At 60.1% G+C, this 42,012-nt stretch carries 33 protein-coding genes and 7 pseudogenes; 11 read left to right on the top strand and 29 right to left on the bottom strand.

What is annotated here, in order from left to right:
- Nucleotides 1-60: 60 nt before the first annotated feature.
- The 11 genes and pseudogenes from ASG03_RS21080 to ASG03_RS13130 form a co-directional block, all read right to left on the bottom strand.
- Nucleotides 61-711 (bottom strand): annotated as a pseudogene (locus tag ASG03_RS21080) (IS3 family transposase); the annotation flags it as partial.
- A 164-nt stretch (nt 712-875) separates the two neighbouring features.
- Entirely contained in the window at nt 876-3,215 is a 2,340-nt protein-coding gene (locus ASG03_RS13175) for a methyl-accepting chemotaxis protein (protein ID WP_062693912.1), read from the bottom strand.
- 113 nt (nt 3,216-3,328) lie between these two features.
- A pseudogene (locus ASG03_RS13170) lies at nt 3,329-5,044 on the bottom strand (methyl-accepting chemotaxis protein).
- A gap of 716 nt (nt 5,045-5,760) precedes the next feature.
- Entirely contained in the window at nt 5,761-6,366 is a 606-nt protein-coding gene (locus ASG03_RS22140) for an ATP-binding protein (protein WP_274533659.1), read from the bottom strand.
- A pseudogene (locus ASG03_RS21685) lies at nt 6,327-6,538 on the bottom strand (IS21 family transposase); the annotation flags it as partial. The pseudogene ASG03_RS21685 and the gene ASG03_RS22140, both read right to left, overlap by 40 nt.
- A gap of 241 nt (nt 6,539-6,779) precedes the next feature.
- Nucleotides 6,780-7,559 (bottom strand): inositol monophosphatase family protein, encoded by a 780-nt coding sequence (locus ASG03_RS13155; RefSeq protein WP_062693908.1) that lies wholly within the window; start codon nt 7,557-7,559, stop codon nt 6,780-6,782.
- A complete protein-coding gene (locus ASG03_RS13150; protein ID WP_062693907.1) occupies nt 7,556-8,440 on the bottom strand; it encodes a glycerophosphodiester phosphodiesterase family protein in 885 nt (294 codons plus the stop codon). Before ASG03_RS13150 ends, ASG03_RS13155 begins: the two co-directional genes overlap by 4 nt.
- 38 nt (nt 8,441-8,478) lie before the next feature.
- Nucleotides 8,479-9,348 (bottom strand): ABC transporter permease, encoded by an 870-nt coding sequence (locus ASG03_RS13145; RefSeq protein WP_062693906.1) that lies wholly within the window; start codon nt 9,346-9,348, stop codon nt 8,479-8,481.
- Nucleotides 9,345-10,202 carry an ABC transporter permease gene (locus ASG03_RS13140; RefSeq protein ID WP_062693905.1) on the bottom strand — a complete coding sequence of 286 codons (858 nt, stop codon included), beginning with the start codon at nt 10,200-10,202 and terminating at the stop codon, nt 9,345-9,347. The genes ASG03_RS13145 and ASG03_RS13140 overlap by 4 nt, the downstream gene beginning before the upstream one ends.
- Entirely contained in the window at nt 10,202-11,263 is a 1,062-nt protein-coding gene (locus ASG03_RS13135; RefSeq protein ID WP_062693904.1) for an ABC transporter ATP-binding protein, read from the bottom strand. The genes ASG03_RS13140 and ASG03_RS13135 overlap by 1 nt, the downstream gene beginning before the upstream one ends.
- 86 nt (nt 11,264-11,349) lie before the next feature.
- Nucleotides 11,350-12,579, bottom strand: a complete 1,230-nt coding sequence (locus ASG03_RS13130; RefSeq protein ID WP_062693903.1) for an extracellular solute-binding protein — start codon at nt 12,577-12,579, stop codon at nt 11,350-11,352.
- Nucleotides 12,580-12,796: 217 nt separating this feature from the next.
- Here ASG03_RS13130 and ASG03_RS13125 point away from each other — a divergent pair, with 217 nt between their 5' ends.
- The 4 genes and pseudogenes from ASG03_RS13125 (at nt 12,797) to ASG03_RS21810 (ending at nt 16,372) form a co-directional block, all read left to right on the top strand.
- Nucleotides 12,797-13,936: an ROK family transcriptional regulator gene (locus ASG03_RS13125; protein ID WP_062693902.1), complete on the top strand. Its 1,140-nt coding sequence runs from the start codon at nt 12,797-12,799 to the stop codon at nt 13,934-13,936.
- Between the two features lie 323 nt (nt 13,937-14,259).
- Nucleotides 14,260-14,583, top strand: a pseudogene (locus tag ASG03_RS21070) (ectoine synthase); the annotation flags it as partial.
- A gap of 28 nt (nt 14,584-14,611) precedes the next feature.
- Nucleotides 14,612-15,811, top strand: coding sequence for an MFS transporter (locus ASG03_RS13115; RefSeq protein ID WP_062693900.1), 1,200 nt, complete (start codon nt 14,612-14,614; stop codon nt 15,809-15,811).
- Nucleotides 15,812-16,087: 276 nt separating this feature from the next.
- Nucleotides 16,088-16,372, top strand: a complete 285-nt coding sequence (locus tag ASG03_RS21810; RefSeq protein ID WP_062693899.1) for a hypothetical protein — start codon at nt 16,088-16,090, stop codon at nt 16,370-16,372.
- Nucleotides 16,373-16,689: 317 nt separating this feature from the next.
- On the opposite strand, the gene ASG03_RS13105 is transcribed toward ASG03_RS21810, so the two are convergent.
- A complete protein-coding gene (locus tag ASG03_RS13105; protein WP_062693898.1) occupies nt 16,690-17,694 on the bottom strand; it encodes a LacI family DNA-binding transcriptional regulator in 1,005 nt (334 codons plus the stop codon).
- A 196-nt stretch (nt 17,695-17,890) separates the two neighbouring features.
- Here ASG03_RS13105 and ASG03_RS13100 point away from each other — a divergent pair, with 196 nt between their 5' ends.
- From ASG03_RS13100 to ASG03_RS13080, 5 genes are all read left to right on the top strand, one after another.
- A complete protein-coding gene (locus ASG03_RS13100; RefSeq protein WP_062693897.1) occupies nt 17,891-19,135 on the top strand; it encodes an ABC transporter substrate-binding protein in 1,245 nt (414 codons plus the stop codon).
- An 88-nt stretch (nt 19,136-19,223) separates the two neighbouring features.
- On the top strand, nt 19,224-20,144 hold the full coding sequence (locus tag ASG03_RS13095; protein ID WP_062694039.1) for a carbohydrate ABC transporter permease: 921 nt from the start codon (nt 19,224-19,226) through the stop codon (nt 20,142-20,144).
- Entirely contained in the window at nt 20,144-21,013 is an 870-nt protein-coding gene (locus ASG03_RS13090; protein WP_062693896.1) for a carbohydrate ABC transporter permease, read from the top strand. Before ASG03_RS13095 ends, ASG03_RS13090 begins: the two co-directional genes overlap by 1 nt.
- Before the next feature lie 29 nt (nt 21,014-21,042).
- A complete protein-coding gene (locus ASG03_RS13085) occupies nt 21,043-22,986 on the top strand; it encodes a glycoside hydrolase family 127 protein (RefSeq protein WP_062693895.1) in 1,944 nt (647 codons plus the stop codon).
- A gap of 11 nt (nt 22,987-22,997) precedes the next feature.
- Complete coding sequence (locus ASG03_RS13080) at nt 22,998-24,101, top strand: ABC transporter ATP-binding protein (RefSeq protein ID WP_062693894.1); 1,104 nt, start codon at nt 22,998-23,000, stop codon at nt 24,099-24,101.
- Between the two features lie 364 nt (nt 24,102-24,465).
- Here ASG03_RS13080 and ASG03_RS13075 read toward each other — a convergent pair whose 3' ends face one another.
- The 4 genes and pseudogenes from ASG03_RS13075 to ASG03_RS13060 form a co-directional block, all read right to left on the bottom strand.
- Nucleotides 24,466-25,053, bottom strand: coding sequence for a hypothetical protein (locus tag ASG03_RS13075; protein ID WP_062693893.1), 588 nt, complete (start codon nt 25,051-25,053; stop codon nt 24,466-24,468).
- Nucleotides 25,054-25,627: 574 nt separating this feature from the next.
- Nucleotides 25,628-26,248 (bottom strand): annotated as a pseudogene (locus tag ASG03_RS13070) (hypothetical protein); the annotation flags it as partial.
- 67 nt (nt 26,249-26,315) lie between these two features.
- Nucleotides 26,316-26,906 carry a TetR/AcrR family transcriptional regulator gene (locus ASG03_RS13065; protein WP_062693892.1) on the bottom strand — a complete coding sequence of 197 codons (591 nt, stop codon included), beginning with the start codon at nt 26,904-26,906 and terminating at the stop codon, nt 26,316-26,318.
- 55 nt (nt 26,907-26,961) lie between these two features.
- On the bottom strand, nt 26,962-27,789 hold the full coding sequence (locus ASG03_RS13060) for an oxidoreductase (RefSeq protein ID WP_062693891.1): 828 nt from the start codon (nt 27,787-27,789) through the stop codon (nt 26,962-26,964).
- Nucleotides 27,790-27,880: 91 nt separating this feature from the next.
- Here ASG03_RS13060 and ASG03_RS13055 point away from each other — a divergent pair, with 91 nt between their 5' ends.
- Nucleotides 27,881-28,792 (top strand): AraC family transcriptional regulator, encoded by a 912-nt coding sequence (locus tag ASG03_RS13055; RefSeq protein ID WP_062693890.1) that lies wholly within the window; start codon nt 27,881-27,883, stop codon nt 28,790-28,792.
- 44 nt (nt 28,793-28,836) lie between these two features.
- Here ASG03_RS13055 and ASG03_RS13050 read toward each other — a convergent pair whose 3' ends face one another.
- The 5 genes from ASG03_RS13050 to ASG03_RS13030 all read right to left on the bottom strand — a co-directional run bounded on the left by ASG03_RS13050 (nt 28,837) and on the right by ASG03_RS13030 (nt 33,624).
- A complete protein-coding gene (locus ASG03_RS13050; RefSeq protein ID WP_062693889.1) occupies nt 28,837-29,526 on the bottom strand; it encodes an aspartate/glutamate racemase family protein in 690 nt (229 codons plus the stop codon).
- A gap of 51 nt (nt 29,527-29,577) precedes the next feature.
- Complete coding sequence (locus ASG03_RS13045; RefSeq protein ID WP_062693888.1) at nt 29,578-30,561, bottom strand: aldo/keto reductase; 984 nt, start codon at nt 30,559-30,561, stop codon at nt 29,578-29,580.
- Between the two features lie 64 nt (nt 30,562-30,625).
- A complete protein-coding gene (locus ASG03_RS13040) occupies nt 30,626-31,381 on the bottom strand; it encodes an SDR family oxidoreductase (RefSeq protein ID WP_062693887.1) in 756 nt (251 codons plus the stop codon).
- 128 nt (nt 31,382-31,509) lie between these two features.
- Complete coding sequence (locus tag ASG03_RS13035; protein WP_443216615.1) at nt 31,510-32,928, bottom strand: MFS transporter; 1,419 nt, start codon at nt 32,926-32,928, stop codon at nt 31,510-31,512.
- An 84-nt stretch (nt 32,929-33,012) separates the two neighbouring features.
- Nucleotides 33,013-33,624: a TetR/AcrR family transcriptional regulator gene (locus tag ASG03_RS13030; RefSeq protein WP_244475251.1), complete on the bottom strand. Its 612-nt coding sequence runs from the start codon at nt 33,622-33,624 to the stop codon at nt 33,013-33,015.
- Between the two features lie 131 nt (nt 33,625-33,755).
- Here ASG03_RS13030 and ASG03_RS13025 point away from each other — a divergent pair, with 131 nt between their 5' ends.
- Nucleotides 33,756-34,145 (top strand): RidA family protein, encoded by a 390-nt coding sequence (locus tag ASG03_RS13025; protein WP_062693885.1) that lies wholly within the window; start codon nt 33,756-33,758, stop codon nt 34,143-34,145.
- Between the two features lie 259 nt (nt 34,146-34,404).
- Here the strand turns inward: ASG03_RS13025 and ASG03_RS21055 are convergent.
- The 8 genes and pseudogenes from ASG03_RS21055 to parA form a co-directional block, all read right to left on the bottom strand.
- Nucleotides 34,405-34,551, bottom strand: a pseudogene (locus ASG03_RS21055) (HipA domain-containing protein); the annotation flags it as partial.
- A gap of 48 nt (nt 34,552-34,599) precedes the next feature.
- Nucleotides 34,600-35,619 carry a HAMP domain-containing sensor histidine kinase gene (locus ASG03_RS13020; protein ID WP_062694037.1) on the bottom strand — a complete coding sequence of 340 codons (1,020 nt, stop codon included), beginning with the start codon at nt 35,617-35,619 and terminating at the stop codon, nt 34,600-34,602.
- Nucleotides 35,619-36,329, bottom strand: a complete 711-nt coding sequence (locus ASG03_RS13015; protein WP_062693884.1) for a response regulator transcription factor — start codon at nt 36,327-36,329, stop codon at nt 35,619-35,621. Before ASG03_RS13015 ends, ASG03_RS13020 begins: the two co-directional genes overlap by 1 nt.
- A gap of 11 nt (nt 36,330-36,340) precedes the next feature.
- Nucleotides 36,341-37,804, bottom strand: a complete 1,464-nt coding sequence (locus ASG03_RS13010) for a DUF4153 domain-containing protein (RefSeq protein ID WP_082475737.1) — start codon at nt 37,802-37,804, stop codon at nt 36,341-36,343.
- Nucleotides 37,805-38,864: 1,060 nt separating this feature from the next.
- A complete protein-coding gene (locus ASG03_RS22135; protein ID WP_274533655.1) occupies nt 38,865-40,010 on the bottom strand; it encodes a xanthine dehydrogenase family protein molybdopterin-binding subunit in 1,146 nt (381 codons plus the stop codon).
- Between the two features lie 5 nt (nt 40,011-40,015).
- Nucleotides 40,016-40,957: a xanthine dehydrogenase family protein molybdopterin-binding subunit gene (locus ASG03_RS22130; protein WP_274533654.1), complete on the bottom strand. Its 942-nt coding sequence runs from the start codon at nt 40,955-40,957 to the stop codon at nt 40,016-40,018.
- Nucleotides 40,914-41,129: a 2Fe-2S iron-sulfur cluster-binding protein gene (locus tag ASG03_RS21050; protein WP_244475250.1), complete on the bottom strand. Its 216-nt coding sequence runs from the start codon at nt 41,127-41,129 to the stop codon at nt 40,914-40,916. Before ASG03_RS21050 ends, ASG03_RS22130 begins: the two co-directional genes overlap by 44 nt.
- Before the next feature lie 113 nt (nt 41,130-41,242).
- A pseudogene (gene parA, locus ASG03_RS13000) lies at nt 41,243-41,725 on the bottom strand (ParA family partition ATPase); the annotation flags it as partial.
- Nucleotides 41,726-42,012: the final 287 nt, after the last annotated feature.

Here is a 42,012-nt window from a genome sequence, read left to right as displayed (position 1 = left end):
TGATCCACAACGGCAACAAGGGTCATCCGTTCACCGCTCGATAACGTGACAACTCCAGGCGGCCTTGTAAAGACCGTTCATCCTTTCAGCGAGAGCATTGTCATAACTGTCGCCAACACGTCCGACGGACGACTCGATGCCTGCCTCTGCCAGGCGTTCGGAATACCTGATCGACACGTATTGAACACCGCGATCCGAATGATGCACGAGGCGGCCGCCATGCGCGGGACGCCGATCATCAAGTGCCTGCTCGAGGGCATCGAGGACGAAACTTGCATGTGCTGTCCGGCTCACTCGCCCGCTAGTCAACGATGCAACGACGTCGATACATCCGCGCAAATGCGCCACATTTGTCGCGTGGCCACTATACGAAGCCCTGCCAGATGGCGACATAGGTGAAATCCGAAACCGACAGCCTGTTTGGTGCTGGAGCTTTGAACTGCCGGTTCCCCCGGTCAAGCGGGCTCTGAGCCGTCTTGTCCGAGAATGTCGTGCAGATCGGCTTGCCCCGAATGACGCCTTGCAGGCTCATCGACCTCATAAGCCTGGCGACGCTGCAGCGGGCGACTTCGAAGCTTCACGCTTCAACTGCCGCCAGACCTTGCGAACGCCATAGACGCGGAAGTTCTGCTCGAAGACACGACGTACCTCAATCTTGAGGCTGATATCGCTGCGGGCGCGGATCGACATACGATCCACGTCCATCTGTCTTCAGTGGAGAAGGTCCACACAATGAGCGTGGTCCGTGGTTGGCAGCTCTAAGAAAAGACGCCGCCCAATGGATCGAGCCCGGGAGGTTCAGACCTGACGGCTATTACCCCCACCCAGCGGGTTCAGGCCCCCCTGTCATGAAGACGATATTGCTCTGCTCCGGCTCAGGCAACCCGCCGGGTCGCAACCGCTAAGCCTTGAGCGGGAGCGGTCTGTCCCGGTTCCCGGATCCTGGCACGGCGGTTGAGCTTGAAGCGCTGGACAAGGCTGCTCAGGGTGTGGGCCTCATCGGCCAGGGAACTGCTCAAGGCGGCGACTTCTTCCGACATTCCCGCACTCTGCTTTGTCATCTGGTCGATCTCGTTGACCGCTGCGGTGACCTGCGCAAGCCCATGCTTCTGATGGTCGGCGCCGGTCGCGATCTTCTCGACATTCGCGTCGATCGAGGTCACGAACCGATCGATCTGGGTCAGCGACGTGCCCGTCTCGGCGACGAGCTTCACACCTTCGTCGACCTCCGCTGCAGACTTGTTGATGAGCACCTTGATTTCCTTGGCGGCCTTGGCCGAGCGTTGCGCAAGCTCCCGCACTTCCGATGCAACGACGGCAAACCCGCGGCCCGCCTCTCCGGCACGTGCTGCTTCCACGCCGGCATTGAGCGCCAGCAGATTGGTCTGGAAGGCGATTTCATCGATCACGCCGATAATCTGGCCAATTTCGCTTGACGCCTTCTCAATCCGGCCCATCGCAGAGATGGCCTTCTCGACCACCGCCGTCGAGGACGTGGTGCAATGGCGCGCCTCGCCGACAAGGGCGCGGGTCTGCTGGGCGTTGCCCGCGGCTGCGGTCACGGCGGCGCTGATCTCGACCAGGGTCGAGGAGGTCTGGGTGATCGCGGCGGCCTGTTGTTCCGTTCGCATCGACATGCTGGACGCCGCATCGCGCATTTCCGCGCTACTTGTCTCGATCTCGACCGTGCTTGAAAGCACCTTCTCCAGGACGCTCTGGAAGGACGCGAGCGAATTGTTGAAGTCCTTGCGGATCTGTTCGAACATGTCGATGAAAGGTTCGTCGATCGTCATGCGGATGTTGCAATCCGCCAGCCGGTTCAGCCCCGCGCCGAGCTGCTCGACGACGACGAGGACGTCGTTCGCCCGTTCGGCTTCCTCGCGCTGGCGTTCGCTGCGCTCGGTGATCTCCTTTTCCGCCAAGGCCCTGCGCTCGCGCTCGGCCGCTTTCAGCGACAGCGCATTGTCTCTGAAGACGATGACCGCGCGTGCGATTCGTCCGAGAAGATCCTTCCGTTCGGCGAGCGGCACGCTCACGGTCAGATTGCCGGCCGCCACCTCCATGATGGCGCCGGTAAGCCCATGCGCCGGCACGATAAACCGTTTCGACGCCAAGATGACGAGGGCGAGGGCTGCAAGCGTAAGCGTCGCCACGAAGCCGATTGCGAGCATGCGCTGGGAAAAGACCGAGGCGATGGCCGTATCTTTCAGCACCACTGCGTCCGACAGACCTCGCCAGAGATGCCAGGTTCCTTGCGCATCGGGGAACTTGAGGCTCACTACCTCGGAATAAATCAGCGCTGGGTCCGGCTCGGCTTTATCCACCCAAGCGGCAGATACGTTTACCTGTCCGGGATCGGACGCTTTGATCGTCACGCCGTGGGTGAGATTGACGAGCGAGGCGTTGGCAGCCGGCAGGAAGCCAGCGAGAACGCGCAGGCGCACGACAGCCGAGACGACTCCCTTGAAGCGTCCACCGGCGTCGTAATAGGGCACGGAGAAGACCATTCCCGCCCGATCATACTCTACCTTCGTGGTGTTGAAGTCGCTGTTATCGCAGGTCTTGACGGACGGTCCCGAGAGGATTGGCACCTCGAGCCCCTTAAACGTCGCAATGGTCCCGTAGTTCTGACGGAAGTAGGCGATTTGCCGGGCGATGAGGGCATATTCTTCGTCTTCGACCTCCGGCTCCTCGACCACGGGTGCGCCTGATGTTTCGGAAGTACCGGCTTTCTCGGAGTTTCCCGTAATCATTTCGTCGTACATAAGGGCTGGCACCTCTGCCTCCCCGGTTGCCGGATCAATCGCCTCGGGATTGAAGGTTTCTGGCGTGAAGTAGATTTCGGAGACCGTCACATTGCTCCAGAGATTGTTGTAGATCTGCTGGATGGTTTCCTTCGAGGAGGCCCCCAGATTGGTCGCATGGCGATCCATGCCCTTTACGTCGGGCAGAAAGGACAGCGTACGGATGTTCTGGTAAATCTGGGCAAGCGCATTGTCGAGATCCGCCGTATAGACCTGCGTTTGGTCGCGCTCCGCGCGGCGCGTGTCCTCCACGGCCTTGGTGTACTGCGCGCTCGAAAACTGCAGGATGCCAGCTATGGCGGCAGTCGCGAGAAGCGCAATGCAGGCGACGGATTTTAGAAGAAATCTCGGCGTCGGCGGGGCTGAGGGTGCGGATTTCGTTGTGATGTTGCCGTCCCGCATGCCCGCCATGTCTCTGTTCCGCCGCTTTGATGTCTACGAGCTACATAAATAGGGGCTAACGGTTAAGACTCTTTGAACGACATCCTGGCCCGTCAGGATGCCGTTCAAACGGCCCGTAGCAATCAAGCTGCCCTTGGGTGATAGCCAGAGCCAGTCCTCCGAGAGGCGTTCCCCGAATGACCGCCGGACGACGTAAGCTGGAACTGACCGATCATATTCCGTAGCTTCAGGGTTTCCGACGCCAGCGTCCCCGCCGCAGCACTGCTCTCCTCCACCATGGCCGCATTCTGCTGTGTGGACTGGTCCATGCTGTTGACCGCGCCGTTGACTTCGTTCAGTCCCGTCGATTGCTCCTTGGTCGCGGTGGAGATGGCAACCACGTGGTCGTTGATCTCGATGATCTGCTGGCTGATGCCCTTGAGAGCTGTGCCCGTGTCACGCACAAGTCTGACACCTCCGGCGACTTCCACGGCTGAGTTGCGGAGGAGGTCCTTGATTTCCTTGGCAGCTTTGGCGGATCGTTGGGCGAGTTCGCGCACCTCCTGTGCCACGACGGCAAAGCCACGGCCTGCTTCCCCTGCCCGCGCTGCCTCTACACCTGCATTCAGTGCAAGGAGATTGGTCTGGAAGGCGATCTCGTCGATGACGCCGATGATCGAGGATATCTGGTTGGAGGACTGTTCAATGCGGCTCATGGCATCAACCGCATGAGATACGACCTCACCAGACCTCTCGGCGCTCATGTTCGCCTGCGATGCCACTTCGCGGGCTTCCTGCGCGCGTTGCGCGGAGGAACCAACGTTGGCCGTGATCTCGTCCAGAGCCGCCGCGGTCTCCTCAAGGCTGGCCGCCTGCCCCTCCGTTCTGCGCGACAGGTCCGATATTCCCTCACTGATTTCCCGCGTGCCGGTTCCGATCAGATCGACGCTCTGTGAGATCTCGCGGAATGTGTCGCACAACTGCGCCACAGACCTGTTGAGGTCCGCGCGCAGGAACTCGAACTCCGGTGCGAAGGGTTCGTTTAACTGGGAGCCGAAGTCGCCCGAGCAGAGGCGCTTGAGGCTGTCTCCAAGCGCATTCATGGTTTCCACACGCGTCGTGACATCCGTGGCGAATTTGACGACCTTCGTCACTTTCCCGTTTATATCGAGAATGGGATTGTAAGAACCAGCGATGACGACCTCCCGTCCGTCCTTGCGGATCCGCTTGAATTCAGCAGCGTGGTACCTTCCCTCTGACAGATCCTTCCAGAAAGACCTGTATTCGGAGCTTGCTACCGTTTCCGGGGTAACGAACATGCTGTGATGTTTGCCCTTGAGCTCGTCGACAGACGCATAGCCCATGACGTCTAGGAAGTTCTTGTTGGCACTGATGATCTGTCCGTCCACCGTGAATTCGATGATGGCCTGCGAACGGCCGATTGCGGCAATCTGCGCTGCGTAATCGACATTCAGGAGTCGCGCTTTGGCATCCGCCCACTCAACCACGAAACCTGTTGTCTTGTTGCCGCTTTTGAGCGGCGTCACGAGAAGATCGAAGACGCGCGTGCCAACGCGGATTGTCGCGTTGTGGCGGTTCTTGAGAGCCGCAAGCATGCCTCTCTAATGTGCCGGATTCTTGTGAAACACGTCAATGTTGCTGCCGATCAGTGTGCCGACCGAGAAGCGGGGCAGCTCCTTCCGCAGGTCGTCTTCCGCTTCTTTAAGAAGCTCGAGAACCGATGGGTTCATGTATGTGATGTTCAGCTTGGCATCGGCGACCATGACGTTCGCCTGCAGCGCCTCGAGCGCCAGCAGCTTGTTGGTCTCCTTCGAACTCATCAGTGCGGCCATTCCCATTCCAACCCCTCCGCGTGTGCGTGACGCTCTGCGTCAGCACGTTACGACCAAGTTTCAACTGCGAACCCGATATTAGGTGTCATAAAGTTACTTTTCGCTTAACTTTCGAAGATACGTATGTTCTTACTTACAAATCTGTTGGTCGAGCTATTCTGTATCGGGTGATCTTAGCCCTGCAGGCTCCGGCGAATCCTGGATCTCAAAAGCTGTCAGCTCTCCCCGCCGAATATATGTTGGGGATTAGCGAGGCACGGCATCGGTTCGCGCGCCCTGTAGACGTGACTTTCCGCAAGCACTTCGGTCACCGTCTCCTGGCGATTACCTACGGATTCACGCCGACCATGCCGTCGGCCTCGAACGCCTGGTCGAGATTTTCCTCGATCCTAAGCGGACTGCCGGCCATATCAGGCCAGACTCCTTGCTAGGATATGGCAACGTCCCTGCCACCAATCGCAGCACCGAAGACAACCGACACCACGCCGCCGACCCAGACATTGAAAGCCAGCGCCGCCAGCGACAAGCTACAAATCACGGATACGAGAAACAGACGCAGTGTCTTCTCAGAGCTTATCCATGCTACGGGCTGACCAGCAAGAGCACGGCCCAGAGTGCTGCCAAGCCCTATCCAAGAATGAGGAGGTCAAGCGTGGATTCGCTGATGTCCCGTCTTGCAACAAAACTCAAGACTTGTGGCGCCAACTGCCGATGCCCAAGCTTTAGCGAAACAAACATAGTTGCCGCAGCTCAACACTAAACTGACTGCTGGTCAAATTGTAAATAAAGGCACGACAGATTTTCCATTCTCTTCTTGAAGTAAAGATATGCGACGAATTCGCCTCCTGCTTTTCGAGAACAATCGCACGCGGCGAATTTTTTCTGACCACTCTTCGAGGCGTTGTTGATCTATGGAGCGTGTGGGTTCCCAAGTCGTCGAGGATCCGCAACTGGATCCGGGCGAGCTTGTCGACCAGGCGCGGAAAGCGGCCACCGAGCCTGGCAAGGCCGAGGCCTTCGAACGCACGCGGCATACGCAGGTAAACGATGGAATGATCCAGCCGGGCAGCTTGGCGACCGAAGGCGCAGGCAAGCCAAGTTTTACTCGTTCCGGCCTGGCCCGTGATGATCATGTTCTCATGTGCCTTTAACCACGCCCCTCGCGCAAGCGACATCGTGTTGCGGCGGTCGAGACCGCGATGAGCAGCAAAGTCGATGTTCTCGATACAGGCGTCGGGAAAGCGGAGCTTTGACGCTGCAAGCCGGTTGGTCAGGCGTTTGCTCCCTCGTAATGGCGGCCAAGGGGACAGAATGCGAGGGCCGAGCAATATCCTTGTTTGGGATGAGGCGATCGCGCATCATCCGCTCGACCAACATGGCGGCGTTCACCCCGATCCTTGCCGCCTGGGTCAAAAGCGATGCTGGCGTTGTGTCGGCATAACGCCGGTGGGATTTGGGCATATGCTCGTTGACCTTGACATGCCCGGATCGCTGAGAGCGTCAACGAGGCCCACCTATAGAGCATGCGCGAGAGTTCTCTCCCGGCCGCAACCGACGGCAAGCGCGGTTTCTGGCGCTGAACGAAGTACCGGTTTGCGTGCCGGCGGCCATCTCTTCGCAACGACCGTGGCGAGAGATGTTATTTCCTCTCTCTCAGGCGCGGTACAGAACGCTGTATGATCAGGCCTGCACCGTGGTCCGCATCGATGCGGAGAATGGGTTGAAGGCGGATGCCGGGCGGTCAGATGGCGTCGCCGACCTCTGGCCAGAGTTGAGCTGTGGTAGTAAGGAGTTGTGGCGTGCCTGCGGCGATCCAGGGCACGTCGATATCGGAACGCCTGCCGATCCGGACGTCGAGGCCAGCTTCGCGCGCGAGAACGGCGCCGCCGGCGATGTCCCACATGGTGGTCATCTTCTGGAGGTGCCCGTCGAAGATGCCGCGTGCGGCAAAGACCAGTGACACCGAGGTGGTGTGCAGCGCCTCGACCACCCAGCCGGCTTGGCGAAGACCGGTGTGCAGCGCACCGATCTCGGCGATATCGTCCCGGGCGCTATCGCCGAGCGAGACAACGCGGACATCGCCCATCGGCGCGACGCGGGCAAGGGCCGCGCCATTGCGTTTGAGGCCGGTGCCGTCGGCGGCGCTATAGACCTCGCCGAAGACCGGAAGAGCGACCACGCCGAGATCCGGCCGGCCCTTGGTAACGTGGCCGAGCGAGATCCCCCAGAGCGGTGACCCGCGCAGGAAGTTCGATGTGCCGTCGATCGGGTCGATGATCCAGTAGGTCTCACCACCATCGCCGCCGAGTTCTTCGCCGACGATCCTCTCGCCGGGAAAAGCCGTATCGAGACGCGTTCGGATCAGCGTCTCGATGCTGGTGTCGGCCTCCGAGACGAAGTCCTGAAAACCCTTTTCCCGCGTGGCGATCGCGTCACGCGCGGAAAAGAAGGCCAGGGCCTGATGCATGGCCTCCTCGACGATGACGGTTGCCTTGTCCAGACGGTCCTGCAGCGGTGTCATGCGGGATCTCCCTTGCTTTGCGCGGCCCAGGCACGGAATGCCTCGACCTCGTCTGTCTGGATCGCGCCGACGCCCGCCTGTCTTAGCCGGCTCCAGACACCGTGCGGGTCGTGAAGCGCGTGGCTGTCGCTGTAGTCGAGGCAATGGGAGACATCGAGCGTGTTGATCCAGACGCGAATGTTCTGCCGCACAAGTTCGTCCTGCGCGGCGGCGATGTCATCGATATCGTCGAATTTTACCTCGATCATCGGCGGCCGAAGGGCTGCGATGCGGCGAAGATCCTCGGCAAACCGGTCCTTGCGGACGCGGAACATCGGCATATGCGGGATGCGGCCGAACCAATGGGTCTTCAAAAGCGGAAACGTCGTTGCATCCACGTCGATGGCGGTCTTGACGAGAACCTGCGCCTCTATCCCGAGCCGCAGGACGGTGTCCATGACGGCGGGCAGATCGCGCTCGTATTTGGTGTCGATATTGACCGCAATGCGGCCTCGGGCGGCCTCGAGCACCTCCTCCAGCGTCGGCACTGTCTCATGTGTGATGGCGGCAGCCGGGCCGCCGGCGCCGGCCTTCAGGCGGGCCTGCCGGACGGTGTCGAAGGGCAGGTCTGCGACAACGCCGTTGCCGGTCGTCGTGCGGTCGAGCGTTTCGTCGTGGATGACGACGAGGTGCCCATCGGCAGTTGCCTGCGTATCGATCTCGACCATCTCGACGCCCGCCGTGATCGCGGCCTCGATGGAGGCGATCGAATTCTCCGCCGTGTTCTTCCAAAAGCCGCGATGGGCGATGGTGAGGATACGAGGATTGTCGCGCGAGGCCATCGCGATGATGTCGGGCGTGGCGGACGGCAGGGCAGCGAGGTGGTTCTGAGAAACGGGCATTCGGTCTTGCTTTCGGCTGTTGTTGGAGTGTGCGGGCATCAGATCTTGCCCATGCCGGCCGCCATCAGGTCGTCGCGCAGAACACGGCCGGCGATGATGAAAACGACGAGAGCCGGCAGGAGCAGGAGGAAGGAGACGAGGGCGGCAAGCGGCAGCTGCAGCGACTGCGGATCGAGGTAGTTGTAGAGGCGGATCGGCAGCGTCTGGACAACGGGGGCGCCGACGATGAACGACTTGTCGAACTCTTCGAAACTGCCAACGAAGGACATGAGCCCCCCGGCCAGAAGCCCGGGTACCGCAAGCGGCAGCACGATGTGCCGGGTGATGCCGACCGTGCCGGCACCCAGCGAACGGGCGGCATGAAGCAGATCGTCCGGGATCGTCTCGAGAGCGGCCGTCATCAGCCGGATCATCAAAGGCAGGGTTCCGACGGTCTGGACCAGGATGACGCCCGTCATCGTATAGGCCAGCCCGAGCACCAGGAAGACCTGCCCGATACCCACGGCCACGACGATGCCGGGAATGATCATCGGCGCCAGGATGAAGATCTCCACTGCCCGTTTCAGCCGGAAGGGAAATCGCGCCATGGCCCAGGCCGTGGGCAGCGCAATGATGGCCGTGGCGAACGTGACAGTGATGGCGATCGCGATGCTGTTGAGCCCCGCCTGCAACAGGCCGTCATCGGCGAGAACCGCGGCCCAGCGCGCGCTCGTGTAATGTTGCGGCACGACATGGGGCGGCGACCATCCGTCTGCAATGGTCCAGAGGAACATGAGCCCGAGCGGAAGCGCAAGCGTCAGGAGCAGCGCCACGTAGAGACTGATCGCAACGGGAAGGCGGTCCTCCCGCGTGAAGCGACGACTGCGGGCCGTATCGTCTGCCCGTGCGTCTGCGGATACCGTGGTCATCGCGCATCTCCCCGTCCATGGGCATCGCCGATGCGCGATGTCACTGCGTAGTAGGCGATCAGTACGGCGACGGCGAAGGCGCTCAGCACCATGCCCATGGCGAACACCTGGGGAAAATGGCCGTCGTTAAACTGGCTGACCATCAGGACCGAGAGTGGCCGAGCCGTTGGCGACCCGACGATGTCGGGGATCGCGTAGGAGCCCATGGAGCCGATGAAGGTGAGAAGCACGGCCGCCGTGATGCCCGGCATGGCGAGCGGCACTTCAACGAGGAAGAAGGTGGCAAAGCGCGTTGCGCCGAGCGACCGACCAGCGAAGCGGATGTCTTCCGGGATCGCCGCAAAGGCGCTGGTGATGACGAGCGTCATGAAGGGGATCTGTTTCCAGACGCTGGCGATAATGACGCCGATGCTCCAGTCGTCGCGCACGAGCTTCGGCAGGCTGATGCCGAGCAGCGCCATGGCCCGATCGACGAAGCCGCCCCGTTCAAAGACCACGATGAGCATCAGGCCGACAATGATGGCCGGCACGGCTATCGGAAGCTTGTAGAGGCCGCTGAACAGCCGGCGGCCGAGGAAGTGCCGTCGAATGGCCAGCGAAAGCGGCACCGAGACGAGGAGCGAGACGACGACGGGAGCGACGCCGAGATAGATCGATGTGCGCAAACCGCGCAACATCGAGGGTTGAGAGGCAATGAGGCCGTACCATTTGAGCGTGAAGGCGCCGTCATCCGTGCGAAAGCTGGCGAGAAAGGCTGTGGCCAGCGGCGTGCCGAAGAACAGCAGGAGATAGCCGACACCGGGGGCCAGAAGCAGCGGGAGGAGCACGCGGCGATCGCGAAGGAGCGCCGGCATCACGCAGCCTCCTCCGTCGGGTATTGGTCAGCAAGCGGTGACAGATGATCGGAAAACGTCAGCGCGACCGCCTGGCCGGGCGCTATCAGGGGGTCGCCGCCGGATTGGCTCACCTTGAGCAGCGTGTCGCCGACGGACACCGTATAGAGCGCGCTTGCACCCATGAAGGAGACGCTGGCGACGGTTGCCGGCGCGGCGGCATCCACGGTCCCGGAACCGCAGGCATGAATGCCGATGCTCTCCGGCCGAACGGATATCTGAGCCGGGCCCATGGCGGGTGCCGCAAGATGAACGGCCTGGCCCCAGGGCAATCGCGCCTGTCGGCCTTCCGCGGTCACCGACAGGAGATTGGTCTGGCCGAGGAAGCCGGCCGTGAAGGCCTGGCGCGGCGACCGGTAGAGTTCCAGCGGCGTTCCGATTTCGACGACGCGGCCGGCGTTCATGACCACGATGCGATCCGACATGGCCATCGCCTCGGTCTGGTCATGGGTGACGTAGAGGCTGGTCGCGCCGATGCGCCGGTGCAGGGCAACGAGTTCGTGGCGCAGCGTGTCGCGAAGTTTCGCATCGAGATTGGACAGCGGTTCATCGAAGAGCAGGAGGTTGGGTTGCATGACGATGGCACGCGCAAGAGCCACGCGTTGCTGCTGCCCGCCCGACAGCTGCCGCGGCATGCGGCTCTCCAGGCCCGTCAGGTTGCAGATATCAAGCGCATGGTTGATCCGGCTCTGTCGCTCGGGCTTCGGAACGCCTTTCATCCGCAGCCCGAAGCCCAGGTTCTTCTCGACGCTCATATGCGGGAAGAGAGCGTAGGATTGGAACACCATGGCGATGTCACGCCGCTCGGGCGGCAGCGGGTCGATCCGCTTGCCGGCCAGACGGATCTGGCCACCGCTCTGCTCGCTGATACCCATGACGATCCGCAGGAGCGTGGATTTTCCGCAACCGGACGGGCCGAGGATGGTCACGAACTCCCCTTCGTGAACGGAGAGCGACACCGGATGAAGCGCGCGGCTCGGACCGTAGTCCTTGGTAATGTTGGAGATCTCAAGCATGCTCATGGCGCGTTCCTGCGGGAGGGTATCGGTCTGTCAGGCATGGGACCCCCAGCACCGGTGCTGGCGCTTGGGGGGTGATCGAGGACCGGTTAGTTGAGGACCTTTTCGTAGAGCGCGTCACCCAGGCCACCGGCCATGTCCCAGTCCGCGGTGACGCTGCGCTGCGGAAAGACGCTGGACGGCAGCATGTAGATCGTCTTGTCTGCCGGTAACTGATCGCTGCTGACATCCGTGCGCGGCGAACGCGAGGCCTTGTTTTCGAGCTTCCAGAGCTGGAAGTCCTTGCTCATCGCCAGATCGATGAGAAGGAGAGCGGAGGCCACGTGCTTGGCATTGGCAGGCACGAACATGGCATCGCCCGAGCTGACCTGGCCCTTGTCGAGAAGCGTCACGCGGAAGGTGTCCGGCAGCTGCTTGCCGTTGATGAAGGTGACCGCTTGATCCTCCCACACGGTGCCCATGGCCAGCTGGCGATTGTTGATGAGATTGAGCGTGTCGGCATTGCCGTTGGTCAGTTCGGCGGCGGCCTGAAGGCGCCGATAGTAGTCCCAGACCGGTTCGACGCAGGGAGAGGTCAACGCCCAGGCCTTGGCATCCTCGCGCGTCAGGCTTCTGTCGGTGAGCTTTGCCTTGCAATCGCCGGTCATCAGGTCGAGCGCGAGGGAATAGAGGAACCCGCTGCCCGAACCGCCCTTGGCAGGGGCGGTAATGCCGAGCTTCTTGGGGTTCTTTTCCGCCCAGGCGATCAGCGCCTGGAAATTGTCCGGAACGTCTGCCGCCTCGACCATGGCACTGTCGTAGCCGATGGCGGTCTGGTTCAAGTGCACGAGCGGAAAGCTGCCGCCATGCGCGACGCCGAACACCGTGTCGCTCAGAATGGGATCGTAGTGATCGAAGTTCGGCAGGATCTTCGTCAGCGGAATATTGCCGACGACGCCCTTTGCGGACAGGAGCGGGTATCCGCCGCCGCCGGCGAAGTAGACGTCGACAGGCGCGTCCTGCCCGGCCGCCTGAACCGCGATGAGCTGCTGGTTCGCCTGGTCGCCCTTGACGTCGCTGTACTCGACCTTGATGCCGTATTTCTCTTCGTACCTGCGGATCAGTTCTTTCCATGCATCGCCGAAACTGCCGGCAAAATTGTACATGGTCACTGACCCACCTTCCGCCTTGGCGGCGGGGACGACGACGTCGTAGAAATTGGCGCGCGTGACCGACGAGAGATCGAAGGTGAGGTTTTTCATGTTGCTTTCCGCCGCAAGGCAGGGCGCGGTAGAGGCCGTCAGTGCGACAAAGGCGGCTGCGACAAGGGTTCTGAACATAGCTGCTCCTCGGGTTCCGATGGGAGGGCGTGAACGGCCATCTGGCCGATGGCGATGAGTGCGTTCCCGATGGCGAAAGCATTACTACACATTAAGTGTAATATTTATGAAGGATTTGTAAAATATGGGGCAGCGCGCCGGCCTTGTTGTCGGCAACGATCGGGCACGATACCCAAAGCCCCAGACATTAGAGCGAGCACACGCGGGAGAATGCGGCATGCCAGCGGAACGGAGTGCGCTTTCGCAGGCGCCGCTTGCCAGCGATAACGAGCGCATGATTCTCGATATCATCCGCCGTCATGGCACGATGGCGCGATCGACGATCACCAGCCACACGAACCTCACCCAGCAATCGGTCCACCGGCTGGTCGAGGGGCTTGTCGGGCGGGGGCTGCTGCGCACCGGGGCGCCCGTCGGGAGAGCACGCGGGCAGCCAAGCCCGACCATCGAGCTTGTGCGGGATGGGGCGAGTGCCATCGGCCTGTCCATCAACACGGACTCGGTCATCCTTTGCATCACAGACCTTGCCTGCGATGTGATCGTCGAGGAGCGGCTGGACCATCAGCCACGCCACCGGGAAGAGACGCTGCGGGCCATTGCCGCCAGGCTCGATGCGCTGCTGGCGGACCATGGTATTGCCAAGGACACGGTTGCGGGCCTCGGCTTTTCCATGTCAGGCTTCTTCGTGACGGATGATCCTGCCTTCAACGCGCCGGAGCCGCTCTCCGACTGGTCGCTCCGGGATCTTCGTCCCGAGCTCCAACGCACTTTCGGGCTGCCGGTCTGGCTGGAGAACAATGCGACGACGGGGGCGATCGGGGAAAGCATGTGCGGCGTCGGCCTCTGGTGCCGGACCTTTGCATTTCTCTCGTTCAATTATGGTTTCGGCGGCGGGCTGATCCTCGACGGCAAGCCGTTCCACGGTTTCCACGGCAATGCCGGCGAGCTCAGCGGCATCTACATGCCGGGCGAATCCGAGCGGCGGCCAGCCTTGCAATATCTTCTGGCACGGCTGCAGGAAAACGGCACCGACATCGACAGCATCGCCTCCCTGTGCCAGAAATTCGATCCTGCCTGGCCGGGCGTCGAAGACTGGCTGGCGGAGATCATGCCGCAGGTCGACCGGTTGGTCGCGACGCTGATCGCCGTTCTCGATCCGCAGGCCATCGTCTTCGGCGGCCAGTTGCCGCCGAAACTCGGCCAGATGATGATCGAACGCACGCACCTTCCTTCCCAGCGCGTGCACCGCTACGGCGTCGGCCCGCCGGAGGCGCGTCTGGTGCTCAGCGAAACGGCAGGCGACGCCGCCGCACTCGGCGCAGCGCTTCTGCCGCTGAAGATGCGATATTTCACCTGAAGGATGCTATATGGTCGACGGGTTGACCTGGCACTGGCGTTGAATTTTCTGGCTATCGCGGGAAGCATGGAACGTTGAAGAGCGCGCTGTGACGCAATCTCGTGAAGGTTGCCAAAGCCAGGACCCCTTTGTCCGAACGGCCGGTGCGCGTGGAAGCTGGCGCGGACTTCGTTACGGCCCGGGCAATGATCCTGTCGTGCGGCTGGCGGCAATGAATGAGCGACGCCAGCGCCTGCTAGCGATCAAGGCCATGCGCGCATTCCGCGCCGAGAGTAGTCCGGTGACCCATGATGAGATCCAGGCCGGGAAATCGGAAAGCCGTCAGCCACCGGCTGCTAACGAAGGCCGACCGCATGGGCTTCACTGTTTGCCACACGGTCGTTCAGGCGGGCACGGTATCAAAGCTACAGTACCGTAACCACTTAGAGGCGTGCTACTGCATTGCCGGCGAAGGTGAAGTCGAGGATATGCAGGGCAATCTCTATCCTATCCGCCCAGGGGATATTTATGTACTCGATCAACATGACGAGCACTATTTGCGCGGCGGAGCAAACGAAGATTTGGTGCTGGTGAGTGTGTTCAATCCTCCGCTTGCAGGCCATGAACACCACAATCTCGATGGTGAGAACCGATCATCATCCCATTGAAAACAACCGATGACAGGGTGGTCGTCTGATGGGGCTCAAGCATCAAGCATTTTTCTATTCTCTCTTTCTCTCAAGACTGGCGGATCAGATCCTTCTGTTCCTCGTGCCGTTGGTAATCTTCCAGCTGACGGGCAGTGTGGCCTGGTCGGGTGCGGCGTTCTTCCGTGAGACATTGCCGCGCTTCCTCTCGTTCCCGATCTGCGGCGCCCTTTGCGATCGAGTGTCGCCCTTGAGGCTGTTGCGGGTCAGCCAGCTCTATCGCGCGGTTGTTTGTTTCGGCGGAATGGTCGGCTTCGCGGTATTTGGCAGAGTCGGTTGGCTTATTGCCATTTCTGCCGTTTGTGGCGTTCTGACCACGCAGGGCCTGATGGCTCGGGAAGTCATGCTGCCGCAGGTCTTTGCCGGTCACCGGTTTGAAAAGGTCGTCTCCTACACGCAAATCGCAGATCAGCTGGGCATGGTGGTTGGTCCGCTCGTCGCGGCGGGTCTGCTGACGTTCTGGCCTTGGGAATATGTCGTTGTATCGACCGCAGTGCTTTTCCTGGCAGCCGACGGCGCTGTGATTGCGTGGCAGCGATCGGTCCGACCAACATTGGCTGAACCGGAAATGGCAACTGGCAACTGGGCTTTACCCATTATGATCGCCCTAAGGCACGTTGTGAGACTGCCGGGCTTGATGGAGGTTGTCCTTCTTGCAGCTGCCGTCAACCTCATCATCGGTGTCACTCTCGCAACGTCGGCTGCAATGGTGACGGGCATCCACAGCCAAACGGAAACCTATTACGCTGGTCTCCAGGCAGCGGGCGCTATCGCGACCGTAATCATACTGTTTGCAACAGCGCACACCGCGATCCCTCTGAAGACGCTGGGCCTTGCGGCGTACTCAATGATCTTCCTTGGCGGTGTCGTCACCGGTCTAGCGTCCGGTCCGCATGTTTACGCGTTTGGATTTGTCTTCGTTGTGGGTTTCGACAAGATGTTCAACGTGTTCATCCGAAGCATGCGTCAACGCATCATTCCGCGGCAAGATCTCGGCAAGACGACCGGCCTTGTCGTTATGTTGAACAATCTCTCGCAGCCATTGGCGGGGCTGCTCGTCACGGTTTTCGCGGCTATGTATGGCGCCGGTGGCGTTATTACAGCCTTGTCGCTCTTCATGGGTATCGTGGGCGTACTTGTTGGGGCGGTTAAGCTGCGGCGGGCTCCGCGCGAAGCGGTTGCGGATTGAGGCTGATGGCAAGCGATGTGGCTACAGTCTTTCGGGCGAACTCGCACTGGGACGCGCCTGTTCGCGCTTAAGTAGCAGATTGAATTTCGGAGCATTATCGTTATATGCACATCGAGTCTCGGCCAAGTGAACTTGGGATCTCTCTGCCACACGATGTGCCGCAGCCGCCCGCTATACGCCTGCGGTCGTACATGGCAACCTGGCTTACATCAGCGGGCAACGGCCCCGGGAGGGTGAGGCTGTTTATGTCGTGGAAGGTAAGGCCGGGAAGTTTCCATGGAAGAAGCGAAACGCGCCTCCCGTATAGATCTCATTCGCAGCTTAGCAGCGTTGCACGATGCTCCCGGTAGCCTGGATCGGATGGAGCAGGTCCTGAGACTGGTTGTCTACGTCAGCAGCGTCGACGATTTCACCGAGTTTAGTAGCGTTGCGGAACCTTTGTTGCCCGCCGTAAGCGGAAATTATTTCCGCTTACCTTTCCAACCCCTTGATGGGAATCGAACGGTGGCCCCGGTAGTTACCACTCAAATTGGATTCCGCGGCGATTGCCTCGAAGTGTAGCCTCTACTCCCATCCATCAGCGCCTTGGTATACGGATGCGTCACCGCGTCTTCGATGATCTGCTTCCTTGTCACGGTCTCCACGAAGACGCCATTCAGCATGACCGCGACCCGGTCACAAAGATGCGCGACGACAGCCATATCGTGGCTGACGAGGATGTAGGTCAGTTACCCTAGCTACACGCACTGTCGCCGCAACGGATTCGAACAGCAGCCAGTAGCGGCTGAGAAGATTTCTCCTTGATCGCCATTCTCGCTCCGAGCCTTCGGAGCGTTAATTGCCGTAGAGCTCGTACAAAGATTGATATTGTTCAAACGTCATGCTGCACCGCAAGATTTTCGAACAACCAGACTGCAAGCGATGGCCTCGATCCCGAGGGGAACGGATTTCCCTTGCGTGAGGTCCAGGATGGCCAGGCCTGCCCTCCGGCCGAGTTCCTTCAGGCCCATGTCGATCGTCGTGAGAGCTGGACGTGTCTGTGCGGCGACAACGTGCCAGTTGTCGAAGCCGACGACCGCGATATCGCCGGGAACGGAGAGGCCGTGATCCCGCAAGGCGTCGATGACGCCCCGGGCGGTCTCGTCGCTGCCGCAAAAAATCGCCTCAGGACGCGGCTCATCGCGCGCGAGCATCTGCCGGACCGCTTCATGGCCCCAATCCTCCCCCCAGGATCCGAACATCACCTCCCCCTCCCTGCCGAGACAGGCGTGATAGGCCTCGGCGCGCCGACGCACGGCGGCGAAATCTTCCGGGCCGGTGATGTGCAGGATCCGGCGGTGGCCGAGCGACAGGAGGTGCTCGACCGCAAGGCGTGCGCCTTGGGCATCGTCGGGAACAAAGGATACGCGGGTGTCCGGCCCTTCGGCAAACGCGTAGACCACAGGGATCGGCAGATGCGTAAGATCGACCGGTGGCGGTAGATCGACCCGGGTGGCGGTAAAAATGATGCCGTCCACCTGCTTGTCGAGCAGCGCTTCGAGATGAAGGCGCGCCAGGCGCGGATCATTGTTGGTCGCGCAGAGGAAAACCGAGACGCCATGATCGACCAGGGCTTCCGACACGCCCGCCGTCATCGGCAAGGTCAGCCGGCCGTAAGTGTCGTTGGTGATGATGCCGATGGAGTGACTGCGCCGACTGAGCAACCCGCGCGCGAGCGCGTTTGGACGAAACCCGATCTCTTCGGCCACCCGCTTCACTCGCTCGCGTGTCTCCGCATTGGTGCGACCCTGCCCGTTCAAGGCGTTGGACGCGGTGGCGACACTCACCCCAGCGGCCTGCGCAACATCGCGGATCGTCGCCCTTCGCACCCCGTTTTCGCTCATGAAAAGGTCCTTTCGATCATTTTGATGAAACCTTTCACCAAGAAATATCCGTGTTGATAAAAGCTTTTAGCAGTTTGTTCTGCCATCAGCCGCTCGCGCTGTCGACAAAGAAAATATTGTCGATTACCGTTTGGGGCACGTCGACGCCCTGGCCTGTCGCAGGGAGAGTTGGCGACCAAGAAAAAGGGAACGCTCCATGCTGAAGATCAAACTGGCGCTCGCCGCGCTCTCGCTTGTTGCCAGCACGACGCTGGCCAACGCAACCGACGTGACCTTGTGGGTCCGCACCTCGTCGGGTGCCGTTCTTCAAGGACTTGCCGATCACTACAATGCCTCGCATTCCGACAAGATCGTCGTGACGCAGATCACGGCGGAGCAAATGGTGCCGAAGCTTGGCGCCGCCATTGCCGGCGGTGCCGCACCAGACGGCGCCGTGCTTGACCTGATCTATCTCCCGACATTCGCCGCGGCTGAAGGCCTGGAGGACATTTCCGAGTTCGTCAAGAGCCGGCCTTACGCCGCCTCCATGAGCCCCTCCCATATCCGTCTTGCGACCTATGACGACAAGATCTACGGCGTGCCGGCGCTGCCCGATGCCTCGATCATCGCCTACAACACCGATCTGTTCGAAAAGGCGGGGCTCGACCCGAACAAGGCTCCGGCCTCGCTGGAAGAGATTGCCACCGCCGCCAAGAAGATCACGGCGCTCGGCAACGAGACCTATGGGTTCTATTTCGTTGCCAACTCCGGCAGCTGGCTCATCTACGACTTCCTGCCGCACCTCTGGGCGGCCGGAGCCGATATCCTCAGCGAAGACGGCCGCACGGCGACAGTCGATACGCCTGCCCTGCGCGAGACGATCGCGGCCTATCGCGACATGTGGAAGGCGGGCGCGATCCATCCGACGTCCCGCTCCGGAAACGGCAACAATGCCGTCGAGGCCTTCGCCTCCGGCAAGGTCGGCGTTCTCATGACCGGCTCCTACATCGTCAACCTGCTGACCAGCAAATACCCCGACGTGAAGTTCGCCGTCGCTCCGATCCCCGGCCCCAAGGGTGGCGCCTCCAGCTTTGCCGGCGGCGATACGCTGGCCGTCATGAAGGGTATCGACGAGGAGAAGAAGAAGGTCCTGCTCGACTTCGTCGATTTCTACATGACACCGGAACAGCAGGTCTACATCACCAAGGAGTCCGGCATGCCTTCGCGCACCGATCTGGCAAACGATGCCTATGCCAGCTTCGACAAGCGCAATCTGGTCGCCTACGACGTCCTGTCCAAGGCCCGTACGCCCTACACCTTCTCGTCGGACGAACTCTTCGTCAGCCGCACCGGACCATTCGTCAACCTGATCCAGGATGCCATCTTCGGCGAAAACGTCGATGGGGCGATCAAGACGGCGCAGGATGCCTTCACCAAGGTTCTCGACCGGACCAACCCGTAAGAGGCTTTTGCGAGCTGTAGTCCGCCCCTCACCCTCGCCTCTCATCCGCCTGCCCCTCCCATCACCAACAAGGAGCGAGATCTTGGCTTTGACGGCTGAAAGACCGGCGCCGGCGCAGACGGCTGCGACCAACGATCCGGAACCCAAGGGCTGGCTCGGTCTGGCCTTCATGGCGCCCAGTCTTGCCTTCATCCTCGGCCTCTTCGTCGTGCCGCTGGTCATGGCGCTCTGGATGAGCCTCCACAACTGGCCGTTGCTCGGGCGCGCCAAGTTCATCGGACTTGCCAATTACGCAGAACTGCTCGGCGACACGCAGCTTTGGCATTCCCTGGGATTTACGCTTCTCTATACGGTGCTCGTCACCACGGCCATCATGGCCGTGGCCTTCCCGCTGGCACTCCTGGTGGATCGGCCGCTTCGGCTCGCCGGCTTCTTCCGCACGGTCTATTTCATGCCTGTTGTCATCGGTTTCGGGGCCGCTTCCACGCTCTGGATGTGGCTGCTCAATCCTGACAATGGCGTCTTTGCCCATCTCCTGCGCGGGCTTGGACTCGTCGACAGCGCACCGCGCCCCCTTGAAAGCTTCTGGCCGGCGCTCGGCGTCATCATCCTCATGGTGGTGTGGAAGACCGCTGGCTTCACCATGGTGATCCTTTTGACAGGCCTTCAGGCCATTCCGGCCGACGTGACCGAAGCTGCCAAGATCGATGGCGCCGGCGTCTTCAGCCGCTTCCGGCGGATCACCTTGCCGCTGATGAGAAACTCTCTGCTTCTCGCGCTGGTGCTGAATGTGACCTCGTCGATGCTGGCCTTCGACCAGTTCTTCATCATCACGCAGGGCGGCCCCTCCAACAGCACCGTGTCCGCCGTCTTCTCCATCTATCTTGCCTCGTTCTCCTCCTACCGCCTCGGCTACGGTTCGGCCATGTCCTTCGTCCTTCTCGTCGTCCTCGTGGCGATCTCCTCGCTGCAGCTTGCCTTCCTGCACCAGCGGCCGGAGGAAAGCTGATGGGCCGCATTCTCACCACATCCGCCCCGCTGCCGGTCCGCGAGAGGCTCGGCTTTGCCGCCTTCATCCTCGTGTCCATCGTGTTCGCGCTGTTCTTCCTGCTGCCGATCGTCTGGTCCTTCGCCAATTCCTTCAAGCCGGCAGCCGAGGCTCTGGCCCATCCTGTAGCGTTGTTCTCGAAGGCCTTCTCGCTGGAGAACTACAGGCGGCTCGACACGGTGGGCGCCGGCTGGACCACCTATGCCGGCAACTCGGTCCTGATCGCGCTGGGAACGGTGGTGCTGACGGTCCTCGTGTCCGTGCCAGCCGGTTACGGTTTCTCAAAGTTCCGGTTTCCCGGGCAGTCCGCCTTGTTCGTCGTCGTCATGGCGACGATGATGATCCCGTTCCAGTCGATCCTCACACCGCTCTTCCTGATCCTGAAGGTGCTCAAGCTCCAGAACAATCTGTTCGGCCTCGTGCTGATCTACGTGACCTTCCAGCTGCCCTTCTCGATCTTCATGATGCGCAATGCATTCGATGCGGTCCCCCGGGCCCTGATCGAGGCGGCGCGCATCGACGGGGCGTCGCAGTGGACGATCCTGCGGCGGATCATGCTGCCGATCGCCGTGCCGGGCGTGGCGACCGTCGCGATGTTCGCTTTCCTCAATTCCTGGAACGAGTTCCTTGCGGCCCTCATCTTCCTGTCGGACCAGAACAAGTTCACGCTGCCGATCATGCTGGTCAACGTGTCCTCCGGCATCTACGGCATCATCGATTGGGGTGCCCTCCAGGCCGGCGTCACCGTCACCATGGTCCCCTGCATCATTCTCTTCCTTCTCCTGCAACGCTACTACGTGCGCGGGCTCACCGCCGGTGCCGTCAAATGAGTGTCGTGCATACCCAAAAGGCTTCTCCCATGTCCTCCAGGCCCGCAGTCCCCCCCTCCCCGCCGCAGGCATCCTCGCTCCGCTTCATGCCTGGCGATCACGCAAAAGTCGATTTTACAGGGGGCTTCTGGGAAAGCTGGTCGAAAACCGTGCGCGACGTGACCATTCCAACCCAGCATATGCGCCTGGAGGAAGAGGGCTTCCTCGAAGTCCTCGACTTCGACAAGCCGCCATCGCCGCTGGTGCGCCGCATCCAGCCGAGCGGGCTTTCGATGCAACATTTCTTCGACAGCGACTTCGGCAAATGGATCGAGGCGGCAAGCTACACGCTCAAGCAGCATCCGGATGCAGCGATCGAGGAGAAAATCGACGCGATCGTCGAGAAGCTCGAACAGGGGCAGATGGCCGACGGCTATCTCAACAGCTGGTTCATCCGTCGCGAGCCGGAGAAGCGATGGACGAACCTGCGCGATCTCCACGAAATGTATTCGATGGGGCACCTGCTCGAAGGCGCGGTGGCCTATTTCGAGGCGACCGGAAAACGTCGCTTCCTCGACGTGATGATCCGCGCCGTCGATCACATCATCGACACGTTCGGCCCGGAGCCGGGCAAGCTGCGCGGCTATGACGCGCATGAGGAAATCGAGCTTGCGCTGGTGAAGCTCTACCGCGTGACGCGCGATCCGCGGCATCTGGCTCTTGCGACCTATTTCGTGAATGAGCGCGGCCAGATGCCCTCTTACTACGACGAGGAAGCGCGACGCCGGGGCGAAGATCCCGGGGACTATGTCTATCAGACCTATGCCTACAGCCAGGCGCACATGCCGGTGCGAGAGCAGACCCAGGTCGTCGGGCACGCGGTGCGGGCCATGTATCTTTTCTCTGCGATGGTCGATCTTGCGCACGAGAACGACGACCCGACGCTGAAGGCCGCCTGCGAGCGGCTGTTCGACAACCTCACCGGCCGCCAACTCTATGTTACGGGTGGGCTCGGTCCGTCCGCATCGAACGAAGGCTTTACGCGGGAGTACGATCTGCCCAACGAAACGGCCTATGCCGAGACCTGCGCAGCCGTTGCATTGGGCTTCTGGAGCCACCGTATGGCGCAGCTCGATCTCGACGCGAAATACACGGACAAGCTTGAAACCGTGTTGTTCAACGGGGCGCTTTCGGGAATTTCACGGGACGGCGAGCACTATTTCTACGAGAACGTTCTCGAGAGCCACGGGCAGAACCGTCGCTGGAAATGGCACTACTGCCCCTGCTGCCCGACCAATATCGCCCGCCTCATTACCTCGCTTGGACAGTATGTCTACTCGGCAACGGATGCGGATCTGGCGGTTCATCTCTACGGTGCCAACACGGCGGAGATCATGCTGGGCAACACGGTGGTTCGCCTAGCGCAGGAGACGCACTACCCGTGGGATGGCGATGTCCGGCTGACGCTTGGTCTCGACGCGCCCGCCTCCTTCACGCTGCATCTTCGTATCCCTGGCTGGTGCCGCGAGAGCCGGATCACGGTCAATGGCAAGACCATCGATGTGCCCGCAGCAACGACGAAGGGTTATGCAGCGATCACGCGCGACTGGGCGGATGGCGACGAGGTACGGCTTTCCTTCGATATGCCGGTCGACCGGCTCTATGCCCATCCCGCCGTCGGCGAGGATGCCGGCCGGGTGGCCTTAAGGCGCGGCCCGGTCGTCTATTGCGTCGAGGAAATCGACATCGGACTGGAACCGCAGCGGCTGCGGCTGCCGACAGACGCAAGGTTCGACGTGTCCTATGATGCGGACCTTCTGGGCGGTGCGGCCGTGTTGACCGGCGAAGCACTTCTGGCGGAGGCAGCAGACTGGGACGGCCTTTATCGCCCGGCCCCACCGAAGCTGAATCCCTGCACGTTCAAGGCGATCCCGTACCATCTCTGGGCAAACCGGGATCCAGGCGCCATGCTCGTCTGGCTGAATGAGAAGTAGGAGAATACGACATGGCCAGGCTCGAACTGCAGAACGTCGTCAAATCCTACGGCATCTACGAGGCCGTGCGCGGCATCAACCTTGCAATCGAGGATAAGGAATTCGTCGTCTTCGTCGGCCCGTCCGGCTGCGGCAAATCCACAACGCTGCGGATGATCGCCGGGCTGGAGCACATTACCGGTGGCGATATCGTCATCGGCGATCGCGTGGTCAATCGGCTGGGCCCGGGCAAGCGCGACATCGCCATGGTGTTCCAGAACTATGCGCTCTACCCGCATATGTCGGTGCGGGAGAACATCGCCTTCTGTCTGGAGCAGCAGCGCCTGGGCAAGAGCGAGATCGACACCCGCATCCAGACAGCCGCACGCACGCTTCACATTGAGGAACTTCTCGACCGCCGCCCTGGCCAGCTCTCCGGCGGTCAGCGCCAGCGTGTCGCCATGGGCCGCGCCATCGTTCGCAACCCGAAGGTATTCCTCTTTGACGAGCCGCTCTCGAACCTGGATGCGAAACTGCGCGTGCAGATGCGTACCGAGATCAAACGCCTGCACCAGATCCTGCCGACGACCACGGTCTACGTGACGCACGACCAGATCGAGGCAATGACCATGGCCGACCGCGTGGTCGTCATGAATGGCGGATTGATCGAGCAATGCGGCCCGCCGCAGCATCTCTATCATCACCCCGCAACCCGCTTCGTCGCCGGCTTCATCGGCTCGCCCTCGATGAACTTTCTGGATGCCCGGCTCGTCGAGGTCGACGGTCACCTCACGGTCCGCCTCGATGGCGGCGCGGATCTGCCGGTGCCTCGCGAACGCGTCGCCATCTACGCCGATCATATCGGCCGCCCGGTCACGCTCGGCATTCGCCCCGAAGCCCTGAGCGCCGAACAGCTGCGCCCGGGCTACGTTCCGCTGACTGCCCGGATTGACTTGGTGGAGCCCCTCGGGCCCTCAACCATGATCTACTTCGACATCGGGAAGACGACCCTCTGCGCCAGCATCGACCCCGAGGCAGGCGCGAAAGCGGGCGAGGAGATCGTCCTGTCTGTCAACATGAACCAGATGCACTTGTTCGACGCAGAGACGGGCATGTCCCTGACACCCGTTCCGTGACACGACAGGGTCGGCGGGAGGCAACGCCGGACAGCGGTTGGCGAACATCCGATTGTTCGTGTAACGCGATGCGAACCTGCAGCACCCGTTGAAAACGGAAATTCCTTGCGCTTTCGGCCATTTGCAGTTCGAGGCTGACGGCATATGAACCACCGGCTCGCGTTGCGACCGGAATTATTTCGCCGAACTGTCGATCACATCCGACGCCTTGAACGGAGTCGAACCGCCGACCTACTCCTGCACTCAACAGGTGAAGGCGCTCTTATCGCTCGATCTGCGAACATAAGTTGGCATTAGAATCCTGCACCGTCGTCACAGGCTAGGACTGAAGCAAGCTGCCATTTAACAAGATCTAAAACGAAGTCTAATGTTCTGGTCCGCTCATATCCCGACGCGACAGAGCGATCGTCAGCCATATCGCCGAAACCAGGAAGTAGAATGCCCCGACGCCAGCGTAGCCTGCGACCGTTGAGATAGAAGGTTCCTGCGGCATTTGTGCTTGAAAAATGAACAGCGCGCCGGCTATCGCGGATTGGCCACCGCTCAAAATCATAGCCCATTGACCGCCACTCGTTTTCCAACGGCGTAGCGCAGTGCCAAACTGCAGCAGCCCTGAAAAGATCGCCCATAGACCGAAGGCGCCGAGAACCCAGTTCATGTTCATTGTCAGTGCCAGGATCACGGCAATCGTCATGACGGAGCTCGCTGCGACGTTGATTGCCTGGCTCCGGTTGGCGGCAAGGCCACCGCTCCTCGCGGCATCGATGACGTTCGCGATTGCATCCCAAGCAGGATAAAGGATCAGCAGTGCGGCAGCCACCTCAAAGGAATGGCGGCCGATCGTCAAGGCGGCCGCAACCCAAAGCACTGAGAAGGCCGCTCTGCTAAAGTAATACTGCTTCAGCCACTGGTCGTTGCCACGCGGGGCACGGGATATCTGATGGTTCGGCATCGTTTTCTTCCACGTTCTGATTGATTAATTGATGAGACTGCTCGCACGCACTGTGTCAGAAGAAGCCGACGTGCTTGCCAAATGGAGTCTTCGCATCCCACTCATGTCGGCCGATCCGATCGCTTTCGCCGGAGAGTTTCGCAGCTGGCTTCTCTAAGAGCGCAACGATCTGTGAGCTGTCGTGCGCCGACGTCATGACATCAACGGCTTGATCACTCTCGGGACGCATGCGCTTCTCGAACGCCCTGTTGATCGCGCCCTGCCGCTTTGCAACCCATCGGCCATCGGGATCCGAGAGGATCGAGTTGGTCTGACCGATCGCAACAGGTGGCGAAGAAGCGGTCGCCGAGACGGGCATGACGTGTTGAACTAGGCGCCTGCTCATGAGCTGTGATCCTGTGACGGGTCGTTTGATTGCCTCAGATTGAACATTGTCATTGGAAGCGTTTGCGCTCATCTCAACGTCTTCCATCTGGGGCATTTTACGGCTGGAGATCAGGCATCGTCGATCGGTCGTCGCTGGCCGAAGCGGTAAGGCGGCTGCTCCGGCCAGTGACGGCGTGGTCTTCACATGGGGGGGAACCACACCATTCTTGCCGACGACCACCTGGTGAGCGACCGGGCCGGTTGCAGCCTTTTCGGCGGTGATGAAGACAACGGCGCCAGGAACGAGATCATCCTTGGTGGCTCCAGCGATGGTCACGACAGGTGTCCCATCCGGAATGGCGATCTTCTTTTCCTTGCCATGATAGGTCACGGTGACAGTCCGGCGATCGACGCCCTTAACGGCATCCGCGACCGTCGCATTGGTCATGCTGCTGTCGGGCTTCAGATCCCAACCATAGCTCCCCTCGCCCGTGCCTTTCATTGCCGGCGGGAAAGTCAGGACCTCAAGTGCGCCATTGCCGCCGTCGGCCTTTGGCATGGAGGCGATGCCGACGAAATCGCCCGGCTTGATGTCGGTGACCTTAGCATCTGCGACGCCTGCCACCTTCCAATCGTCAGCAAGCGCGACATCGATCGTCTTGCCTTCGCGCGTCTTCACTTTGAGAGTTGAACCCTGGTAGTCGACGATGCTGCCGCGGACATGAATCGGCGCGGCTTTCCTATTTTCGGCAGATGCGGGTGTCGAGAGGACGGTTACAGAAAGGATGTTGATCAGCCCGAGGGCCAGAGCGGGGGATACTTTCCTCATTTCTATCTTCCTACTAGTTGGTAGCTTTCTTGGGCGCGATTGACCTGATTAGGCTAGCTACGCAGGATTAGTGAGAGACATTCGGCGTAAGACGATTGAGAGCCGGTGCAAGTATCATCGAGAACACCTCGGGTTTCCCGTAGGCTCTCGCCGAGAGCATCGCGCCATACACCGTTGCGAGAAATGCTTCGGCTTCAACGTGCGGTTCGCTTGTAAGTCTGAGCGCTCCGCTTTTGCTTCCACGCTCCATCACTGTCGTCAGCCACGACGAAATGAAGCGGAAAAATGCCGTAACCTCCGTTGCGACTTCCGGCGGCAGCGAAGGCAGCTCACTGGCAAGCAAAGCACATACACAATAGGGTCTGCTCGCATCCTCGATGCATTTGGCCCAGTGGTCCGCATAGACCTTGAGGATGTCCAATGCGTCTGGAACGTTCTGTTCAAGGGTGACAACGCTCGCCTGACCGTCTTCCCTGTAGCGCTGGACCAGTTCACGCACCAGATCGGCCTTGCTAGGGAAGTGATGGTGGATGCTGGCCTTGCGGATGCCGACCACTTCCGAAATGTCTGCATAGCTGAACCCATTGTAGCCCCCCCTCATGATAAGGTTGCGGGCGGAGGCCAGAATTGCGTCGGACGTGGTCGAAAGATTGCTCATACGCGTTACCTACCTTCTAGTAGGCAGGGCGTCAAGCGCGAAAAATCGTTTTTCTTTAGCCGTCGGTCGAGACTGTAAGAGCTTTCCACGTCTCGAGTTCCTGCTGCAAACGCTCGATCCGCGCCGTCACGTGCCGGAGGGCATCGCTGCCAAGAAGGAGCTGCGGCGGAGGATTGTCCGATCCGATGAGAGCAAGCACGGCGGCGGCCAGTTTCCGGGGGTCACCGAGCTGCTTGCCGCTGACGGCCTGACGCGCCTCGCGGATCGGATCAAACAGGCTGTCGTAATCCGCAATCGACCTGTCGGTGCGGACCATGGACCGCCCAGCCCAGTCTGTCCGGAATGAGCCAGGGCAAAGTGTTGTCACGTGAACGCCAAAGGGGGCCATTTCCGAGCGCATGACCTCGGAAATCGCCTGAAGGGCAAACTTGCTGCCGCAGTAATATGCGATGCCGGGCATGGTGATCATACCGCCCATCGATGTGACGTTCACGATGAAGCCACGGCGGCGCTCACGGAACCTCGGAAGAAAGGCCTTGGCCACAGCGACGGCGCCGAACACGTTCACGTCAAACTGACGTCGCATCTCTTCAAGTGGCGATTCCTCGAGCACGCCCTCGTGACCGTATCCGGCATTATTGATCAGGACATCGACGGACCCGTGGTCGTCCTCCGCTTGCTGAACGACGTCAGGGATACGGTCGAAATCGGTGACATCGCAAAGGACCGCGTGCAGTTTCGGGAGAGTCTTTGCCAGCGCTTCGCGCGCGGCTTCGGAGCGGACGGTCCCGATGACGGCGTGACCGGCTTCGATTGCGGCCGTGGCGATCGCCAATCCAAAGCCGGAATTCGCCCCTGTTATGAAAAACGTTTTGATCGCCATCGGTGAAACTCCTTGATTAACCGTGGATGACAGATAATCTGAAGGCGACCCGAACTCGATTGCGAATTCTCTTAGTGTTTTGCCTGATCCTATGATTATAGAGGAACAGTCCGTCGTCCGTAACCGACTCGTCGCCGCGGCCGGGCAACTGGCCCCTCGCCTCGGCTACAATCAGACTGCGATCCGTTGTGTCCGTATCCTGCGCACCGAAGCGGTACTTGATGACGTCCCGGTTCTCTATAAGCCAGGGGCAGTTTTCGTCTTACAGGGAAGCAAATGCGGAATTCTGGAAGGCTGCGTCTACCTCTATGACGAGCACCACTATCTTGCTGTCTCAGTACCCGTTCCATTCCGGATGACGTCAAAAGCAAGTCCACAGCGGCCATTGCTTGCCGTCTATTTGGAGTTCGATATGCAGATGGCGGCCGAGATTGCTCTGCAGGTGGAGCAAATCGCAGGTCCTTCAGACGCCAAGCCGAGAGGGCTCCTCTCGAGCAGAACCGATCGCGATATCGAGGACGTCCTGCTTCGCCTGCTGACTGTGCTCGGCAACCCGGTCGAGAGCGCCGTGCTCGGGAGCTCCATCCTGCGTGAACTGCATTATCGGATCATGTCAGGGCCACAGGGTGACACGGTGATCGCGGCCCTTCAGCGGAAAGGAGCCTCGGGAAAACTGGTCGAGAGCGTGACCTGGCTGCGGGAGAACTACGCGGCCGAAATTGCCGTCGCGGATTTGGCCAAAAAGGTGGGCATGAGCGTGCCTTCCTATCACGTCCATTTCAAGAACCTGACCGGCTCAAGTCCGATGCAATATGTAAAGGCGATGCGGCTCCATGAGGCGCGACTTATGGTCGCCCGCCAGAGCGGGACCATTGCGGACGTCGCTGCGTCGGTCGGCTATGTCAGCCCTGCCCAATTCAGCCGCGATTTTAGAAGGCATTTTGGACGCACGGCGTCGGACGAGGCGAAGTGGGTCCGCCAGCATCTTGGTGAGCAGGGCTAACATGTTCTGGCGCGCTCCCGCAAAACCGCCAGATGGGCAGCATGTCACTGCAAGGCGGCTCGAAGGGCGGCTTCACAGTGAACCAGCGTCGTATCGAAGACGGGGACGCCGACATTCCCCTGGTTCAACAGCATGCCCACCTCGGTGCATCCAAGGATAAGACAGTCGCAGCCTTGATCGATCAGTCCCTGCGCGATCCGTTCATACGTCACGCGACTATCCTCACGAACCACATCGCGACACAACTCGTCATAGATGATGCGGTGGGTTTCCGCTCGGTCATCAGCATCAGGAACGGTTGGTGACAATCCTCGCGCGGTTAGGCGATCGGTGTAGAAACTCTGTTCCATCGTGAAGGCGGTCGCCATCAGCCCCGGCCTACGGAAGCCGCCGTCCAGGATAGCAGTCGCCGTTGCATCGGCGATGTGCACGAATGGGATCGACATCCCGAAAATGATTTCGTCCGCCACCTTGTGCATGGTGTTTGTCGCTAGAATGAGGAGGTCGGCACCACCGCGCTCCAGGGCAACGGCTTTCTCATGGAGGATATTTGCCGCCGTGTCCCAATCAGAGGATGCCTGTAGCTTCTCAATCTCATCGAAGTCGACCGACCTGATGAGAAGCTCAGGAGAATGAAGTCCGCCCAGGCTCTCGCGGGTAAGCCTGCAGAGTTCCCGGTAATAGATTTGGGTCGAAGTCGCGGACATTCCGCCTAATATGCCGATCGTCTTCAAATTCTTGGTCCATCTTCACGTGTTTCAGCCTGTTGCCGCCAACCCCTATCGTCAGGAGAACCCAACGACAGAGTGAGGTATGTAACTGCTTTCCAGATCTCTGATTTCAGCATCCGTGAGGCCGATGGTCAGCGCAGCGACAGCATCGTCCAAATGATGCAATTTGGTCGCGCCGACGATGGGTGCCGTGATCTCGGGTTTCGCATGAACCCAAGCGAGTGCGATCTGCGCTCTGGGAACCCCTCTCTCCTTCGCGATCTTTGCCACTGCCTCTACGACGCGCCTATCGGCCTCCGCGGTCATCGCAGTATAAAGGCCTTTTCCGATCTCGTCGGTTTCGGAGCGATCACTTTGCGCGTCCCAGTCGCGGGTTAAACGGCCGCGCGCGAGGGGGCTCCACGGGATAACGCCAATACCCTCTGCCTTGCAAAGCGGAAGCATCTCCCTTTCTTCTTCGCGATACAGCAGGTTCAGGTGGTTCTGCATGGAGACGAACCGTGACCATCCGCTTGCCTCCGAGACAGCGAGCATTTTCGAGAACTGCCATGCGTACATGGACGACGCACCGATGTAACGGGCTTTGCCTGCCTTGACGACGTCATGCAAAGCCTCCAGCGTTTCCTCGATCGGCGTATTATGGTCGAAGCGGTGGATCTGGTAGAGGTCAACATAGTCCGTCCCCAACCGCCTCAGGCTGGCATCGATCTCCGAAAGAATGGCTTTGCGGGACAGGCCGGCGCCATTTGGTCCTGGTTTCATCCGACCATTGACCTTCGTGGCGATGACGACGTCGTCTCTCTTTGAGTAATCCCTGATAGCGCGGCCGAGGATGTCTTCGCTCGTTCCATCCGAGTAGACGTTTGCAGTATCGAAGAAGTTGATTCCCAGTTCGATGGCTTTGCGGATAAAGGGGCGGCTTTGTTCTTCCGTTAGCGTCCAGAGGTGGCCGCCGCGATCCGGCTCGCCGTAGCTCATGCACCCGAGGCAGAGTTGGGAAACCTCCAGGCCGGTATGTCCAAGGCGCGTATATTCCATGTCTATCTCCAGTTTTGCGGCGAGAACTCGACGTGCCAGTCGCAGGTCCCGCCTTGATGCTTGTTCAAGCGCTTATGCCGCCATCGACGAGAATGCCCGAGCCGGTGATGTAGCCACCGCCTGGCCCCGCAAGGAATGCAACGGCCTCTGCGACCTCTCGGGTCCGACCGTATCGGGCAATCGACAGGCTCGGCAAGATCGCAGGTGCTAGCGCGCCATCGGCAGGGTTCATATCGGTGTCGATCGGGCCAGGCCGGACCAGATTGACGGTGATTTCCCGCGGACCCAGTTCGCGCGCTAGTCCACGTGTAAAACTTTCCAGAGCGGACTTGGTCGACGCATAGACCGCAATTCCTGCGAAAGGGACAGCCAAGCCTGCATTGCTGCCGGTACTGATGATGCGGCCTCCATTAGGAATGTGCTTCAGCGCTGCCTGTGTGATTAAGAAGACGCCACGCACATTGACGTTCAATTGAAGATCGATCTCGTCCAGTGGCTGTGAGGAGAAATCCCCCGCAAACAGGACGCCGGCATTGTTGACAAGGATGTCGAGGCCGTCGAGATCAGCAACAGTCCGCTCGACCGCAGCTCGAGCAGCGTCAGCGCTCGCGGCATCCGCTTGAATGGCAATGGCCTTGCAGCCCATCACTCCGATCTCGGCGACGATGGCTTCGGCCTTTTCCGCCGACCTCTCGTAGGTGATGGCGACGTCGGCGCCATCTTCGGCCAGTTTCAACGCGATGGCCGCACCGATACCGCGTGCCGCGCCCGTCACGAGCGCTCGCTTTCCCGCAAGCGGAGGAGTGGGAGCGTTGAACATGGGATTTACCTCAAAATGTTGCAATTGGATCGGGAGAGAAAGGGATTGTCCGCGGGTAGCCGAACGAGGTGAGGCGTGGTCACACCGTCAACGGATGCGTCGATGGCTAGATTTCTCAACGTTGGCATTTATCGGCGGGCTTCGTTGTTCGATGGAACGCCAGCAGACAGCCAACCTGCAACGAGAAGGCAGAGACCAATAGCGACGGCTGCGACACTGTAGGCATGGCCGATCGATCGCTCATCGGATGCTGAACCGAGGATTGAAAAAAACAATCCGCCGATAAGCGCTGTTGCTAAAGCGCCGCCTATCTGGAGCATCGAATTGACCAGGCCGGAGGCCAAACCCGACTGAGCCGGGTCAACCCGCTGAACGACAGTCTTCACGAGATTTGGGAGTGCAATTCCCTGACCGGCGCCAATAAGGAACAGGGCAACGAAGAGGAACTCTGGCGCCCCGAAGGAGATCAGCGCGGCGGTCCCGAACAATCCAGCCGCTTCCAGGGTCATGCCTGCGGCTGCGGAATACCTGCCGAAGACGCGAAAGATGCTCCCGCTTGCAAACGGCCCCAAAACGAACCCGAGGGCGGCAGGAAGGATTGCAACTCCGGCCTCGAAAGGCGTGCGGCCCAGGCCGCCTTGTTGGTAGACCGAGAATGTCAGCCAGAAAGCCGCAAAGGCATAGAAGAACAGGGCTGAGAGAAGCCCGCGCTTCAATCCGGGAACCTGAAGCAGTCGAGGTTCGACGATAGGATCGCCTCCTGCTGCCGCCACTGTCCGCTCATATCGCCAGAAGAGCAGAAGAAGTGGCAGGGAAGCCGATAGTACCAAGACCGACCAGATCGGCCACCCGCGTTCACGGCCCTCAATGAGCGGCGAGATCAGCGCAAACAACGCAACGGCGATCAGCGTCGCCCCACCCAGATCCAGCTTCGTCGCGTGCTGCGATCGGGTCTCGCGCAACATTGCCAGCGCGGCCGGCGCGGCGATCGCGATTACGGGAAGGTTGATGAGGAAAATGGTTCTCCATCCGAGGCCGAAGACATTCAGGGCAATCAGCGCGCCACCGAGAAAGAGGCCGACCATCGATGCCACCCCAAATGTCAGGGCATAAAAGCTGAGTGCTCTCGACTTCTCGTGGTCGGGAAAAATCGCATTGATGGATGCCAAAGCCTGCGGCGCCATGATGGCTGCCGCAAACCCTTGAAGGATACGACCGCTGACAAGTACCGAGGGGGACCAGGCAAAGCCGCACAAGGCAGAGGCGGCAGCAAACGCCACCATTCCAGCCAGAAAGATGTTCCGTCGACCATAAAGGTCGCCAAGCCTGCCACCCGTGATCAGCATCACTGCGTAGGTCGTTGCATAGCCTGAGATGATCAGCTGCATCGTCGAGGCGGACGCCTGGAAGTCCTCCCGGATCGAGGGCAGCGCCACGTTGACGATGAAGAAATCCAGCGGGGGCAGAAAAGCCCCGGTCAGCAAGATGGCCAATGCCGTCCACCTGCGTGGATCGAGGCCGTCTTTCCCGTCATGGGATGGTGTCAACGTTCTCTCCATTTCGAGACTCGAAACCGCTCAAGCGAGTTTGCAGAATGCGTTCATTCGGAACTGAATGGTTCCTAATTAGAGTCAGTGAAGCGGCTTCAGCGCGAAGTCGACCATCGCCTTGGTGTCGTCGCGATCCGCTCCTGTTTTCCCGAGAACTCTCATTCCTTGGATCTGACACACGAGGAACCTCGCCAGAGTTCGCTCGTCCAGCAACGGATCAATCTCACCCAGGGCCTGGGCTCTTATGATGGCAGCCGCGTAGAGATCCTGCAGTCGCCGGAAGAGTTGTGTGATTCGAGCAGAAACCTCTTCGTCCGCAGGGAGCATCTCGACAGCCGATAACACGACGAAGCACCCACGCAGCCCCTCCTTGCCGGAAGACTCTTCGACCTGCCGCGAGAAGGCTTGCTTGATTGCAGCTTTGGGCGACGGGTTGGAATGCAGGATTTCGCCAAGCTTGCGAATGGCGTCTTCGATATAGACATCAAGCGCGCGGAGATACAGGCCGCGCTTATCCACGAAAGCTTTGTAGAAACTACCTCTCGATAGCTCCATTCCTTCGAGCAGATCGGGCAAAGACGCGTCGTGATACCCATGCTTCCAGAAGACATTTATCGCCTTGCGAACTGCATCATCAAGTTCGAATTCACGAGGACGGCCGGCGGACGGAGAGGTCTGGGTGCTTTTTACCATGACGACAATATGGAACCATTCAGTTCCTATTGCAAGGGCTGTTTCCTGACGCTAGGTAGATGTCCGTGATGTCGTGGCGATGCCCTCTTCGAATGGGGCCGCTTCTCTTTTTCAGGAAATGGTGCAGCATTATGGATCGCGAAGTCATTATTCCGGAGGAAATGCGCGAAATCGTCGCCCGCGCAGGATATGCCCCGGCGATTCAGGTTGGTGATACGATCTACGTCGTCGGGCAAGTTGGCCGCACGAAGGACTTGCAGGTGATTGAGGACCCGCGAGACCAGTTCAGGGCCATGTGGGAGAACCTCCGCATCGTCCTCGAGGCCGCGAACTGCACCTTCGACGACGTGGTGGAGATGACGAGCTATCATGTGGAGATGTCGAAGCACATGGAGATCTTCCGGACGGCGAAGAACGAAGTCTTTCCCAAAGGAACCTACGCATGGACCTGCATCGGCGTCGCCGAACTCGCGCATCCTGGCTTGCTAGCAGAGGTGAAATGCGTCGCGGTGAAGCGATAGCGGTTTGGGTTCACACCGATCGACGCGCGGGCAACGCCGCTTTGCTCGGGGGCGTTACCGCGTACGGGGCCCGGCTCTCGAACGGATTCGAACCAGCACCCAGTCGGGATTGATGGGTTATGAAACTGCTGACGAGTTAGGCAAAAACAACATTTCCTAATCCGCGCACGTGCCGAGGATCTACGAGATCGGCTTAATATCGGCATCAATCCGTTCCAACACTCTATCGGGTAGAAGAGCTCGCTCAGGCAGAGGCCGCCCCATGATAAATCAGCGACCAATTTTTGAGGTGCATGTCGCCATTGCCTGTCTGGACAGCCAAAGCCAGTCGTCGGACGAACTTGAGGGCTGCCGCTGATGAAACGGCGACCCCAAGGGCCACGGCGATATCATGATAGGCGGCACCCAACCCGGAACAACGATTGCTTGCAAGAGGGATCACAGAGCAGATTGCTTAACCTGTCTCGGAAAGCTTTGGGAGCTCGAGAGCGAACGCTGCGCCAGCCTCGGAATCGATCAGTTCAATCGTGCCACCATAGGCTCCGAGCATGGCGCGGACGATCCCGAGACCCATGCCCGTTCCACCCATCTCTCTGCGTGTTGAGAAAAACGGCTGAAAAATTCTATCCCAATTGGATGGCGCAATGCCACGCCCGTTGTCCCGCACGATCAGCGCGACCTGCTGCTCGCTGACGGCGACCGCGATATTCAGTTCCGTGGCCCCATGCTGTCCGGCATTTTCGGCGAGATTGGAAAGAACGATGGTTGCGGTCTCCGCTGGCAGTCCGAACGAGCTAGATGCCAGTCCGGCCGCCGTGATCCGCAATGTCGGAAACTGCTCTCGCAGCCTTGGCAGCACCGCCTCCAGGTTTGCCTGGCCCCTGACGTTCGGCAGTTCGGCGTTGGAGAGCTCGCGCAGCCTTGAAAGCAGAATGTCCAACCGCTTTGCATCCGCGATGATGTTGTCCAGAAAACGCTGCCTTTGTGGAAACGACATCGGGTAATCGGCATCATCATCGCGTAACAGCTCGGCGGCGCCGCGGATCGCCGTCAACGGAGATTTCAACTCGTGCGAGACGTACATCGCGAACGAACGAACATAATCGGTCCGGTCCACCAGCTTGCCGGCAAGATCGAGGAAACTCTGCGACAGGGTTGCGATCTCCTGGGTTCCATAGCGATCCAATGGCTGGATCTCCGCCTTTCCTCCGCGTGCAATCGCCTCCGTCCGTGCGATCAGGGCATTGATCGGCGTGGTGATCGTTCGCGTCAGCACATAGGCGACGACAACGGTGAAGGCCAATGCGACAATCAGCGCGGTGATCTCTGCAGGCTCCATTTTGCCAGATGTTGCCTCGACCGCCCGAAACCAGGCGATGACAGCCACAGGAAGCGCCATCACCGCTAGAAGCACAGTGTAAATGACCAGGGCCAACCCCGGCCGCCACTTCATCTTGACCTTGGGTGCCTCCATCATCGGCCGCCGCCTTCGGGGCGGGCAAGCTTGAAGCCCATGCCATGGACAGTTACGATCAGTCCATGTCCTCCCACCTCAGAGAGTTTGGCCCGAATGTTGCGGATGTGGCTGTCGATGGTACGATCAGCGACATAGGTGTTGGGACCATAGGCGGCTTCCATCAGTTGTTCGCGTTGGAAAACTCTATTCGGCCTCGACAGAAGAGTTTCGAAAATAGCGAACTCCAGGGCCGTCAAACTGAATGGCTTACCCGCAAACACGACACTACGGGACCCGCGCTCAAGCGTTAAGTCTCCCATGGTCAGGCGTTCGCTGTCGTCCTCTGCCGACGTTGCAGCGGATGGACCACCGCGTTTCAGGATTGCCTTGACACGGGCAACCAGTTCACGCGGGCTGAACGGCTTGGTGACATAGTCGTCGCCACCCAGCTCGAAGCCCAGTATACGATCAATCTCCTCGTCCCTGGCAGACAGGAACAGGATAGGCAAAGTCGAAGTTTTACGGATCTGTCGGCAAACCTCCAGACCATCCATGTCGGGCATGCCGATATCGAGAACGACGAGATCGACATTGTCGCGGCGGAAAGCCATCATCGCTTCATTCCCGTTCCGCGCCGTCGATGTCGTCATGCCCTCCCGCTCCAGTGCGAAGCACAACACATCGCGAATATGGGGTTCGTCATCAACGACGAGAATACGATATGCCATTGCCTGCCCTGCTAGAACTGTCTGTTGCCGTTTTCCCTGTTCTCTCGCGATGTTGCAACGGTTGATTGAAGATAAGCTTCGAGTCTCGCTCCACGGAATGTCCAGCTGCGCCAATCCTTGGGCAATCTCTCGAATTCGCCAACAAGGGACTGTCTGACCTGTTGTGCCCGAAACAGCATAGGGCCGCTATAAGCTGTATCTGCGGGTGCGAGCCTTGCGATGTAGAGATCGACGGCCGGAATGGAGGATGTTCCCAGGGAGGCGATATAGTCGAAATCCAGCATGATGCCTTCTCCGCTGACTTCATAGCTGTGAAGAACATTGAAGCGCGCGATAACCCCGGGAAGGTCGACAAGGGCACAGACATACAACACGCAGACGAGCACTGCCATGTTAGCAGCGATGAGCCATTCGTTGCTGAGGCGCAGGATGAAACGCAGCAGGATCAGAAACAGTCCGACGGCGACCATACCCATCCAGATGCCGGCTGCAACCCGCATTTCGGTCAGCGAATAGGCTCCGACATAGAGGTCCAGCCGCAGCAGCGATGACAGGCAGAGAAGGATGTTCTGAGCAATCCAGGCGAACACGAGTCCACGAATGAGAAAGCTGCTGTCACCGGGGCCACCACGCTTCATGGTCACCAGCATGAAGGCCGCCGCCAGTAGTGCGGTCGCGATGAGCGGGTACGCGCCACGGTGGGCATATTCAGCATGAGTGAGGCCATCAGGCAGGTTCGCGCCGCTCCAGAGATAGATGATATCAAGGGATGATTGCACTGCAAAAAGCGCGTTGAATAGAATGAGAGACCGCAGCAGGAAGCCGTGACCCAACAGCGGGTTTGCAACACGGATCGCACACTCGCTACGCGGGCCCCGCCTTGATATACGGCGCGCAAGTTTCGGCCGGAGCATGGCCCATACGCAGGTGGCGACGACCAGCCAGAAACCGATTCGCCAAAGATCGAAAAGCTGCAGCACGAGCGTGACATCGATATCTCGGATCGTCTGCTCAATCAGCGGATTGGCAATGGAGAAAAGCACCAGAAACACGGATGCCAATGTGAGTGGCAACATCCAGAGAGCAATCGCCCGTCCTATGGCCAGCATCGATGAATCATGCCGCGGCGACAGGAATTGGCGCCAGCAGGCTTCAACGATGGGTAACGGCAGTGCAAAGGCGAACCTGATCAGAACCACAGACATTCGGCTCCAGCTTCGCGGAATCATCCCCGAGCATGCTAGCGCTGTAGACATGACGGTGCATGTTGCGATTGCAATCCCGAGCGTCGTGACGGTTTCTAACAGCGGCAAGCTCCCAAGGACGGAAAGGCTGAGAAGTAAAAGCTTGCTTGTCAGTGTCAGTTGCCTTCGGGATAAGGCCAGAACGGCGACAGTTAAGCCTGCAGCAAGAACGAAGAGATTGAATCCCGGCTCCCGGCCATAGGCAAGATAATCTGAAAGGGCGACCAACATGAAAACTGCGGTAATGCGTCCTTTGTGAGCTCTTACCTTGATGTTTGTTGGCGATACCTGGCAAATACTCAATGGCTGATCCTCGCTCTTGATACCCGTTCCCTCGCCAGAGACCGGTCCTCTTTAAGCTGCCTAGATGTGATCGTCGCAGGCTCAATCAGCCACCAACCATCCTTGAGAAGGCGTGGTGGAAGGTTGCAGGGTCTGATATCGGGTGATGTCTTGATTTTGCTCATGACGAGAGCATGGGGCCTGCGTTTGCAGAAACTGTGCAGGCGATGAGGAGATAGTCAGGAATTCATTCGAGCTCTATGGCGGTAGCCCAACCTGGCGGACTTGGTGCTCGGCCGTGTTTTTCAGCGGCAGGTGGCGATCGTCTTTAGCAAAAAGGCGACGACGATGCCGCAGGTTTAAGTGCTCGATTGAGAAGGATATGTGCTCTGAACGGAAAAATTTATCGACGCTGGCTCTGGATTGGCTCATGCGGATGAACCGCAAACCTCTTTCGCTACGAGCGATTCATCGCTGGCGCCGGCGATAGCCACCGAAGCCTTCAACGCGTTTCGGTTGTGCGAAGCAGAGGTCGGAGATGGGTCATAAAACGCGTATTGAACCTCGCGGATCAGCCCTATCTTTTGTCGGAACACTTGCTTTTATAATCGATCGCTTAAGTTTTGAGGGCCTTATGCTCCTCAAGGCTTTATGAAGCCGATCGGCCTTTCCCCGCCTACAAGGAATCGAAGCGCTAATTTCTCTTAGCCAGAAAACCGATGCGTTCTTGAAATCCAGATCGAGTTGTAAGCTGCGCCAAGCCTCGCCCAACTTGGGGTATAGATCTTTTACGGCCTTGCCATGCTGAACCAATCAACGAACGGTGTTGTCTTCCCGATTCCGCGAGATATGGCTGAAGTCCAGATGCTGGCTGTCTTCCAGGATGAGCTTGAGCACGCGCGGTGGCGTCAGAGGTAGTTATGCACGGGCTTGCCGATGGCGTTGGCGACCGCCCAGGCGACGACGGCGCCGACATTGAGGATCGGCACTTCTCCGGCACCCTTGGTACCTAGCGGGCCGATGACGGCCCGCCCTCGTAAAGATCGATCTGCACGGGCACGACGTCCTGCGCCAGAGGAAGCCGGTAGGTCTCGAAGCCCGACTGCCGGATACGCCCGACATCATCTAGCAACATTTCTTCATGAAGGGCATATCCCAGTCCCTGGACAACGCCCCCTTGAATCTGGCCGCGAATGGCACGCGGATTGAGTGCCCGCCCGACATCCTGAACCACACGGTAATCCAGGATCTCCACGTGACCCGTATTTGAATCCACCGCCACCTGACATTCATGGACCGCGAAGACGGGAATATCGATGGCATCGATGAAATGCCCCATCGCGCAGCCGGCCATTGCCGGCACGCCGGGCTTTGTGAACGCCCCGCTTCCGGCGACGGCGCCAAACAGCTCCTGCGCCCCTTCCGCCACGGCTGAAATCGTCGTACCCGAGCCGGGAACCCCGATGATCTCCACTCGGCCATCGGCCCGGGCAAGCCGTTCAGCCTTGGTCTGTAGCATCTCGCTGGCGACGGTGAGGATCTTTTCGCGCACCTCTTTACAGGCCGCCATGCTGGCCGCGCCGATCGACACCGTGGTCCGGCCGCCGACGCCTAGATCGAAGCCGGAAGCATCCGTGTCGGCCGCCTTGACGATGACGTCGCTCGGATCAATGCCGAGGCTGGACGCCGCGATCTGGGGCAGCGACTGCATCATCGTTCCCGAGCCGATCTCGACACCGGAGGTCACCAGCTTGGCGCTGCCGTCGGTCTTCAGATTGACTGTTGCGGCCGAAGGACCGACGAAGATGAACCAGGTGCCGACAGTGGTTGCGCGGCCGTAGAGCCGGTTGCCGGCAAGCGAATGTTTTTCCGGCGATGTCTGCTTGAGTTGCTTCATGCGGTCGAGCATGGGACCGAGCACGTTACCTTCGAACACCTGCCCGGTGGCGCCGATGACGTTGTTCCTGCGGAATTCAAGCGGGTCCATGCCGATGGCTTGGCAGATCTCGTCCGTATGGCGTCCCAGCGCAAAGGTGTTGTAGACCCCGTTCCAGGCCCGGAATGCGCCATTGGGCGCCGTATTGGTGTAGGCGGCGCGACTTGAAGGTCGAACCGAACCGAGCCTGTAGTTTCCACCAAGCGTATGCGCGATCATGGTCGTCAGGAGACCTGCTGGCCGCCATAGGCACCGCAATCCATCAAGACGGTCGCTTCCCGGCCGACGATCTCGCCGGCCTTTGTCGCAGCCGAACGGATCCGGATCTTCGCGTTCTCCCGACACAGACAGGTCAGCATTTCCTCGCGCCGCGAGTTGACAAGTGCGACCCTGTGTCCGGTCGCTCGCGCAAGAATGGCGGCAAAAGGTTCCAGGGAGCAATCGAACTTCAGCCCGAAGGCGCCGCCGACGGGCGGCACGGTTACGCGCACCTGAGAGTCGGGGACGCCGAGAACCTTGGCCGTGGCATGACGGACGGTCCAGGGCACCTGTGTCGAGGTTTGTATATGGAACCGGCCGTCCTCGAACGAGGCGACGACCGCACGCGGCTCGAAGGGAACACGGTTCTGCCGTCCGACCCGGAAGCAGCTGTCGATGATCTCGACATCGGGCCGCGCGAAAGCCGCATCCGTATCACCACCGACAACCTTGGCTTCCCAAGCGACATTTCCCCCTCTTGCTGCCCCTTCCAGCTCCAGTTCCAGGATGATGGCCGCCGCGGCGGCTTTCGCCTGTTCCAGGGTTCCGGCGGCGACTGCGGCGATCGGCTCGCCATCATACCGGATGACGTCCCTAGCAAAGAGGGGATGATCGGCGATACCGATGCCGTGCATCCCCGGCGCATCATCCGCGCTCGCGATCGCCCGAACGTACGGCATTTTCCGCGCAATGGACGTATCTAGCGTGACGATCCGGGCCGAAGCAACCTCCGCCTGCAACAGGCAGGCATGGAGCGTGCCGGGGTGACATGATCCACCGTATACCGTCTGCGCCCGCGCGGCTTGTCGCGCGTGTCCCGGCGTGCAAGATTCATGACCGCCTTGGTCGGATCTACAAATGTGTTCATTCCACAGCCTCCAGAGCCGGCCGCAGCGACAGTGCGGCATTGATGATGCGTGCATAGCCGGTGCAACGCCGAATATTACCGACAAGGGCTTCCTTCATCTCCTCCCGGCTTGCCGCCGGCCGGCGGTCCAGGAACTCCGTCAGGCTCATCACCACGCCGGGAAAGCACATGCCACACTGGACGACGTCGTGATCTTCGAACGCTTCTCGCAACGGCGTCAGGTCCCTTCGAGAACCAGATCTTCGATCATGACGATCTCGCAATCCTCGAGAAGCGCGACCGGCCGCAGGCAGGCTGCGTTTCGGCTTTGCCATGTCAGCCTCCGTGCCAGCGTCTCGGCCGTCTCCCGCGCGAGCACGGTGCGTGCCCCGCAGCGGTTGAGCACGAAGCAGGCGGTGAGGTCAGGCCGGTAGATGCGCGCCTCGGTGACGAGGGCTAGCATCTCGCCCGAGGCCCAGCATCGAGCGGCGACGGCTGTAGCGGGATCAGCACCAAGTCGGGTGCGAGCAAGGCCGAGCGCATCAGGCTGCGACACGTGGTGGTCTGTCGATCACGATTATGTCGGAGTCGCGGGCAAGCTCGGGGGGCTTCCCGATGCAGTGTGTCACGCGCCAGGTCGACGAGACCGAACAGACGCGACAGACCCTCACGGGCGCGCTGGTGCGACCAGTCAAGCGCAGACCCTTGCGGGTCGGCGTCGATCAATAAACAAGACACGCTTGCCCTGCCGTACCCATTCGCCAGCAAGGTTCAGCGCCAGCGTCGTCTTGCCGACACGGCCTTTTTGATTGAGCAACGCGACGATCATGGCTCACCCGCCTGATCGTCGAGCGGAAGACGGGAAAAGACTTGCCGACATCAGCAGCCGTAAAGCCGTCTGTACGAAATGACGTACTGGGATCACCGGCGCGCTGTGAGCCGATGGCGCGTGCTTCGTGGCCAGAGCTGCCTCGGGAAGTTTGAATAGCCGCGATAAGTTGAATTCTGCCTAAACTTGGCTTAGACGCCGGAAACAGCGGATAGCATGACGAGACGACCACGCGTGCACGCCAAGGCATTGGAACGCAAAAACCCCCGGACCTTTTGGCCCGGGGG

It is taken from the genome of Rhizobium sp. Leaf341 (assembly GCF_001424325.1).
Classification (GTDB): Bacteria; Pseudomonadota; Alphaproteobacteria; order Rhizobiales; family Rhizobiaceae; genus Ferranicluibacter.
The sequence above is the reverse complement of the archived record's forward strand: the minus strand, read 5'-3'. Positions and strand labels throughout refer to the sequence as shown.

Coding starts and splice junctions, on each gene's coding strand:
- ASG03_RS22135 (WP_274533655.1), bottom strand. CDS start 40,010: ATGATCGCGCATACGCTTGGTGGAAACTACAGGCTCGGTTCGGTTCGA.
- ASG03_RS13060 (WP_062693891.1), bottom strand. CDS start 27,789: ATGGCGATCAAAACGTTTTTCATAACAGGGGCGAATTCCGGCTTTGGA.
- ASG03_RS13075 (WP_062693893.1), bottom strand. CDS start 25,053: ATGCCGAACCATCAGATATCCCGTGCCCCGCGTGGCAACGACCAGTGG.
- ASG03_RS13065 (WP_062693892.1), bottom strand. CDS start 26,906: ATGAGCAATCTTTCGACCACGTCCGACGCAATTCTGGCCTCCGCCCGC.
- ASG03_RS13145 (WP_062693906.1), bottom strand. CDS start 9,348: ATGACCACGGTATCCGCAGACGCACGGGCAGACGATACGGCCCGCAGT.
- ASG03_RS13055 (WP_062693890.1), top strand. CDS start 27,881: ATGATTATAGAGGAACAGTCCGTCGTCCGTAACCGACTCGTCGCCGCG.
- ASG03_RS13045 (WP_062693888.1), bottom strand. CDS start 30,561: ATGGAATATACGCGCCTTGGACATACCGGCCTGGAGGTTTCCCAACTC.
- ASG03_RS13030 (WP_244475251.1), bottom strand. CDS start 33,624: ATGGTAAAAAGCACCCAGACCTCTCCGTCCGCCGGCCGTCCTCGTGAA.
- ASG03_RS13150 (WP_062693907.1), bottom strand. CDS start 8,440: ATGCCCGTTTCTCAGAACCACCTCGCTGCCCTGCCGTCCGCCACGCCC.
- ASG03_RS13080 (WP_062693894.1), top strand. CDS start 22,998: ATGGCCAGGCTCGAACTGCAGAACGTCGTCAAATCCTACGGCATCTAC.
- ASG03_RS13140 (WP_062693905.1), bottom strand. CDS start 10,202: ATGCCGGCGCTCCTTCGCGATCGCCGCGTGCTCCTCCCGCTGCTTCTG.
- ASG03_RS21810 (WP_062693899.1), top strand. CDS start 16,088: ATGGAAGAAGCGAAACGCGCCTCCCGTATAGATCTCATTCGCAGCTTA.
- ASG03_RS13130 (WP_062693903.1), bottom strand. CDS start 12,579: ATGTTCAGAACCCTTGTCGCAGCCGCCTTTGTCGCACTGACGGCCTCT.
- ASG03_RS22130 (WP_274533654.1), bottom strand. CDS start 40,957: ATGCCGCACTGTCGCTGCGGCCGGCTCTGGAGGCTGTGGAATGAACAC.
- ASG03_RS13100 (WP_062693897.1), top strand. CDS start 17,891: ATGCTGAAGATCAAACTGGCGCTCGCCGCGCTCTCGCTTGTTGCCAGC.
- ASG03_RS13125 (WP_062693902.1), top strand. CDS start 12,797: ATGCCAGCGGAACGGAGTGCGCTTTCGCAGGCGCCGCTTGCCAGCGAT.
- ASG03_RS13105 (WP_062693898.1), bottom strand. CDS start 17,694: ATGAGCGAAAACGGGGTGCGAAGGGCGACGATCCGCGATGTTGCGCAG.
- ASG03_RS13015 (WP_062693884.1), bottom strand. CDS start 36,329: ATGGCATATCGTATTCTCGTCGTTGATGACGAACCCCATATTCGCGAT.
- ASG03_RS13115 (WP_062693900.1), top strand. CDS start 14,612: ATGGGGCTCAAGCATCAAGCATTTTTCTATTCTCTCTTTCTCTCAAGA.
- ASG03_RS13090 (WP_062693896.1), top strand. CDS start 20,144: ATGGGCCGCATTCTCACCACATCCGCCCCGCTGCCGGTCCGCGAGAGG.
- ASG03_RS13025 (WP_062693885.1), top strand. CDS start 33,756: ATGGATCGCGAAGTCATTATTCCGGAGGAAATGCGCGAAATCGTCGCC.
- ASG03_RS13020 (WP_062694037.1), bottom strand. CDS start 35,619: ATGGAGGCACCCAAGGTCAAGATGAAGTGGCGGCCGGGGTTGGCCCTG.
- ASG03_RS13155 (WP_062693908.1), bottom strand. CDS start 7,559: ATGACACCGCTGCAGGACCGTCTGGACAAGGCAACCGTCATCGTCGAG.
- ASG03_RS13175 (WP_062693912.1), bottom strand. CDS start 3,215: ATGGCGGGCATGCGGGACGGCAACATCACAACGAAATCCGCACCCTCA.
- ASG03_RS13010 (WP_082475737.1), bottom strand. CDS start 37,804: ATGTTGGTCGCCCTTTCAGATTATCTTGCCTATGGCCGGGAGCCGGGA.
- ASG03_RS13040 (WP_062693887.1), bottom strand. CDS start 31,381: ATGTTCAACGCTCCCACTCCTCCGCTTGCGGGAAAGCGAGCGCTCGTG.
- ASG03_RS13135 (WP_062693904.1), bottom strand. CDS start 11,263: ATGAGCATGCTTGAGATCTCCAACATTACCAAGGACTACGGTCCGAGC.
- ASG03_RS13085 (WP_062693895.1), top strand. CDS start 21,043: ATGTCCTCCAGGCCCGCAGTCCCCCCCTCCCCGCCGCAGGCATCCTCG.